This is a genomic window from Nonomuraea sp. NPDC049607, from assembly GCF_040675375.1.
In the GTDB taxonomy this organism is placed as follows: domain Bacteria; phylum Actinomycetota; class Actinomycetes; order Streptosporangiales; family Streptosporangiaceae; genus Nonomuraea.
Map to the genome: position 1 here is coordinate 111,352 of NZ_JBFAOV010000009.1, position 56,831 is coordinate 168,182.

Here is a 56,831-nt window from a genome sequence, read left to right on the forward strand (position 1 = left end):
TCTACCAGGCGCGGTTCAACCGCTACCTGCTCAACCGGGAGCTCAAGGACACCTCGCGCAGCCACGTGTGGGCCTTCCTGGGCGACGGCGAGATGGACGAGCCCGAGTCGCTCGGCGCGATCGGCCTGGCCGCCCGCGAGGAGCTGGACAACCTCACGTTCGTCATCAACTGCAACCTGCAGCGGCTCGACGGCCCGGTGCGCGGCAACGGCAAGATCATCCAGGAGCTGGAGTCGTACTTCCGCGGCGCCGGCTGGAACGTGATCAAGGTCGTCTGGGGCCGCGACTGGGACCCGCTGCTCGCGGCCGACGTCGACGGCGTGCTGGTCAACCAGATGAACACCACGCCCGACGGCCAGTTCCAGACCTACTCGGTCGAGACCGGCGGCTACATCCGCGACCACTTCTTCGGCGGCGACCCGCGCCTGCGCAAGATGGTCGAGCACCTGTCCGACGACGACATCCGCAAGCTGTCGCGCGGCGGCCACGACTACCGCAAGGTCTACGCGGCCTTCAAGGCGGCCCGCGAGCACGTCGGCCAGCCGACGGTGATCCTCGCCCAGACCATCAAGGGCTGGACGCTGGGCAAGGACTTCGAGGCGCGCAACGCCACCCACCAGATGAAGAAGCTCACCAAGGCCGAGCTGAAGGAGTTCCGCGACCGGCTCTACCTGCCGATCCCGGACTCGGCCCTGGAGGGCGAGCTTCCTCCGTACTTCCACCCGGGCGAGAACGACCCGGAGATCCAGTACATGAAGGAGCGGCGCGCGGCGCTCGGCGGCGTGCTGCCCAAGCGGGTCATGCGCGCCAAGCCGGTCAAGCTGCCCGGCGACGACGTCTACAGCCAGTTCCGCAAGGGCTCGGGCAAGCAGCAGGTCGCCACGACCATGGCGTTCGTGCGCCTGCTGAAGGACCTCATGCGCGACAAGGAGATCGGCCACCGGTTCGTGCCGATCATCCCCGACGAGGCCCGCACGTTCGGTCTCGACGCGATGTTCCCGACCGCCAAGATCTACTCGCCCCACGGGCAGACGTACGAGGCGGTCGACAGGGAGCTGCTGCTGTCGTACAAGGAGGCCGTGCAGGGGCAGATCCTGCACGAGGGCATCAGCGAGTCGGGCTCGATGGCCTCGACCATCGCGGCCGGCACCGCCTACGCCACGCACGGCGAGCACATGATCCCGGTCTACATCTTCTACTCGATGTTCGGCTGGCAGCGCACCGGCGACCAGATGTGGCAGATGGGCGACCAGATGGGCCGCGGCTTCCTGCTCGGCGCCACCGCCGGTCGCACCACGCTCAACGGCGAGGGCCTGCAGCACGAAGACGGCCACACGCCGCTCATCGCCTCGACGAACCCGGCCGCGGTCTCCTACGACCCGTCCTGGGCCTTCGAGGTCGCCCACATCGTCAAGGACGGCCTGCGCCGCATGTACGGCGAGCAGCCCGAGGACGTCTTCTACTACCTGACCGTCTACAACGAGCCCTACCTGCAGCCCGCGCAGCCGGCCGATCTCGACGTCGAGGGCCTGCTCAAGGGCCTGTACAAGTTCGCCGAGGCGCCGCAGACGCAGGGTCCGAAGGCCAACATCCTGGTCTCCGGCGTGGCCGGTCCCTGGGCCATGGAGGCTCAGCGGCTGCTGGCCGAGGAGTGGGGCGTGTCGGCCGACGTGTGGTCGGCGACGTCGTGGACCGAGCTGCGGCGCGAGGCGCTGGCGTGCGAGGAGCACAACCTGCTCAACCCCGACGCCGAGCAGCGCGTCCCGTACGTGACGCAGGTGCTCTCGCAGGCCGACGGGCCGTTCGTGGGCGTCAGCGACTACATGAAGGCGGTCCAGGACCAGATCGCGCAGTGGGTGCCGGGTGACTGGTCCTCGCTGGGCACCGACGGGTTCGGCCTGTCCGACACCCGCTCCGCGCTGCGCCGCCACTTCCACGTGGACGCCGCCTCGATCACGCTGGCCGTGCTCACCCGGCTGGTCAAGCGGGGCGAGCTCGACGGCGAGGTGCTGCGCGAGGCCATCGCCCGCTACCACCTGAAGAACGGCGTCACCGAAGCCGGCGGCGCGGAGAGCAACGACACCCAGTCGATGGGCGTCTGAGTCATCCGGATGGGGCGCTCCCGCGAAGAACTTCTCGCGGGAGCGCCGTCATGTCCGGGCCTCCGCGCGGTCAGACGGATGAGGCGGCACGTCCAGGAGGGGTGCGTGCCGCCTCACCCAGGTTTGACGCGGGGTCCCGTATGGTGGGCACTACTTCCCCCGGAGACACGAAGGGGAATGTTCGTATGCGACGCGTCCTAGCCGCCGCCCTGCTCGTGACGGCCGCGGGCTGCGCGAGTGCACCCGCAGAGCCCGCCACCGACGGCCCCGGCGCCGACACCGACAAGATCGTCTGGGGGCCGTGCACCGACATCAGGCGCCCGGATGGCGAGCCACCGGCCAAGACGGACGCCTCGGTGCGCTGCGGCAAGCTGGCGGTGCCCCTCGACTACTCCCGCCCCGACGGTGAGAAGCTGGAACTGGCGCTCATCAAGCTGTCGGCCACCGATCCCAAGAAGCGGCTCGGCTCGATGGTGTTCAACTTCGGCGGGCCGGGCGCCTCCGGCGTGGACACCCTCGACCAGGCGGCCAAGGCGCTCACCTCCCTGCGCGCCCACTACGACCTGGTCAGCTTCGACCCGCGCGGCGTCGAGCGCAGCTCGGGCGTACGCTGCGGCGACAGCGCGCAGATGGACCGGTTCGTCTCGCTGAACACGCTGCCCACCAACGCGCAGACGCACCAGGAGAGCCTGGACGCCAACAAGGAGTTCGCCCGGCTCTGCCAGGAGCACTCCGGCAAGATCCTCCCCTACGTCGGCACCGTGAACGCCGCCCGCGACATGGACCGCATCCGCGCCGCCGTCGGCGACCCCAAGCTCAACTACGTCGGCATGTCGTACGGCACCCAGCTCGGCGCCGTCTACGCCACCCAGTTCCCCCAGAACGTGGGCCGCATGCTGCTCGACGCGCCCCTCGACCCGACGGTCACCTTCGAGCAGCGCACGCTGACCCAGACCCGCGGCTTCCAGCAGGCGTACGAGAGCTTCCTGCGCAGCTGCGTCAAGGGCGGCTGCGAGGTCGGCAAGGACGTGACCGCCGCGAACGCCAACGTCGAGAACCTGATGAACCAGCTCACCACCAAGCCGCTGCAGGTGGACGGCCGGCAGCTCACCCAGGGCCTGGCCTCCACCGGCGTGGCCGCCGCCCTGTACTCGGAGCTGACCTGGCCGTTCCTGGAGAAGGCGCTCGGCGACGCGCTGAAGGGCCACGGCGAGGCGCTGATGTACCTGGCCGACTCCTACACCGGACGCTCGGAGGACGGCACCTACTCCACCCAGATGACCAGCTTCCCGGCCATCACCTGCGTGGACACCGCCGAACGGCCCAGCGAGGCCGAGCTGCGGCGCACCGAGGAGGCGGCGCTGAAGATCTCGCCGCTGTTCGGCAGCGAGGGCTCGGGCGGGCTGTGCCGGGTGTGGCCGGCACAGGGCAGTAACCAGGCGCGGCACGTCAACGCCACCGGCTCGGCACCGATCCTGGTCGTGGGCGGCAAGGGCGACCCGGCCACGCCGTACCAGTGGGCGCCGCGGCTGACGGCCCAGCTCAGGACCGCGCGGCTGGTCACGTACGAGGGCGAGGGGCACGGGGCGTACCTGTCGGGCAGCAAGTGCGTGCAGGGGCTCGTGGACGCGTACCTGGTGGAGGGCAAGCTGCCCAGCAGGGGCGCGACCTGCCCGGCGGCCTAGTGTGTGACGGGTGACCGACAACGACACCTTCATCACCCGGATCGAGGACGAGGCCGCGCGGTTGGCGGCGCTGGCGACCGACCTGTCGGTCCCGGTGCCGACCTGCCCGGGATGGACGTTCGCCGAGCTCGTCACGCACGTCGGCCAGACTCATCGCTGGGCGGCGTACGTGCTGCGCAACCAGGTGCGGGAGCGCGTCTGGTCGCGGCAGGTGCCCAGCGGGCTCGCAGAGGGGGCGAGCGGCGACGCCGCCTGGCTCCTGGCGGGGGCCGCCGACCTGCTGGACGTGCTGCGCGCCACCGACCCGGACCTCGCGGTGTGGACGTGGGGGCCGGACCTGCGGGCCGGGTGGTGGGCGCCCAGGATGCTCTTCGAGCTGGTGATCCACCGGGCCGACGCCGAGCTCGCACTCGGCCTGGACCCGGAGATCCCGGCGGCGACCGCCGTGGACGGCATCGAGGAGTTCCTGCACAACCTGCCGTACGCGACCTGGGTGACCCGGTCGCTGGCCGGGCTCGGCGCGGAGGGGGCCACGATCCACCTCCACGCGAGCGACGTCGACGGCGAGTGGACCGTGACGCAGGGCGCCGCCGGGGCGGTCAGCTGCGAGCGCGGCCACACCAAGGGCGACGCCGCCGTACGCGGCCCGGCGAGCGAGCTGCTCCTGCTGCTCTACGGTCGGCGGCCCCCGCGGTCGCCGGCCGTCTTCGGCGACCGCGACCTGCTGACCCGCTGGCTGGCGGCCGCCGCCTTCTGAGAACGCCCCCTGCCGGGGGAAGGGGCCCTGGACGCGCCGCCGCTCGGCGATCGGCGGCGTGTCCAGGGCGGGTGAACCGCTCCGAGACGGGACGGCCTCGGTCGCGCGGCCCCGGTTCGGCGGGGAAGGTGCTTCCCCGGGGGCGCGATCGCGGGCACGGTCCCGCGCGCTCCGGCGGCGTCCGCCGCCGGGCGGGCTCACCTGCGGTGAAAGACTCCGAACAGACTCCCCGAGACGTCACGCAGATAGGCGAAGTCGGTGCCGGCGCCGTCGTCGATCACCTTCATGACCACCTTGCCGCCGAGCGACTCGCTCTTGGCGCACGCGGCCTCGACGTCGGCGACCTGCACGTGGAACACCGCGTGGGCGGGGAAGTCGCCCTTGGTGTTGAACAGCCCGCCGCCGGGACGCTCGCCGCCCGGGTAGTTGACCATGCGGTAGTCGAGCGGGCCGTCGTCGTCGCGGCTGAACGACCAGCCGAACAGCTCGCCGTAGAAGCGCTCGGCGCCTTCGGGGTCGTCGGTCGCGACCTCGAACCAGGTCACCGTGTTGTCCATCGTCATCTCCTCGTCTTTCGAACAAGACAACGATGTATCGCTATGGCGACAACCCTATGTCGGTGTTTTCGCATGTTTAATCGAGCATGGTTCCGCGTACGACCATCTCCGGCACGTCGGGGGCGAACCCTTCGAGCGGCCGCTCGGGACAACGCTCGACGGTGACGACGGCCGAGGCCATGCGGTCGAGCCGGAAGACGCGGACGTCCTCCCGCAACCGGCACCACGCCACGAGGTACCAGAAACCGCCGCGCCCGCCCAGGAACACCCCCGGTTCGACGTCGCGCGAGGTGAGCGCGCCCTTGGCGTCGGCGTAGTCGAGCCTGAGCACGCGCCGCCGCAGCAGCGCCTCCTCGATCGCCCGGGAGATGCCCTCGGCGCCGAGCGGCCGGATCTGGGAGCCGGGCTCGGGCGGCTCGCTGACGAGCTGCACCCGCCGCGCCAGCTCCCTGGCCAGGTCGCCCTCGGGCCCCGGCATGGCCGAGACCACCTTGCGTAACGCGCTGCGGGCCTGGCGGCCGAACGGCTGGTCGCCGGCCTGGCTGAGCGCCACCGCGATGGCCACCGCCTCGGCCGGGGTGAAGTTGAGCGGGGGCAGCGACATCTTCTTGTCGAGGGCGTAGCCGCCCCTGCGACCGGGCTCGGCGTAGATCGGCACCCCGGACCCCTGCAACGCGGTGATGTCGCGCTCGATGGTGCGCACGCTGACCTCGAACCGCTCGGCGAGCTCGCGGGCGGAGCGGCAGCGTGGCGCGATGGCGCGCAGGTCCTCGACGAGCGCATAGAGCCGGTCGGTACGGTTCACAGCCGGAACGCTACGCGCCGCCACCGACAATCACCGGCCCCGCACGGGCCACGCAAGAACGCCCTAACCGCCCGGACACCCACCTCTCACGCCGCCGTCCACCCCAGGAGCCGCGCCGGGACTCACGCCGCCGTCCACTCCAGGAGCCGTTCCAGGGGCCAGGTGTTGACGATGCGGCCGGCCTCGATGCCGCACCGGGCCGCCCGCTCGCAGCCGAACCGCTGCCAGTCGAGCTGACCGGGCGCGTGCGCGTCGGAGTCGATCGAGAACACGCACCCCATCTCGTACGCCAGCCGCATGAGCCGCTTGGGCGGGTCGAGCCGGTCGGGCCTGGAGTTGATCTCCACGGCGACCCCGAACCGCCGGCACGCCTCGAAGACCAGCTCGGCGTCGAACTCCGACTCCGGCCTCTTGACCCCGCGCTCGCCGCCGGCCCGCACGACTCGCCCCGTGCAGTGCCCCAGCACGTCGACCAGGGGATTGGCGACGGCGGTGACCATGCGGCGGGTCATCTCCTCGCGGTCCATGCGCAGCTTGGAGTGGACGCTGGCCACGACCACGTCGAGCCGTCCGAGCAGGGCCGGGTCCTGGTCGAGCGAGCCGTCGAGGTTGACGTCGACCTCGATGCCGGTCAGGATCCGGAACGGCGTCAGCCGCTCGTTGAGCCCGGCCACCACGTCGAGCTGCCGTTCCAGCCGCTCGGCCGACAGGCCCTTGGCCACGGTCAGGCGCGGCGAGTGGTCGGTCAGCGCCCAGTACTCGTGGCCGAGCCCCCTGGCGGCCTCGGCCATCTCCTCGATCGGCGAGCCGCCGTCGGACCAGTCGGAGTGGCTGTGCAGGTCGCCCTTCAGCGCCTCGCGCAGGGCCGCGGTCTCGGCGTCGAGCTCGACGCCCTCGGTGGCCCGCAACCTACGCAAATACGTCGGAACCTGTCCGTCGAGGGCTTCGTTGATCACGAGGGCGGTGACCTTGCCGATGCCGGGGAGGTCGCCCAGCCCGCCGGCGGCGGCCAGCCGTGTGAGCTCCCCTTCCGGCAGGTCGTCCACGACCGCGGCCGCGCGGCGGAACGCGCGGACCCGGTAGGTGGGCTCACCTGCGCGTTCGAGCAGGAAGGCGATCTCGCGCAGGGCCTGAACCGGTTCCATGAGTCCATTCATACCCGAGCGGACGGTCACCGGCGTTGAACGGGGACAAGGCCCACCGATAGGCTGATCGCCCAGGAAAGCAGGAGCTAGATGGCATATCCGCCGCCGCACAAGCCGGCCCCCACACCCCCGCGCAAGTCGTCCAAGGCCGTCCCGCTGACCATTCTCGGGGTCCTGTCGGTGATGCTGGTCGGCTACTGCGCCGCCACCCAGGACGACGACGACGTCACCGCCGACTGCGTGGTGCAGCTCGACGACGGCACGTACGAGGTCGTCGACGACGACTACTGCGACGACGACGGCGGCAGCGGCGGCAGCGGGTCCCACTTCTACGGCGGTTCGCGCGGCGCGTACCTGTGGTACTACGGCGGCCACCGGGTGGGCAACCGCATGCAGGGCGGCACCACGTACCGGCCGTCGGACGTCAACATCTCCAGCCGCAGCGGCAAGTCGATCCAGCGCGGCGGCTTCGGCAACAGCTGGGGCGGCGGGAGCTGACGTGCGCCGCGAGCATGGCAACGTCCGTCCCGGCTGGGAGAAGACGATCGAGAGCCAAGGCCTGGCCTACCACCGGGCGGCCCACCCCGAGGGCCTGAACAGGCCCTACTGGGACGAGTCGGTCCACTATGTCCTGTCCCTGGAGGAGGTGGAGTCGCTGGAGGCGCAGGTCGAGGAGCTGCACGGCATGTGCCTGCGGGCCGTCGAGCACGTCGTCTCGACCGGCCGCTACGCCGACTTCGCCGTCCCCGAGTGGGCCGGGGACGCCGTGGCGCGCTCCTGGGAGCGCCGCGACCCTCACCTCTACGGCCGCTTCGACCTGCGCTACGACGGCACGGGCCCGGCCCGGCTGCTGGAGTACAACGCCGACACGCCGACGTCGCTGCTGGAGTCGTCGGTGATCCAGTGGTTCTGGCTCCAGGACACCCATCCCGGCGACGACCAGTGGAACTCCATCCACGAGCGGCTGATCGAGCGCTGGCGCGAGCTGCCGCTGCCGCCCGGCCCCACGCACTTCGCCTTCACCAACGCCGACGAGACGGGCGAGGAGGCCATGACGGTCGCCTACCTGCAGGAGACCGCCGAGCAGGCGGGCCGCCGGACGGTCGCCGTGGCCATGGAGGACATCGGCTGGGACGAGCTCAACCGCCGTTTCGTCGACGCCGGCGAGGAGATGATCCGCTCGGCGTTCAAGCTCTACCCCTGGGAGTGGATGCTGGCCGACGACTTCGGCCGGCACGCGGTGCGCCACTCCACCTGGATCGAGCCGCTGTGGAAGTCGCTGCTGTCGAACAAGGCGCTGCTGGCCGTGTTGTGGGAGCTCTACCCCGGCCATCCGAACCTGCTGCCCGCCTACCTCGACGGCCCGCGCGAGCTGACCTCCTACATCGCCAAGCCGCTGCTCGGCAGGGAGGGCGCGTCCATGCGCATCGTCACCCCCGAGGGCACCCGGGAGACGCCGGGCCGCTACGGCCAGGAAGGCTACGTCTTCCAGGACTTCGAGGCCCTGCCCGCCTTCGAGGGGCAGCGGCCGGTGCTCGGCGCCTGGGTGGTCGCCGACGAGGCCGCCGGGCTCGGCATCAGGGAGACCACCGGCCTGATCACCGACGACACCTCCTCCTTCGTCCCTCATCGCATTGCGAGCTGAAGCACCCCCGTGATTGGAAATGACGTGACCCTTCTCGAAGTACTGGCCCGCGGCGCCGGCGCGATCGCCGCGTACGCCGCCGTCGGCGTGATCCTCCTGATCGTCGGCTTCTACGTGATCGACTGGGCCACGCCCGGCAAGCTGAGCGAGATCATCCGCACCGAGCGCAACGCCAACGCCACGCTGCTCACCACGTCCGCGCTGGCCGCGATCGGCCTCATCGTGGCCGCCTCCATCTGGTCCTCCGGCGGCCGGCTGGCCGAGGGGCTCGCGGGCACGGCCGTGTTCGGGCTGGTCGGCATCGTGGTGCAGACCGTGGCGATGCTGGTGTTCGACAAGGTCGTCGGCATCTCCGTACGCGACCTGGTGAAGGAGCCGGAGCTGCAGCCCGGCGCGCGGCTGCTCGCGGTCACCCACGTGGCGATCGGCCTGATCACGGCGGTTGCGGTCATCTGAAACACCACGGTTACGGTCATCGGAACCGACCTGGCACTCTAGGAGGCGTGACAGACCGGACTCGGGAGGACACCACCCGCAGGCTCGAGCGTGCGATGGGCGCGCTCGGCACGGCGGCGATGGCGCGCATGGACGACCAGCTCCCCTGGTTCCGGGCGCTCAGCGCCGAGGACCGCTCGTGGGTGGGCCTGGTGGCCCAGGCCGGCATCGCCGCGTTCGTGGAGTGGTTCCAGCACGCCGGCGAGGACCGGCCGACGCCCAGCATCGAGTTCTTCGGCACGGCGCCACGCGAGCTCAAACGCTCGATCTCGCTCCAGCAGACGGTCGACATCGTCAGGATCGTGGTCGAGGTGGTCGAGGCCCAGACCGACGAGCTGGCCGCACCGGGCGGTGAGGACCAGCTCCAGCAGGCGATGCTCCGCTACACGCGCGACGTGGCCTTCGCCGCCGCCCATGTCTACGCCCGCGAGGCCGAGGCCCGCGGCTCCTGGGACGCCCGGCTGGAGGCGCTGATCGTCGACGCGCTGGTGCGGGGCGAGGTCGACGACGGCCTCCACTCCTGGGCCGCGGCCCTCGGCTGGACCTCCTCCCCCGTCGTCGTGATCGCCGGGCACGCCCCCGACGACGACCCGCGCGCGGTCATCGACGGCCTGCGCGAGAAGGGCCGCCGCATCGGTATGGACCTGCTGGCCGGCGTGCAGGCCGACCGGCTGATCGTGATCGTGGGCGGCGCCGACAGCGTCCAGGACGCGGCCCGGCAGGTCGTGGCGCGCTTCGGCGTGGGCCCGATCGTCATCGGCCCCGAGGTGCCCGACCTGCATGCCGCCGCGCGGTCGGCACGGGCCGCGCTGGCCGGGCTGAAGGCGTCCGCGGGCTGGCCGGACGCGCCCAGGCCGGTGCACGCCGAGGACCTGCTGGCCGAACGCGCGCTCGACGGCGACACCGACGCCAGGGAGCAGCTCATCGAGAACGTCTACCTGCCGTTGGCCGGCACACCCCTGCTCGATACGCTTGCCACATACCTCGAACAGGGCACCTCCCTGGAGGCGACGGCGCGGCTGCTGTTCGTGCACCCGAACACGGTCCGCTACCGTCTGAAGAAGATCACCGAACTCACGGGCTACCAGCCCACCGAGGGCAGGTCGGCCTTCACGCTGCAGGTCGGCCTCATCCTCGGCAGGCTTTCTGAGGGCGCTGCGGCATGGCGGGCCCTAACGTAACATTCCCGAAATCTTCACTGTAGGGTTCCTACAAAACACCCCGGACAAAGTTCGTACGGATCTCCATCCGCGTGTCGAAGTTCTACAGGGCATGGTGGTTTTTGTGCTTGTACTCGTCGCTCCGGGCCAAGGTGCCCAAACCCCAGGCTTCCTGGCCCCCTGGCTCGAGCTGCCCGGCCTCGCCGACAGACTCGGCGCGTGGTCGGAGGTCGCCGGGATCGACCTGGTCGCCTACGGCACCACCGCCGACGCCGACGAGATCCGCGACACCGCCGTCGCCCAGCCGCTGCTCGTGGCCGCCGCGCTGGCCGCCGCCGAGACGCTGGGGGCCTCCCCCGACGTGCTGGCCGGCCACAGCGTGGGCGAGTTCGCCGCGGCCGCGCTGGCCGGGGTGCTCACCCCGGAGCAGGCGCTGAGCCTGGTCCGCGAGCGCGCCCAGGCCATGGCCAAGGCCGCCGCCGTGACCGAGACCGGCATGACGGCCGTGCTCGGCGGCGTGGAGGCCGACGTGCTGGCCGCGATCGAGCGCCACGGGCTGGCCCCGGCCAACATCAACGGCGCGGGCCAGATCGTGGCGGGCGGCACGCTGGAGCAGCTCGCCGCCTTCAAGGACGACGCGCCCGCCCGTGCCAGGCTCATCCCGCTCAAGGTGGCCGGCGCGTTCCACACCGGTCACATGGCCCCGGCCGTCGACGCCCTGCGCGAGGCGGCCTGGAACGTCGTGCCCGGCGACCCGCGGGTCACGCTGCTGTCCAACGCCGACGGCCGGCCCGCCGCCACCGGCGCCGAGTTCGTCCAGCGGCTCATCTCGCAGATCAGCAGCCCCGTCCGATGGGACCTGTGCATGGCGACGATGGCCGAGCTGGGCGTGACCAAGATGATCGAGCTGCTGCCCGGCGGCACGCTGACCGGGCTCGCCAAGCGCGGCCTGCGGGGCGTCGAGACCGTGGCGCTGAAGACACCCGACGACCTCGACGCGGCCAGGGAGCTGATCAAATGAGGATCCCCGACATCGCCCCAGGCGCCCGGATTCTGGCCTTCGGCCATTACCAGCCGGACAACGTCGTCACCAACGACGACCTGGCCAAGACCATGGAGACCAACGACGAGTGGATCCAGTCCCGCGTCGGGATCAAGGAGCGCCGGGTCGCCTCCGCCAACGAGTCCGTGGAGGACATGGCGGCCCAGGCCGGCGGCAAGGCGCTGGCCGCCAGCGGCCTGACCCCCGACGAGGTCGACCTCGTGATCGTGGCCACCTGCACGCTGGAGACCCAGATCCCCAACGCCGCGGCGGTCGTGGCCCACCGGCTGGGCATCAAGTCCCCGGGCGCGTTCGACGTCAACGCCGCCTGCGCCGGCTTCTGCTACGCGCTGGCCACCGCCAGTGCCGCGGTCCGCGGCGGCGCGGCCAGGAACGTGCTGGTCATCGGCTCGGAGAAGCTGTCGCAGTGGGTCGACTGGACCGACCGGTCCACGGCCGTGATCTTCGCCGACGGCGCCGGCGCCGCCGTGGTCGGCCCGTCCGACACGCCCGGCATCGGCCCGGTGGTGTGGGGCAGCTCCGGCGACAAGTCCGAGGCCATCTCCATCGCCGACCGCACGAAGTTCCTCGCCCAGGAGGGCCAGACGGTCTTCCGCTGGGCCACCGCGCTGCACCCGGTGGCCCTGGAGGCGTGCGACCGCGCCGGGGTCGACCCCTCGGAGCTGGCGGCGTTCGTGCCCCACCAGGCCAACCTGCGCATCATCGAGGCCATCGCACGCAAGCTCGGTGCCGACAAGGCCGTCATCGGCCGTGACATCGTCACCGCGGGCAACACGTCGGCGGCCTCCATTCCGCTCGCGCTCTCGCGGATGCTGGAGCGCGGCGAGGTCCGCTCAGGCGACCTCGCGCTCATCCTCGGCTTCGGCGCCGGTCTGACCTATGCGGGCCAAGTGATCGAGATTCCGTAGGATCCGGTACGGCGCCCGCCGTACTTGTTCAGAGCTCGTACGGCGAGAGCCGTACAGAAACCAGAAAATAAAGGAGAAGTAGCGACATGGCTGCCACCGAGCAGGAGATCCTCGCGGGCCTCGGCAAGATCATCAACGAGATCACCGGCATTCCGGCCGGCGAGGTGACCCCGGAGAAGAGCTTCGTCGACGACCTCGACATCGACTCCCTGTCCATGGTCGAGATCGCCGTGGCCGCTCAGGACGAGTTCGGCGTCGAGATCCCCGACGACCAGCTGAAGAACCTGAAGACGGTCAAGGACGTCCTCAACTTCATCCAGGCCTGACAAAACAGTTCTGACCAGTAAGGAGCGCGAAAACGTGAGTGCGAACCGGGTACGTGTCGTCGTCACCGGGCTTGGCGCGACGACGCCCGTCGGTGGAGACGTCACCTCGACCTGGACGGCGCTCCTCGCCGGTCAGTCGGGTGTGGAGACCCTCACCACGGAGTGGATCGACTCCGTCCCCGTGCGGTTCGCGGGGACGGCGGCGGTCGACCCCACCGAGGTGCTGCCCCGCCCCGAGGCCCGCCGTCTCGACCGCAGCGAGCAGTTCGCCCTGGTCGCCGCCCGGGAGGCCTGGCAGGACGCCGGTGCCCCCGAGGTGGCCCCCGAGCGGCTGGGCGTCGTGGTCTCCAGCGGCATCGGCGGCATCACCACCACGCTGACCGCCTACGACACGTGGAAGGAGCGCGGCTGGAACCGGCTGTCGCCCTTCACCGTGCCGATGCTCATGCCCAACGGCCCGGCCGCCTGGATCGGCATCGACCTGGGCGCCCAGGCGGGCGTGCACGCCACCGTCTCCGCCTGCGCCTCCGGCGCCGAGGCGATCGGCTACGCCATGGACATGATCCGGCTCGGCCGCGCCGACGTGGTGGTCGCGGGCGGCACCGAGGCCGCCATCCACGGCCTCAACATCGCGGCCTTCGCCGCCGCGCGGGCGATGTCCACCCGCAACGACGACCCGCAGGGCGCCTCCCGGCCGTGGGACCGCGACCGCGACGGGTTCGTGCTCGGCGAGGGCGCCGGCATCGTGGTGCTGGAGTCCGAGGAGCACGCCAAGGCGCGCGGCGCGCGCATCTACGCCTACGCCGCCGGTGTCGGCTACTCGGCCGACGCCCACCACATCACGCAGCCCGAGCCCGAGGGCCGCGGCATCATCATGGCGATGACGCAGGCGCTGACCGACGCCGAGATCACCGGCCTCGACGTCAAGCACGTCAACGCCCACTCCACGTCCACCCCGGCGGGCGACGTCGGCGAGGTGCAGGCCGTGGCCAAGGCCATCGGCACCCACCCGCTGGTCACCTCGACCAAGTCCATGACCGGTCACCTGCTCGGCGGCGCGGGCGGCATCGAGTCCGTCTTCACGATCAAGGCGCTGCAGGAGCGGATCGTCCCGGCCACCATCAACCTCGACAACCTCGACGACGGCATCGAGGTCGACATCGTCCACGGCGCGAACCGTCCGCTGCCGCAGGGCGACCTCGCCGCCGTCAACAACTCCTTCGGGTTCGGCGGGCACAACGTCACCGTCGTCTTCAAGGGGGCTTGATGACCGTACTGGACAGCCGGGTGGTGGGTGAGGGCTCCGGCCAGGAGCCCGCCGATCCCCGTGATCCAGTCGTCCGCCTGACAGCGCTGCTCGACGAGGGCTCGCTGCGGCTCATCACCCCAGAGGACAAAAGCGGCGTCCTGGCCGCCATGGGCCGGATCGAGGGCGTGCCCGTCGCCGCCTTCTGCAGCGACGCCCGCTTCCAGGGCGGCGCGATGGGCAGCGAGGGCTGCGAGCACATCGTGCACGCCTACGACGTGGCCGTCCGCGAGCGGGTGCCGGTCATCGGCATCTGGCATTCCGGCGGCGCCCGGCTCGCCGAGGGCGTCGAGTCGCTGCACGCGGTCGGCCGGGTGTTCGCGGCCATGACCAAGGCGTCGGGCGTCGTGCCGCAGATCTCGGTGGTCGTCGGCCCGGCCGCCGGCGGCGCCGCCTACGGCCCCGCGCTCACCGACCTGGTGATCCTGGCCGACACCGGCCGCATCTTCGTGACCGGCCCCGACGTCGTGCGCAGCGTCACCGGCGAGAACGTCGACGCCGAGGCGCTGGGCGGCCCCGAGCCCCACAGCAGGCGCAGCGGCGTGGTGCACGTCGTCACCAAGACCGAGGCCGACGCCTACCTCCAGGCGCGCCGGCTCGCCACGCTGCTCGGCCACCAGGGCAGGGTGCGTCCCGGCGAGGTGGAGGAGGTCGACTTCTCCTCCTTGCTGCCCGAGTCCGCGCGGCGCGCCTACGACGTCAAGCCGCTGGTCAACGGCCTGCTCGACGAGGACGGCGTCGAACTGCACGCCAAATGGGCGCCCAACGTCGTCACGTCGCTGGGCCGCCTCGGCGGCCGGACGGTCGGCGTCGTCGCCAACAACCCGTTGCGGCTGGCCGGCTGCCTCGACGCCACGTCCGCCGAGAAAGCCGCCCGCTTCGTACGTATGTGTGACGCCTTCGGGGTGCCATTGGTTGTCCTCGTGGACGTCCCCGGTTACCTGCCGGGTGTCGGCCAGGAGCACGACGGCGTGGTCCGGCGCGGCGCCAAGCTGCTGCACGCCTTCGCCGAGGCGTCGGTTCCCAGGATCACCCTGGTCACGCGCAAGGCGTACGGCGGGGCGTACGTCGCGATGAACTCGCGGGCGCTGGGCGCGACCAAGGTGTTCGCCTGGCCGACCACCGAGGTGGCGGTCATGGGGGCCGTGGCGGCGGTGCGCGTGCTCAAGCGCCGCGAGCTCGCGGCGGCCTCCGACGAGGAGCGGCCGGCGCTGGAACAGCGGCTCGCCGAGGAGCACGAGAAGCTCGCCGGCGGCCTGGCCCGCGCCCAGGAGCTGGGCGTCGTCGACGAGGTGATCGAGCCGGCCGAGACGCGCGGCGCCATCGCCAAGGTGCTCACCCAGGCCACCCCGGCCAGGGGCGCCCACGGCAACATCCCGCTGTAGCCCCGTTCGCGAAAGGCCCCGCACCGATGCCCGGTGCGGGGCCTTTCCGCTGCTTGACGGCCTTCGTGACGGCCTTCGTGACGGCCTTCGTGACGGCCTTCGTGACGGCCTTCGTGACGGCCTTCGTGACGGCCTGAGTGACAAGGCGCGCGTGACGGCCTGTGGGACGGCGGGCCGATGCCGGCCGCCCTCGGCGGGCGCTCAGCGGGAGGTGGGGCGGGTCAGACGGCGGCGTGCAGCCAGCGGACGGGAGCGCCGTCGCCGGCGTACCGGAAGGGCTCCAGCTCTTCGTCCCACGGCCGGCCGAGCAGCTTGTCGAGCTCGTCCTCCAGCACGGACCGGCCCTGGGCGGCCGTCATCATGGCGGCACGCAGGCGGTCTTCGGAGATCATGATGTCTCCGGCCGCGCCGATGACCGCCGTGAAGGCGCCGAGCGTCGGCGTGTAGGCGTGTCTGGAGCCGTCGACGCCGGGCGACGGATCCTCGGTGATCTCGAATCTCAGGCGCTGCCAGCCCATGAGGGAAGAGGCGATGGCCGCCGCGATACCGGCGCGGCCCTCCCACTCCGCCTGCGCGCGCACGACGTTCGGCGCGGCTGGTTGCGGTGTCCACGTCAGATCAACGGGCACGCCAAGGACACCCGCGACTGCCCATTCGATGTGAGGGCACAGCGCGGGCTGAGCCGAGTGGACGTAAAGCACGCCACGAGCAGACACCGGACCTCCCGTTTCGGTACGAGGTGCGCCTTCCCCAACGGCCTCGCCCCGGGATGATCACAAGTGACTAGGGAGAGACTACCGTCGGTCGCCATCGGACACCAGAGGGGGGCCATACCAAGTTGGTGCGGGCGTGTCACGTGACAGTTGTGGCAGGCGGGGAAACATACCGCCTCATGGACATGCAATCTGTCGGCGAGGCGTACATCCGGCCAGGTCAGGTGCTGGTCGACCGCGGCGCGGTGTCGGTCGCCGCCCGCTGGACGCAGGCGGTCTCCGAGGCCGACGGAGTGACCGTCCTGCACCTGTCGGCCGGGGTGGACCCGTGCGAGATCACCGCCGAGTTGCGCGACCGGGGCTTCCGTGCCTCGCCCAACCACGTGGTCACCGGCCAGCCGCTGTTCTTCGGCGGCCCGGCCTCCCGGCCCTTCCCCGTGCCGCCGGTGTCGTACCGGGCGGGCAGGTCGCGTTCCGACGTGGTCGTGGCCGTGCTCGACACCGGCGTGGCGAAACATCCCTGGTGGTCGGGCAGCGACTGGTACGCCAGGCTCGGCCCCGAGGGCGCCGACGCCGTCCGGGGGACGCAGGCCGGGCACGGCACGTTCGTCGCCGGCCTGCTGACCCGCCAGGCGCCCGGGGCCAGGCTCCGGGTGCGCCGGGTGCTCGACGGCGACGGCCTGGGCGACGAGGCGACCGTGGTGCGCACCCTCCACCGCATGCGCGAGGACCCGCCCCAGGTGCTCAACCTCTCCTTCGGCTGCCACTCCTTCGACGACCGGCCGCCGCCCCTGCTGTCCGACGCCATCGGCGCGCTGAAGGACACGGTGACGGTGGCCTGCGCCGGCAACACCGCCTCCGACCGGCCGTTCTGGCCCGCCGCCCTGCCGTGCGCGGTGGGCGTGGCGGCCCTCGACGCCGCGCAGGAGCGCCGCGCGCCCTTCTCCGGGTACGGCACCTGGGTCGACGCCTGCGCCCGCGGCGACTGGCTGACCAGCAGTTTCCTGGACACGGGCGAGTTCGGCGGCTACGCCGCCTGGAGCGGCACGTCGTTCGCCGCCGCCCTGGTGTCGGGGGCCGTGGCCGACGCCGCCCGGAGCGAACCGGCCAAGGAGGCCGTGGAGCGACTGCTCGACTCCCGGAGGTCCCGGCAAATTCCCGATCTGGGAGTTCTCGTACCCACGAGTCTGTAGAGTTTACGCTCAGTCCTCAGTCAATCACGAGGAGACAGGATGACCTCCCCGTGTGGGACGAAAGGAGGCCGCATGAGCGACTTGCGCGATCCGGCGAAGCTGCTCCTCGACGCGGCCGACGGCGACCGATCCGCCTGGGACGAGCTGGAGTCCCGGTTCGGCCCGCGCATGTGGGCGCTGGCCCGCTCGTGCGGGCTGGGCGAGGCCGATGCCGCCGACGCGGTCCAGGGCGCCTGGCTGCGGCTGCTCCAGCACATGCACGACATCCGCGACCCCTCGCGGGTGGGCGGCTGGCTGATGACGACCACCCGCCGTGAGGCGCTCCTCCTGCTGCGGAAGGAGTCGTCGGGCCTGCTGGTCAGCGATCCGGAGGGAAGGCCCACCTTCGGGGCCGTCGAGGAGCCGGATCCCGCGTCCGCCGTGCTGGAGGCCGACGGCAGGCGCCTGCTGTGGAAGTCGGTCTCCGCCCTGCAGGAACCCTGCCGTACTCTGCTGCAGCTGGTCGCGACCGATCTGGGCAACCAGCAGATGGCGATGCGGCTCGGGTTGCCCGTGGGCAGCGTGGGGCCGACCAGGGCCCGCTGCCTGGAGAAACTGCGCACTCTGCTCTCACTACAGGAGACAGCGCAATGATCAACGACGAGTACTTCCTGGCGGCCCTCCGGCTCGCCGCCGGAATGGATCCGATGCCCGGGCACGTGTCGGCCTCCGCGCGTGAGATCTACGGGCTGCGCGTTCCGCACGCGGTGACCGCCGACCCGGCCGACCCCGCCGAGGGCCGCGCGTCGCGGTCCGTCGCCGCCGACCTCGACGACGGGGCCCAGCTGGTGCGGTTCGTCACCGACGGTCTCACCTTCGACCTGGAGGTGACCGTGGGCGACGGGCTGATCGACGTCGCCGGTCAGATCTTCCCCGACCCCGGGGAAGACTCCGTCGTCGACGTGCGCACCCCGCATCTGACCCTCACCCGGCAGGTCGCCCACAACGGCCGGTTCGCGGTCACCGGGCTGCCGCCGGGGTGGCTGAGCGTGGTGTGCCACCGTCCCGGTCATGCGCCCGTCCAGACCAGGTGGGTGCGCATCCGGCCGTGACGCCTCCGCCGAGGCACACGTCCGCGCCGTACACCCCCGCCCCCTCCTCCCCGCCGGTCAGTCCCCCATGAGCGTCACGTCACCCCCACCAGGATCAGCAGCCGACCACGGTCCGCTCGTCGAGACGGCCGAGGCCGCCGTGCTGCGCGCGCACGTCGATCCCGAACAGGCCCTTTACGCCGGCCGCACCGTCCTCGCCGCCGCCCGCCGTGCCGGAGCGCCGGAGGCCGAGGCGATCGCGCTGCGCGCCATGGCGCTGGCCGCCCGCGAGCTGGGCGACCTTCTCAATGCCGAACACTGCCTGCGGCAGGCCGTCGCCATCCCGGACGCCCCGGCCGAGCGCCGGGCCCAGGCGCGGCTGTCGCTGGTCACCGTACGCACCGAGCGGGGGCACCCGCTCCAGGCGCTGCGCGTGGCCGCCCTGGCCTGGGCGTACCTGTCCCCGCTCGACCGCGCCAAGCTCGACACGCAGCGGGCGGTCGCCCTGGCCCACCTGGGCCGTCACCAGGAGGCCATCGCCGCCTGCGACCGGGCGCTGCGGGCCCTCGTGGCCGCGCCGGGCACGGTCGACGACCGGCGTTTCCTGGCCGGCGGCCTGCTCAACCGGGGGCTCATCCACGCCTACCGGGGCGACTGGGAGTCCGCCATGCGCGACATCGCGGCCTGCCTGCAGCTCGCCCGGAACGCCGGCCTGCGCCACCTGGCCCGGCTGTCGGCCGCCAACCTGCCGTTCCTCGCGGTGCGGCGGGGGGACATCGCGGGCGCCTTCGAGCATTACCGGGAGGCGGAGGACACCTTGTTCGGCTTCCCCGAGCGGCTGGCCACGATGCGGGCCGACTTCGCCGGCGCGCTGCTGGCGGCCCACCTGCCCGGCGAGGCCAGGGCCATGCTGAGCCTGGCCGTGCCCGATCTGGAGTCCTCCGGCGCGCAGGTGGCGCTGGCCGAGGCGCGGCTGAAGCTGGCCCAGGTCGAGCTGCTCACCGGCGACCCCCACCGGGCGCGGCAGGTGGCCGAGCAGGCGGCGCGCGAGCTGGCCGAGCAGGAGCGGCTGTCGTGGCTGCCGCTGGCCGAGGAGGTCGTCCTGCGGGCCCGGCTGGTGCTCGGGCCGGTCACGTCCGCGCTGGTCACCGATCTGATCCGGTGCGCCGACGAGTTGGAGGACGTCTCCTCGCACGTGGCCGCCGCCGCGGCGCTGCGGCTGGCCGCGGCCGAGGCGGCGCTGGCCGTCGACGACCATCCGGTGGCCTCGGCGCAGCTCCGCAGGCTCACCCGGCACGCCGAGCGCGCCGAGCGCTGGATGCCCGCCGGCACCCGCCTGACCTCGCTGGCCCCCGAGCCGCAGCCCACGCAGCTCGCGCAGATCCCGGTGACCGTACGCCAGCACGCCCTGGCCCTGGAGGCGGCGCTGCGGGAGGACGTCGCGGGGGCGCTGCGGGCGGTCCGTGACGGGCTGGCCGAGGTGAGCGGGCAGGTGGAGACGTTCGAGGATCCGGCGTTGCGCGCCCATGCCGCCCGGTCCGGGGAGCGGCTGGCCGCCTTCGGGCTGGGGCTGGCGGTGCGCGACGGGTGCGTGGGCGAGGTGTTCGAGTGGGCCGAGCGGTGGCGTGCGGTCGCGGCGCCGGAGCACGCGTGCGGCCTGGCCGAGATCGACCAGGTCCGGGCGGCGCTCGACGGCGCGGCGCTGGTGGAGTTCGTGGCCGACGAGGAGACGCTGCTGGCGGTGCTCGTCACCGGCGAACGGCTCATCCTGCGGCGGCTGGGCGACGTGCGGCAGGCGCGTGAGGCGATCATGCGGCTGCGCCACGCCCTGCGTCAGTGGGGTGCCGGGCTCGACGTGGCCGGTCCCGCGCGGGCGCTCACGGAGCTGACCGGCGCCGGTGCGGAGCTGGAGCGGCTGCTGCTGGGGCCGCTCAAGGCCGAGCTGGGCGACCGGCCGCTGGTGGTGGTGCCCGTGGGGCCGCTGCACACCCTGCCGTGGGGCGCGCTGCCGGGCCTGCGCGAACGTCCCGTGAGCGTGGCGGCGAGCGCGGCGGCCTGGGCGGGGGCGCGGCGGCGGGCCCGCGTACGGGAGGCCGCCCCGGTGGTGCTGGCGGCGGCCGGGCCGGCGCTGGTCCATGCCGAGGAGGAGGTGGCCCGCGTGCTGGCCTGCCATCCGGGTGGGCGGGAGGTGCCCGGCCGCAGGGCCGACGTGCTGGCGGCGCTCGGCGCGGCCGACGTCCTCCACCTGGCCGCGCACGGCGCCTTCAACGCCCGCAGCCCGCTGCTGTCCGGCATCACCCTTGGCGACGGGCAGCTCATGGCCTACGACCTGCTGGGCCTGAGCCGCGCGCCGGAGCTGGTCGTGTTGTCGGCGTGCAACTCGGGCATGGCCCGCACGCCGGCGGAGGGGGCGCCGCTGGGCCTGCCGGGCACGTTCCTGGCGCACGGGAGCTCGTGCGTGGTGGCGGGGATGGTGCCCATCGGCGACGAGGCCGCGATGGCCATGATGGGAGCCTTCCACGAGCTGCTCGCCTCCGGGCAGGCACCTGACGCGGCCCTGGCCTGCGCGTCGGCCAAGACCGGGCTGCTGGGGTTCGTCTGCTTCGGCGCGGGCGACCGGCCCCTCTACCCGGCCGGCTGACCAGGTGCCGGCCTCAGCCGGTGGCCACCGGGCGGGTGGGGTCGGCGACCCAGTTGGACCAGGAGCCGACGTAGAGGGCGGCGGGCAGGCCGGCCAGCTCCAGGGCCAGCACCTCGTGGGCGGCGGTGACGCCCGACCCGCAGTACGCGCCGACCGGGACACCCTCGCGCACGCCCAGCGCGGCGAAGCGGTCACGCAGGTCGGCGGGGGCGAGGAACCTGCCGCCCGGGCCCACGTTGCCGGTCGTGGGCGCGTTCACCGCACCGGGCACGTGACCGGCCACCGGATCGACGGGCTCGACCTCGCCCCGGTAGCGTTCGGCGGCGCGGGCGTCGAGCAGCACGCCCTCGGCGGCCACCGCGGCGGCCTCGTCGGCCGTCAGGGTCGGCATGCCGCCGGGCCTGGCGGTGAAGTCGCCGGGCACGACCTCGGGCTCGTCCTTCGTGAGCGGCAGGCCGGCCTCGGCCCAGGCCGTCAGGCCGCCGTCGAGCACGCGTACGGACCGATGGCCGAAGTAGCGCAGCGCCCACCAGGCGCGGGCGGCGGTCGTGGAGCCGGCGTCGTCGTAGACCACGACCGGACGCCCGTCGGACACGCCGAGCGCCCGCATGGCCCGCTGGAACTCGCCGGCGCCGGGCAGCGGGTGGCGGCCGGCGGCGCCGGGCGGCGCGGCGAGGTCGGCGTCGACGTCGCAGAAGACGGCGCCCGCGAGGTGCCCCTCGCGGTAGAGCTCGATCCCGGGCGGGCCGTTCAGCCGCCAGCGCACGTCGAGCACGGACACGTCGGGCAGCGCGGCCAGCTCGGCGGGCGTGATCAGCGCACTCATCGGGTGGTTACCTCCAGCAGCGGGACGTTGAGCTCGGCGGCGGTCAGCGAGCCGTGGTAGCCGGTGAACAGCGCCTCGATCGGATGACGGGTGGGGGCGGTGAGGGCCAGGCCGGCGCGGGGCACGGCCACGACGTCGCCGATGCGGCCCAGCCACGCCTCGCGCACCCGGGGCCCGAACCAGCCGGACTCGACCGCCTCCTGCCTGGACACTACCCAGGCGCGGTCGCCGAGGGTCGCGCGCCACGCCTCCAGGACGTGGCCGGCGGCTCCGGGCTGGGCGTAGACGTGCCTGGCCCGAGCCTCGCCGCCGAGCAGCGCCACCCCTTCGGTCAGCGCGGGCACGCTCTCGGCGTCGATCTTCTCGGTGGCGTTGACCATGCCGTGGTCGGCGGTGACGTAGAGGGCCGAGCCGGGCGGCAGCGACTCGGCCAGCCGCCGGGCCAGGTCGTCGACGACGGCCAGCTCGCTCAGCCACTCCTCGCCACCCCACCCGGCCATGTGGCCGACGGCGTCGAGGTTGCCGTAGTAGGCGGTGACGTGGGCGCGGGGCGTGGCGCGCAGGGCCTCGGCGACGCGGGCGACGGTGGCGTCGACGCCGTCGGCGGCCACGTAGCGCGCGCCGCGGTAGACGGCCCTGGTCAGGCCGGAGCCCTCGAACTCGGCGGGGGCGACGTAGACGGCGTCGACGCCCTGGGCGGCGGCGCGCTGGTAGACGGTGGGCGCGGGCTGCCACTCGTCGGGGTCCATCGTCTGGCCGCCGGGGAGCGTCCAGCGCAGGCAGTTGAACAGGTGGCCGGTGCCGGGGACGGCCAGCATCAGGCCGACCATGCCGTGCTCGCCGGGGGTCAGGCCGGTGCCGAGCGAGCACAGGCTGGTGACGGTGGTGGCGGGGAAACCGGCGGTGAGGGTGCGGGCGGGGAGGGTGGACAGGAAGGGGGCGGTCTCGGGGTGGGCGCGGAGCAGCTCGGCCCCCAGGCCGTCGACCAGGAGCAGGCAGACGCGCGCCGCGGGGTCGAGGGCCAGCGGGTTGGGCTCGGTCAGGCCGAGGGCGGCCAGCAGCGAACCGGGGAGGTCCGCCAGCGACCCGGCGCCGTAGTCCGGCAGCATCCCCACATCCTAGTGGCCGGCCGTGGCCCGGCGGCGGCCCGGCGGATGGCTGTGGCAGTGGTCCTGACGGTGGCTCTGACGGCTGCTGTGGGGGTGGCCGGGTGTGGTGTCAGGCGGCGGCTCGGGCGGTGGCCTCGGAGAGGGCCTTGGCGAAGGCCAGCACGTGGGTGACCGCCTCTGGACCGTCGGCCGCCTCGCTGACCCGCAGCGACAGGTCGTCGGCCGTGATGGCGCCGGTGTAGCCGTGGTCGGCGTCGCAGTTCTCGTCGCCGCAGGTGGCCGGCTCAAGGTCGACGTGGGAGATCGCGCCCCAGCCGATCGTCAGGGTGACCTCGGTGGGCGGCACGCCCGGCACGTAGGAGGCCGGGTCGGGCACCACGCGGGTGACGGCCACCGACTGGACGCGGCTCAGGCGGACCGCCTCGGTCGTCGTGGACGCGTGGGAGGCCGAGACGCCCTCCACCGCCGGGTGCTCGTCGGTGTGGCAGACCAGCAGCCTCGTCGTCGACAGCACCAGGACGGTGACGTGCCTGCGAACCTCCATCGCGGGATCGAAGGTGGCCTCGTGGTGGACCACGAATGCGGTCACGGCCTCCTTGCCCAGCGCGGATTCGACCGCATCGGTGACGAGGTCGGGGTAGTAGCCGCTGCGCTCGATCGCTTCACGCAGGCCCGCGGCTGAGACTCGGGTTTCCCTCATGCCTCCATCCTGCCAGGGCCACGCAGTGCACTCACCCGCCAGACATAACGCTCTATGAACGTCTTTGTCTAGACATGAACGACATGGTGGGCGTGGTCAGGAGAGCCGTCGCGGGCCGCCGTCCAGGCGTGGTCCGGCCGGGGTGCGCAGGGTGGCGCGGGCGCCCAGGACCAGCACCTCCGATTCCCCCACCAACACCTGGTCGAGGTCGAGCCGGGCCACCTCCGGCAGGTCGTTGGCCAGGCGGCCCACGCGTACGAGCAGCTCCTCCAGGGCGGGGACGGCGACGGGCGGGTAGCCGTACTGGCCGAAGAGCAGCGGGGCCGCGCGGACGGAACGCACCAGGGCCGCGGCGTCCTCGCCGGTCAGCGGGGCGAGCCGGAAGCCCTGGTCGAGCAGCAGGCGGGCGGTCACCTCGCCGAGCCCGAACGACACCACCGGCCCGAACGCGCGATCCTCGACGACCCCCACGACCGTGGGCACGGCCGGCTGCGGCGCCATGCGCTGGACGGCCAGCTCGACCCGCTCGCCGAGCTGGTCGGCGAACTCGGCGTAGGCGTTGCGCACCATCTCGGGCCCGGTCAGCCCCAGGCGTACGGTCCCGGCGCGGCGCGAGGCCCCCGGGTCGGCCACCTTGAGCACCACCGGCCAGCCGAGCCGTTCGGCGGCGGCCACGGCCTCCTCCGGCGAGCGGACGACCTCGGCGGGCCAGACGGTCAGCCCGTAGCACGACAGCAGCTCGGCGGCGTCGATCTCGACCGGCGGACCGGGCTCGGCGAACCCGCCCGGCTCCTCCCCCGCCGGGGCCGGGGCGCCGGACAGCGCGGCCAGGACCAGCGCGCGGGCGCGGGCGGTGTCGAGACCGTCGAGCTCGGGCGGCGGCACGGCCGGATGCGCCCGCCAGGTGGCGTACCGCACCACGTGGGCCAGGGCCCTGACGGCCTCCTCCGGCGCCGCGTACGACGGGATGGAGCCCCGCGCGGGCGCACCGCCGGAGTCGCCGGGCACCCGCAACGACGGATGCATGCCGAGATGCCCGCGGAACGTGGCCAGCACCGGCTTGGCCGACCCCTGCGAGACGCGCAGCAGCTCGGCCGCCACCTCGTCCGACTCGCCGGGGATCGGCGGCATGTAGATCACGACGGCGGCGTCGACCTCCTCGGCGGCCAGCTCGCCGGCGAGCGCCGCGCCGAACTCGGCCGGCCCGGCCGCGGCGCCCAGGTTGACCGGTGGGCGCGGTTCGAGGCCGGCCGCCAGGCAGGCGTCGGCGGCCAGCAGGCCGAGGGCGTCGGAGTTGGTCACCAGCGCGACCCTGGGCCCGGCGGGCAGCGGCTGGTAGGCCAGGAGCTGGCCCACGTCGAAGAGCTGGATGAGGTCGTCGACCCTGATCAGGCCCGCCTGGGCGAACAGGGAGCTGATCGCGGAGTCGGGCAGCCCCAGCTCCTCGGCCGAGTGGCCGGCCGGGGTGCCGCCGCTCTTGACCACCACGATCGGCTTGCTGCGCGCGATGCGCCTGGCCAGGCGGGTGAACTTGCGCGGGTTTCCCAGCGACTCCAGGTAGAGCAGGATGACCTCGGTCGCGTCGTCCTCCTCCCAGTACTGGAGGAGGTCGTTGCCGGAGACGTCGGCGCGGTTGCCGGCCGAGACGAACGACGAGATGCCCATGCCGCGCTGGGCCACCCGCTGGAGCAGCGCGGTGCCGAGCGCGCCCGACTGGCTGAAGAAGCCCACCCGGCCGCGGCCCGGCACGGTGGCGGCCAGCGTGGCGTTGAGCTTGACGGCCGGGGCGGTGTTGGCGATGCCGAGGCAGTTGGGGCCGACCACGCGCAGGCCGTAGGAGCGGGCGATGCGGGCCAGCTCGTCCTGCCTGGCGCGGCCGGACGCGCCGGTCTCGCCGAAGCCGGAGGAGACCACGACCAGCCCGTGGACGCCCTTCTCGGCGCACTCCTTGACCACGTCGAGCACGCCCTCCGCGGGCACGGCCACGACCGCCAGGTCGACCTCGCCGTCGATCGCCGTCACGCTCGGGTAGGCCCGCACGCCCGCGACGGCCCGCACCTGGCGGTGGACGGGGAAGACGGGGCCGGTGAAGTCGGCGGCCAGCAGGTTGCGCAGGACGGTCTGGCCGACGCCCCCGGGCTCGCGCGAGGCGCCGATGACCGCGACCGACCCGGGCGCCAGCAGGCGCGCGATCGACCGGGACTCGGCCCGATGCTCGCGCGAGGCCGTCACCTCCGCCGAGGTCTCGGTCGGGGTCAGGTCGAGGGTCATGCGTACGACGCCGTCGGCGAACCGGCTCTCCGCGGTGTAGCCGGCCTGCCGCAGGACGCCCATCATCTTCATGTTGGCGGGCAGCACGTCGGCGACGAACCGCTCGATGCCGCGCTCGCGGGCCGTGGCCGCCAGGTGCTCCAGCAGGACGGAGGCCACTCCCCTGCCCTGGTGGGCGTCCTCGACCAGGAAGGCGACCTCGGCCTCGCCCGGCTCGGTGCGGTCGTAGCGGATCACCGCGACCATCTCGGCGCCGATGGTGGCGATGAGGGCCACGCGGTTGTCGTAGTCGACGTTGGTGAAACGTTCGACGTCGCGGTCGGACAACCGTGGACGGGGGCCGAAGAACCGGAAATAGATCGACTCGGCGGACAGACGGGAGTAGAAAGCACGGAGACGGTCGGCGTCGGCGGGCCTGATCGGGCGTACGTGCGCGGTGCCCCCGTCGGCCAGAACGACGTCGGCCTCCCAGTGAGCCGGATACTGTGCCTCCACGCCACGAGCGTAAACCCGCATCCCACATGCCAAGACCGGTGGGCCTCTTTGGGCAACGCTTGTGCATCGACTGCTGCCCGGTGTCCGGGGTCAGCCCCACGAACAGCCCGGAAGCTGTTAGTTTTGCCGTGGCCAGGGTCGTTCTGAAGGCAGCAAGGTGGTGGCATCATGACGCGGGTCGTCGTGGTGGGCGATCTCATGACCGACGCGGTCGCGCGCGCCCGTTACGCGCTCGCCCGCGCGAGCGACACGCCCGCGATCGTGACGATGCACGGCGGCGGCTCCGGCGCCAACATCGCCTCGTGGCTCGCCGTCGAGGGCGCGGAGGTGGCCTTCATCGGCCGCAGGGGCGCCGACATCACCGGCCGCAACCGCGACATGGAGCTGATGGGCTACGGCGTCGACGCCCGGCTCGTCATGGACCCCGAGCGGCCCACCGGCACCTGCGTGGTGCTCGTCACGCACAAGGGCGAGCGCACGATGCTCTCCGACCCGGGCGCCAACGCCGCCCTGTCGCCGGAGGACCTGCCGCGCGACCTGTTCACCTCGGGCGCCCACCTGCACCTGTCGGGCTACACGCTGATCAACGAGGGCTCGCGCGACGCCGGTCTCGCGGCGCTCGACATGGCGCGGCGCTCCGGCATGTCGATCTCGGTCGACTGCGCCTCGTCGGCTCCGCTGGAGCGTACGGGCGCCGAGCCCTTCCTCGAATGGACCAACGGCGCGAAGCTGCTGTTCGCCAACATCGACCAGGCCAAGGTGCTGACCGGCCGCGACGAGGCCGAGGCCGCCGCCAAGGTGCTCACCGCGTGGTTCCCGCAGGTCATCATCAAGATGAACGCCGAGGGCGCGCTGTGGTTCAGCAACGGCCGTCCCGACCCGGTCCGGGTGGCCGCCGAGCCGGTCGACAAGATCGTTGACGGCACGGGCGCGGGCGACGCGTTCTCGGCCGGGTTCCTGCCGCCGTGGCTGGCCGGCAAGCCGCCGGCCGAGTCGCTGGCCGCCGGTTGCCGGCTCGCGGCCAAGGCGATCATGCACCTGGGCGCACGTCCCCCGTTCTGACCCGTCCCCTCCCCGGCCGGGGCGTCGCCGTCCCAGCCGGGGTTCTCCCTGGCGCCGCTACGAGGTGGTGGCCAGCGCGAGCGGGAGCACGGCCGGTGCGCCCGCGTGGCGGATCAGGGCCGCCGCCAGGGTCATCGTCCAGCCGGTGTCCACGCGGTCGTCCACCAGCAGCACCGGGCCGCCGCAGTCGGCGATCGCGGCGCCGAGCTCCTTGGGCATCGCCAGGGTGCCTCTGATCGCCTGGACGCGCTTGGCGCTGTTGAACTGCCGGCCCGGCGACCCCGCCCGGTAGCCCAGCTCGCCCAGGTAGGTCAGCCGGCCCACCTGCGCCAGCCGCTCGGCGAAGCCGCGCACGAGCTGCGGGCGCGACGCGGACGGCACGTTGACCACGGCCACCGGCCGCTCCTGCCAGCCCCACGCCGACAACACCTGGATCACGGCCTTGAACATGTCGTCGGCCATCGGCCCGTCGGCTCCGGCGAGCAGCTCGCGCAGCCGGTTGCCCCAGCCGATGTCGGTCAGCCGGCCGAGCGCGCGGCCCGGCTCGGCGCCGAGCTCGGGCTTGATCCTGCCGGACAGGTCGGCGAGGCCGGTCGGCCACTGCCTGCGCGCCTCGATCTCGACACCGGGCCTGCTCAGGCGTTCGCGGGCGGTCTCGACGGCCTGGGCGGCGATCTCCGGTGAACGGTGGCGGCCGGTGCAGTTGTCGCAGCGGCCGCAGGGCGTGGCGGTGTCGTCGTCGAGGTGGCGGCGCAGGTACTGCTCGCGGCACTCCTCGGTGGTCAGGTAGCGCAGCATGGCGTCCTGCTCGGCCTTGCGCTCGGCGGCGATGCGGGCGTAGCGCTCGGTGTCGTACGCCCAGGGCTCGCCGGTCGACTCCCAGCCGCCCTTGACCCGGCGTACGGCGCCGTCGACGTCGAGGACCTTGAGCATCATCTCCAGGCGGCTGCGGCTCAGGTCGACCGCGGTCTCCAGGGCCGGGGTGGACATCACGCCGCCCTGTTCGAGCGCCTGGAGGGTGGCGCGCACGACGGGCTCGGGCGGGAAGGCCAGGGAGGTGAAGTAGGCCCAGATCTCGCGGTCTTCGGCGCCGGGCAGCAGGATGACCTCGGCGCGCTCGACGCCGCGCCCGGCCCGGCCGACCTGCTGGTAGTAGGCGACGGGCGACTGCGGCGCGCCGACGTGCACGACGAACCCCAGATCGGGCTTGTCGAACCCCATGCCGAGCGCGCTGGTGGCGACCAACGCCTTGATCTTGTTGTTGAGCAGCGCCTCCTCGGCGGCCAGCCGCTCGGCCGGGTCGGTCTGCCCGGAGTAGGCGGCCACCTCGTGGCCCTGCTCGCGCAGGTAGCCGGCGATCTCGTGGGCGGCGGCGACGGTGAGCGTGTAGACGATGCCCGAGCCCGGCAGCTCGCGCAGGGTCTGGGCCAGCCAGGCCAGGCGCTGCTCGGCCGAGGGCAGCTTGACGACGCTCAGGTGCAGGCTCTCGCGCTCCAGCGCGCCGCGCAGCACGAACGTGCCCTCGCCCATCTGCTCGGCGACGTCGCGCGTGACGCGGGCGTTGGCCGTGGCGGTGGTGGCCAGCACGGGAATGCCGGGCGGCAGCTCGTCGAACAGCGTGGCGAGCCTGCGGTAGTCGGGCCGGAAGTCGTGGCCCCAGTCGGAGATGCAGTGGGCCTCGTCGACGACGACCAGGCCGGCGCTCTCGGCCAGCTCGGGCAGCACGTTGTCGCGGAAGTCGGGGTTGTTGAGCCGCTCGGGGCTGACCAGCAGCACGTCGACCATGCCCTCGGCGACCTGGCCGTAGATCTCCTCCCACGCCTCGGGGTTGGCGGAGTTGATCGTGACGGCCCTGATGCCGGCGCGCTCGGCGGCGGCGATCTGGTTGCGCATGAGGGCGAGCAGCGGCGAGACGATGACCGTGGGGCCCTCGCCGAGCTCGCGCAGCAGGGCGGTGGCCACGAAGTAGACGGCGGACTTGCCCCAGCCGGTGCGCTGCACGACGAGGACCCTGCGCCGGTCGAGCACGAGCGCCTCGATGGCGGACCACTGGTCGTCTCGCAGCCGGGCGTGGTCGCCGGCCAGGGCCCGTAGGCGCTCCTCGGCCTCTTCGCGCAGCATCGCCGCGTCGGGGGCTTCAATCATGTCCCCCTTATTACCAGCTCCCACCGACGGAACAGGCCCACCATGGCCCACTGTCCCTCCGGAGGGGAGGGGGAAAGCGCGCGGAACAGGCCCGCCACGGCCCTGTCCCTCCGGGGGGGAGGACGCGGGACAGGGCCGCCACGGCCCTGTCCCTCCGGGGGGGAGGACGCGGGACAGGGCCGCCACGGCCCTGTCCCTTCGGAAGGGCCTCCAGGGGCGGGAGCCGGAGGTGGGAGGAACGTTGGGCGGGGGAGGAACGTTGAGCAGTCGTCAAGCGGCTTTCGCCCCCAGGAGGGCTGATGACGGGGCTTGCCTGCACCTCGGCGGCACCGGCGGCGACGACGCGCCGCCGCAGAACCATGGAAGACCACTTCGAGATGGTGGCCAGGGTGGTCCTGGCAGTCATGATCCTCACCACGGCGGGCTGTGCCGGAACCGGCGTGAAAGCCTCCTACCACCCCGCATTCCTCCCGGTGAAGCTGGAGTGGGGGTCCGACGGGATGGTCCAGGTCTCGGGGGAGACCTCGCTGGTCACGCCGGTCGGCGTCTTCTCGATCGGCGCCGCGTACAACCTGCCCGAGGCGGACGACGACGCCTTCTACGTCGTCGTCCGCGACGCCCGCAAGAGCCCGGACAACCCGGACGTCGCGGGCTTCGACCACATCTACAAGGTGAACAGCGGTTCCGGCGAGTTCACGGCCGTGGTCAACGGGACGGCCGTGATCCAGGTCGTCCGCCGGCAGGTGATCGTTGACGTCACGAACGGCACCGTGCGGACCATCGAGTTCAGGAACGCCGAGACGGCCGTCAAGGAGCGCTCCGCGGGCATCGGGGACCGCTGGCAGGAGTTCTGGGACGCCTCCTTCTACTCCCCCATGGCGCTGTCCAGGTGGGCCTACGACGACTCCACGATGTCGAGCTGGTTCGGCCTGGGCTTCCTGTGGTTCCTGGTACGCCTGGCGCTGGCCATCGTCCTGGGGGTCGTCGACGTGATCCTGGTGGTGGGGTGCACGCTGGCCGCCGTGGCGTACGTGCTCATCGGCCCGACGGGACGCAACATCGTCTACGGCGTGGAGGCCCTGCTGCTCCTGTTCCTCGCCCTGTCGAGCTGGGCGGGCCTCAAGCCGTGAGGCCCTGCCCGTCCGCGTGCTCGGGGAACGCGTTGATCGTGACGCGGTGCATGCGGCGGCGTTCGGTGTAGTCGGCGACCGCGTAGTGCTGGGTGGGGCGGTTGTCCCAGAAGGCGAGCGTGCCGGGGCGCCAGTTCAGCCTGCACTGGTACTCGGGCGAGCGGATGTGGTCGATGAGCATCGGCAGCAGGGCCTCGTTCTCGCGGTCGCTCAGCCCCACCAGGCGGGTGGTGGAGGCGCGGTTGACGAACAGGGCCTTGCGGCCGGTCTCGGCGTGCACGCGGACGACCGGGCGCTCGATCGGCGGCCATTTGGCCTGGATCTCGGCCAGGTCGAACGGGTGCCCCTTGGAGATCGCCTTCTTCATCGACATCGTGATGTCGTGCACGGCCGTCAGTTCGTCGCACAGCCGCTGGATCGACGGCGACAGCGTCTCGTAGGCCAGGTAGGTGTTGGCCCAGCAGGTGTCGCCGCCCACGCTCGGCAGCTGCATGCAGCGCAGCAGCGAGCCCATCGGCGGCGTGGGCTCGAAGGTGTTGTCGCTGTGCCATTCGTCGCCGCCCTCGCCCTTCGGGGAGGTCTGGTCGAGGACGTGGATCGGGCTGCCGGAGTCCTTCTTGAACGCCGGATGGTTGAGCGTGCCGAAGTTGAGGGCGAACTGAAGGTGCTGCTCGTCGTCGATGTGCTGGTCGCGGAAGAAGAGCACCAGATGCCTCAGCCACCCCTCGCGCAGGGTCGCGACGTCTTCCGGGGAGAGGGGTTTGCGCAGATCGACCCCGGTGACCTCGGCGCCGATGTGCTTGGTCACGGGATGGAACTCGATCATGGCGAAGCCTCCGGAGGCGGGGGGACGGGGTCCTCGTCTCCGACGGTAAGACCCAAGCAATTGCTTGGTCAAGGCCAGGAGACGCGCCGACGAGTCGCGGGCACCCGAGTCTCTTCGGCACAATGTTCGACATGGCCCGACGTACGACTGCACCCCCGCCTGAGGACTTCGAGGAGCGGATCGTCGACATCGACGTCTCCTCCGAGATGCGCAAGAGCTATCTCGAGTACGCGTACTCGGTGATCTACCAGCGGGCTCTGCCCGACGCTCGCGACGGCCTCAAACCGGTGCAGCGGCGCATCCTCTACTCCATGAGCGAGATGGGCCTGCGTCCCGACCGCGGCCACGTCAAGTCCTCGCGCGTCGTCGGCGACGTCATGGGCAAGCTCCACCCCCATGGCGACAGCGCCATCTACGACGCCCTCGTGCGCCTGGCGCAACCGTTCTCCATGCGCCTGCCGCTGGTCGACGGCCACGGCAACTTCGGCTCCCCCGACGACATGCCGGCCGCCATGCGGTACACCGAGGCCAGGCTGGCCCCGGCGGCGATGCTCATGGTGGAGTCGCTCGACGAGGACACCGTCAACTTCAAGCCCAACTACGACGGCCAGGAGACCGAGCCCACGGTCATGCCGTCGGCGTTCCCCAACCTGCTGGTCAACGGCACCACCGGCATCGCGGTCGGCATGGCGACCAACATGGCGCCGCACAACCTCGCCGAGGTCGTGGCCGCCGCCCGTCACCTGATCAAGAAGCCCGACGCCACGCTCGACGAGCTGATGAAGTTCGTGCCCGGCCCCGACCTGCCGACCGGCGGCTCGATCATCGGGCTGCAGGGCGTGCGCGACGCCTACGAGACCGGCCGCGGCACGTTCCGCATGCGGGCCAGGTGCGCGGTCGAGCAGATCACGCCGCGGCGCAAGGGCATCATCGTCACCGAGCTGCCCTACAACGTCGGCCCCGAGCGCGTGGTCACCAAGATCAAGGAGCTGGTGACCAACAAGAAGCTCCAGGGCATCGCCGACCTGAAGGACCTCACCGACCGGCACAAGGGCCTGCGCCTGGTCATCGAGATCAAGAACGGCTTCATCCCCGAGGCCGTCCTGGAGGAGCTCTACCGGCTCACGCCGATGGAGGAGACCTTCGGCATCAACAACGTCGCCCTGGTCGACGGCGAGCCGCGCACGCTCGGCCTGCGCGAGCTGCTGCAGGTCTACGTCGACCACCGGCTGGAGGTCGTGCGGCGCAGGTCCGAGTACCGCCGGCGCAAGCGCGAGGAGCGCCTGCACCTGGTCGACGGCCTGATCATCGCGCTGCTCAACATCGACGAGGTCATCCAGGTCATCCGTTCCTCCGACGACTCGGCGCAGGCCCGCGCCCGGTTGATGGAGGTCTTCGACCTGACCGAGATCCAGGCCGCCTACATCCTCGACACGCCGCTGCGCCGGCTGACCAGGTTCGACAAGCTGGAGCTCGACAGCGAGAAGGACACGCTGAGCCAGGAGATCGCGGCGCTCACCGAGATCCTGTCCTCGGAGACGAAGCTGCGGCAGGTGGTCTCGGGCGAGCTGGCCGAGGTGGCCAAGAAGTACGCCACGCCGCGCCGTACCGTGCTGCTGGAGGCGCCGGGCGTGGCCCGCACGCCGGTGGTGTCGCTGCAGGTGGCCGACGACCCGTGCTGGGCGCTGCTGTCCTCGACCGGGCTGCTGGCCCGCACGTCCGACGCCGCTCCGCTGGCGGGTGACGGCGATCGGTCCGCGCACGACGTGCTGGTGTCGGTGGCGCGCACGTCCGTACGCGGTGAGGTGGGCGTGGTGACCTCGCTCGGGCGGCTGATCCGGGTCCAGGTGGTCGATCTGCCGACGCTGCCGCCCTCGGCCAACCCGCCGACGCTGTCGGGCGGCCATCCGGTCTCCGAGTTCGTCTCGCTGCAGCCGGACGAGAAGGTCGTGGGCCTCGGCTCGCTCGATCCCGACAGCCCCGGGCTCGCGCTGGGCACGGCCCAGGGCGTGGTCAAGCGGGTGGTGCCCGACTACCCGGCCAACCGCGACGACTTCGAGGTGATCGCCCTCAAGGACGGCGACACCGTGGTGGGCGCCGCCGAGCTCGACTCCGAGGACCACGACCTGGTCTTCATCTCCTCCGACGCCCAGCTCCTGCGCTACCCGGCCTCGCTGGTGCGTCCCCAGGGGCGTCCGGCGGGCGGCATGGCCGGCATCCGGCTCGACGACGGCGCCCGGGTGATCTGGTTCGGCGTGGTCGACCCCTCGCGTCCGTCGCAGGTGGTCACCGTGGCCGGGTCCTCGACGGCGCTGCCGGGCACGCAGGTCGGCGGCGGCAAGGTCTCCGACTACGCCGAGTTCCCGCCGAAGGGGCGGGCCACGGGCGGTGTGCGGGCCCAGCGCTTCCTGAAGGGCGAGGACGAGCTGCTGCTCGCCTGGGCCGGCCCCGCGCCCGCCAAGGCGGTGTCGGCGGTGGGCAAGCCGGTGCCGCTGCCGGAGGAGGTGGGCCGCCGCGACGGCTCGGGCGTGCGCCTGACGCACACCATCGGCGCCGTCGGCGGCGCCCTGGCAGCGGGCCCCGAGACGGACGCGCCGACGTCTCAGGCGGCCGACGAGGAGTGACCGCCGTCCGGCGGAGGGGCCCGGCCCCCTCCGCCGGACGCGGGCGAGAGCGGTTTCCCGTCAGGCTGTTATGAAACCGGCTCGCGGCACGATCCCTTCGTGAGAGCGCTCTCTCTGCTGGGAGGTAACGTGTTCCGAGCCAGACCATCGTTATGGACGGCCCTCGCCCTGGTCGCCTCGCTGGCCGTCGTCCCGCCCGCCGCCCAGGCGGCGGCCGAACCGCGTACGGTCACCGACTTCGAGTCCGACGGCGTCCCCCAAGGCGTGTCCGCCTGGGGCAACGACGCCCCCTCCACCCCCACGCTCACCGTGCAGCCCGCCCAGGACCGCCCGGACGCCACCGCGGCGAACCGGGCGCTCAAGGCGGTCTACGACGTGAGCCAGTGGGGCGGCTGGTCCCACGACCTGTCCGCCACCCAGGACTGGTCCCCGTACGAGGGCTTCTCGTTCTGGGTGAACGGCACCGGCTCCGGCCAGAAGGTCTTCTTCGAGATCAAGGACGGCGGCGCCGGCGCGGGCGCGTCCGAGCTGTTCGAGTCCTCCTTCACCGACGACACCGCCGGCTGGCGGCAGATCAGGACGCCCTTCGCCGACTTCGTCCGCCGCGCCGACTACCAGCCGGGCGGCGCGCCCACGGACGGCGAGCTCGACCTGGTCGCCATGTGGGGCTACTCGATGCGCCTGCCGGCTGCCTCGGGCACCCTGATCTGGGACGACGTCCAGGTCTACGGCACCGCGCCGCCCCGCCCGGCCCGCCTGTCCACCACCAGGCCCGTCTACACGGTGGACGAGAAGGGCGTCGCCCAGGTCGGCGTCACGCTCACCACGGCCGATGGCGCTCCCCTGCCCGCCGCCCTGACCGTCGACTACGCCACCGGCACCGGCACGGCCACCCCGGGCGCGGACTACACCCCGGCGCGCGGCACGCTGACCTTCCCGGCGGGCACGGCCTCCGGCTCGTCCAGGACGTTCACCGTCAAGACGCTCGCCGACGGCGAGAACGAGGTCGCCGAGACCATCCCCCTCACCCTCTCGGGCTCCGGCGCCAGGCCCCCGGCCGAGCAGCCGGTCATCGTGATCAACGCGCACGGCCTGCCCTACCTCGACACGCGCCGCCCGGTCCGGCAACGCGTGGCCGACCTGCTGGCCCGGATGACCCTGGAAGAGAAGGTCGGCCAGATGACGCAGGCCGAACGCGGCGCGCTGGCCAAGCAGAGCGACATCGCCACGTACGTGCTCGGCTCGCTGCTGTCGGGCGGCGGCTCGACCCCGGCCGTCAACACCCCGGCGGCCTGGGCCGACATGATCGACGCCTTCCAGGCCCGCGCGTTGCAGACCCGCCTGCAGATCCCGCTGATCTACGGCGTGGACGCCGTGCACGGCCACAACAACGTCGTCGGCGCGACGATCTTCCCGCACAACGTGGGCATGGGCGCCACCCGCGACCCCGAGCTGGTCAGGCAGGAGGGGAAGATCACCGCCCGCGAGGTCAGGGCCACCGGCGTGCCGTGGGACTTCGCGCCGTGCCTGTGCGTCTCACGCGACGACCGGTGGGGCCGCGCGTACGAGTCCTTCAGCGAGGACCCCGCCCTGGTCTCCAGGCTGGCCACCATCGTGGACGGCCTCCAGGACAACGGCGTGCTGGCCACCGCCAAGCACTACGCCGGCGACGGCGGCACCGCGTACGGCTCCTCGACCACCGGCGACTACACGATCGACCAGGGCGTCACCAGGACCACCAGGACGGAGCTGGAGGCGCTCCACCTGGCGCCGTTCGCCGAGGCGGTCAGGCGCGGCGTCGGCAGCGTCATGCCGTCCTTCTCCAGCGTGGACTTCGGCGACGGCCCGCTGAAGATGCACGCGCACCAGGAGCTGATCACCGACGTGCTCAAGGGCCGGCTCGGCTTCAAGGGATTCGTGGTCAGCGACTGGCAGGCCATCGACCAGCTCCCCGGCGACTACGCGAGCGACGTGCGCACCTCGGTCAACGCCGGCCTGGACATGATCATGGTGCCGTACGCGTACCCGGCGTTCTTCGCCGCGTTGAAGGCCGAGGCGGAGGCCGGGCGGGTGCCGATGTCGCGGATCGACGACGCGGTCTCCAGGATCCTGACGCAGAAGTTCCGGCTGGGCCTGTTCGAGCGCCCGTACGCCGACCGGTCCGGCATCGGCGACGTCGGCTCGGCGGCGCACCGGGCGGTGGCCCGTACGGCGGCGGCCAGGTCGCAGGTGCTGCTGAAGAACGACGGCGCCCTGCTGCCGCTGAGCCCCACCGCCAGGCTGTACGTGGCCGGCTCGAACGCCGACGACCTCGGCGCCCAGGCGGGCGGCTGGACGATCACCTGGCAGGGCTCCACCGGCCCGATCACCCCGGGCACGACGATCCTGCGGGCCGTCCGGGCCCGCGCCGCGTCGGTCACCTACTCGGCCGACGCCTCCGCGCCGCTCGCCGGGCACGACGTGGGGGTCGTGGTGGTGGGCGAGAAGCCGTACGCGGAAGGGGTGGGCGACGTGGGCCGCGCCGGGCGCACGCTGGAGCTGTCGGCGGCCGACCGGGCCGCGGTGGACCGGGTGTGCGCGGCGATGAGATGCGTCGTGCTGGTCGTGTCGGGGCGTCCGCTGGCGCTGGGCGACCTGACGGGCGTCGAGGCGGTGGTGGCGTCCTGGCTGCCGGGCACCGAGGGCTCAGGGGTGGCCGACCCGCTGTTCGGGGCCGTGCCGTACACCGGGCGGCTGCCGTTCACCTGGTTCCGGACGGCCGCGCAGGTGCCCGTCAACGTGGGCGACGCCGCCTACGACCCGCTGTGGCCGTACGGGTGGGGCCTGCGGACCGATCGGGCGCGGGACCGGCTCAGGGCCGCCCGTGACACGCTCGCCGGCGGCGACGGACCGTCCAGGGCCGCGGCGGCGGCGCTGACCCTCGCGCTGGGCGAGCGGGCGTGGCACGCCGACGGCTCGGTCCGCGACGCGCGCGCCGTGCTGGCCGCCGTGGGGACGTCGGCCTCGCTGCTCGAACGCTCCCGCACCGACTCGGCGGCCGTGGACGACGCCGTGGTCTCGGTGGCCAGGGACGTCGCCCAGGCCACGGGCAGGCGCTTCGACCTTCAGGCGGCGGCCGACCACGAACTGGCCTCCGGCCGCCCGCGCAAGGCCGTGGACCTGCTGGCCCAGGCGGCCCGCTGACCGCGCGCCCGCCCCGCTTCGGTGCGGGGCGGGCGCGTGCTCCCGCCTTGCTCCGGGACGGGACAGGCGCCCGCTCAGTCCTTGCAGAGGCAGAACGGGTGGCCGGCGGGGTCGAGGAAGACCCGGAAGCTGTCGTCCTCGCTCGGCTGCCGCTCGTGCTTGGTCGCGCCGATCTCCAGCACCTGCCGCTCGGCCTTGTCCAGGTCGGTGACCGTGACGTCGATGTGGAGCTGCTGCGGCCGCTCGCCGTCCGGCCACGTCGGCGGCCGGTGGCCGGGGACGCGCTGGAAGGCCAGGCGCTTGGGCGAGCCGCCGTCCTCGACGACCACCCAGTCCTCGTCCTCGTACGTGACGGGCCAGCCGAGCAGCCGAGAGTAGAACTCGGCGAGCGCCCGCGGCTCCGGGCAGTCGAGGACCGTCGTGCGGAACTCCGCGATGCCGTCCATCATTCACCTCCTGGACTTGTTTCGCCGGCGTCCCCGCCGACGAGAATGAAGGTCATGGCTGCCAACTCGTACATGGTTCCCCTGGGCGCGCCCGCGCCGTCCTTCGACCTCACCGCCATCGACGGCGGCAGCGTCTCGCTCGCGGACCTCAAGGGCTCCCCCGCCACGCTGGTGGTCTTCCTGTCCAACCACTGCCCCTACGTACGGCACATCGAGACGGGCCTCGGAGCGCTGGCCGCCGGCTACGGCTCCAGGCTGTCGGTGGTGGGCATCTGCAGCAACGACAGCGTGAACTACCCGGACGATGATCCCACACACCTGGCCGAACAGGCCCGGCGTGCGGGGTTCCCGTTCCCGTACCTGCTGGACGACACCCAGGACGTCGCCAAGGCCTACCGCGCGGCCTGCACGCCCGACTTCTTCCTCTACGACGGCGAGCTGCGGCTCGTCTACCGGGGTGAGTTCGACGGGTCGCGCCCCGGCAACCCGGTCCCCGTGACGGGTTCCTCTCTCCGGGCGGCGGTCGATGCGCTGCTCGCGGGCGACCCCGTCCCGGCCGACCAGCGCGCCTCGATCGGCTGCGGCATCAAGTGGCGGCCGGGGAACGAGCCCACGGCCTGACCGTGTCAGGCGAAGGCGGCGTCAGGCGGAGGCGGCGGCCTCGATGGCGGCGGGCAACGCGAGCAGCAGTTCGTGCGGCTCACCACCGGTCCACGATCGGATCAGCCCGACCCCGGCCTCGCCCGGGTCGAACTCCTCGCAGCCGAGCGGGCCGTAGCAGCCCGCCTGGTCGAGCATGAGGATGATCGGGTCGTCCTCGGGCAGGCCGGCGGCGTACGCGGCGGTGTCGAGCAGGGCCAGCGCGCATCTGGCGTTGCGCCCGTCGTCGTTGGACTCCACGCGGTCGAGGCGACGCCGGGCCTGAGCGCGGAGATACGCGGCGAGCGATTCGGACCTACTCACGACTGACCTCTTCGACGACGTACAGATGGTGACGACATCATCACTCAAGGTGAGTGTATTTGGTGGGACCTTCGGGAACTCGCGCCAGTCGCCACCCCGGAAAGCATCATCTTTGGGACGTAAGGGAAGATCTGAGGCATGACTGCGTTCGACGACCTCTATGCCGCCAACGCGAAGTACGCCAAGGACTTCGGCGACTCCGGGCTCACCGGCCGCGCAGCCCGCGGGCTGGCCGTGGTGACCTGCATGGACTCCCGCATCGACCCGCTGGGCCTGCTGGGCCTGCAGCCCGGCGACGCCAAGATCCTGCGCAACGCCGGCGCCCGCGTCACCGACGACGTGCTGCGCACGCTGGTCCTGGCCGTGTACCTGCTCGGCGTCGAGCGGGTCCTGGTCATGCCGCACACCGACTGCGGGATGACCAAGGTGACGGACGGCGACGTGCACGAGCTGACCAGCGCCCGCGGGGTGGACACCCGCAGCCTGGAGTTCCACACCGTCCCCGACCAGGGCATGGCGCTCCGGCACGACCTCACCCGCATCCGCACGACGCCGTTCCTGCCCGCCGACATGCCGGTGACGGGCGCGATCTACGACGTCCGCACGGGCCGGCTCACGCCGGTCGCCGACTGACAGCCTCGCCCCGATCGCGCTGGAAGGTTGCGTACAGCCACCACAGCGACGGGACCAGCAGCACCGCGCCGACGGCCAGCGACCCGAGGCTGGCGCCCAGCACCGCGTCGGTGGCCGCGGCGCGGTCGAGGGTCAGGCCGGGGAGCAGCACGGGGTACTGCCCCACGCCCCACCCCCACAGCAGCCCCGTCACGGCCAGCGCGGCGGTGACGCGGACCGCGAGGTAGGCCCGCCGCCACAGCAGCACCAGCGAGGCCAGCCCGGCCGCCACCGACAGCACCAGCAGCGGCAGCGCTCGGCCCGAGGTCAGCTCGGTGAACAGGGCGGGCGCGTCGGCGCGCAGCACGAGCAGGCTCACCACCGCCAGCACGCCGACGACCGCCCCGCAGCCCAGCGCCCGCCGCCGGAACTCCTCGGCCAGATCCTCCTCGCCGCCGCGCCGGGCGTCGCGGGTCAGGTAGACGGCCGCCAGGTACGCGGCCGTGGCGACGCCCAGCGCGCCGACCGCCATCGACGTGGGGTTGAGCCAGCTTCGGACCAGGTCGCCCTTGGCGATGCCGGGCGGCACCCGGCCTGAGGCGATGCCGCCCGCCGCGGCGCCGAGGAAGAACGGGGTCACCACCGAGGAGAAGGCGAAGGTGGCGCCGAACAGCCGCCGCTGCCAGAGCCGCGCGGAGACCTTGCGGAAGGCGAACGCCGCGCCGCGCCCGATCACACCCAGCGCCACCAGCGTGAGCGGGATGTAGAGGGTGGAGGCGACCGAGGCGAACACCGACGGCACGCCGGTCCACGCCAGCACGATCACGAAGATCAGCCACACGTGGTTGGCCTCCCAGATCGGGCCGATGGAGTGCTCCACCAGATCCCGCCGCCGCCGGCCGCGCTCGGCGCCGCCGGCCAGCAGGTCCCAGACGCCGCCGCCGAAGTCCGCGCCCCCGAACAGCACGTACGCCGTCAGCCCGACCCACATGACGGCCAGCATGATCTGCGGCAGCGGCATGGTCACACGACCTTGTAGCCGGTGACGTCGGGCTCCTGCGGCGCCAGCGGCACGGGCACGTCCCGGGACAGGCGGCGCATCACGTACACGGTGGCGACGGTCAGGGCCACGTACACGGCGGTGACCAGCGCGAACCCGTACACCAGGCCGGGCGCGGGGTTGACCGCCTCCGACGTGCGCATCACCCGGAACACGATCCACGGCTGGCGTCCGACCTCCGTGACCACCCAGCCGCTCTCCAGCGCCAGCACGGCGGCCACGCCCGACAGCGCGACACCGCGCAGGAACCACGGCGTTCGCGGCAGGTCACGCCGCCGCTTCCAGGACAGCGCGAGACAGGCCGCGAGCAGCAGCAGCGCGAAGCCCAGCAGCACCATGACCTGGAACCCCCAGTGCACGATGTTGACCGGCGGCCAGTCGGCGGGCGGCACCTCGGTCAGGCCGGCGATCTCGGCGTGCGGGTTCCAGTGGGCCAGCAGGGACAGGCCGTAGGGGATCTCCAGGGCGTACTTCAGCTCGCCGTCCACCGCGATCCCGCCCAGGTGCAGCGGCACGTCGCGGCTCGTCCGGAACACGCCTTCCATGGCGGCCAGCTTGACCGGCTGGTACTCGGCCACGAAGTGCGCGGCCCAGTCGCCGACGCCGATCTGCACGGGGGTGACGGCCGCCGCGACCGTGAGCGGCAGCAGCAGGCCGAGGCGGTGGTAGCGGTCCCGGCGGCCGCGCAGCATGGCGACCGCGTACACGCCGGCCATCAGGAACCCGGCCACCATGAACGCCGCCAGGATCATGTGCACGGTCTGCGGCGGCGTGGCCCGGTTGAACATCGCCGCCCACGGATCGACGGCGACGATCCGGCCGCCCTCCACCCGGTACCCCGTGGGCTGCTGCATCCAGGCGTTGGCGGCCACCACGAAGAACGCGCTGGCCACCCCCGCCAGCACGATCGGGATTCCCGACAACAGGTGCGGGACGGGACGCAGCCGGTCCCAGGCGTACAGGTAGATGCCGAGGAAGATGGCCTCGACGAAGAACGCGATGCCCTCCAGCGAGAACGGCAGGCCGATGACCTCGCCGTACACGCCCATCATGCCCGGCCACAGGAGCCCCATCTCGAACGACAGGATCGTCCCGGACACCGCCCCGACCGCGAACAGCACCCCGAGCGCCCTGGCCCACCGCCGCGCCAGCAGCCGGTAGTTGTTGTCCCCGGTGCGATGCCCCCGCCACTCGGCCAGCAACGTGATGGCCGGCATCCCGACGCCGAGACAGGCGATGACGATGTGCCAGCCGAGCGACAACGCCATCTGCATCCGCGCCGCGCCGAGATCCACCGCCGCCCCCGCAGCCAGCCCCATCGAACGCCCCTCCCCCGCGAGCACGCCCCGAGCGCGTGATCGGGGGCCGGCGAGCCACATGAACTCGTCCCTGACCGATTGCCCGCGAAACGGCGGCATCCCGCCCGTACCCACTCGACCCGCGATGACACTAAGCAATCAACCGTTACCGAGAGCAGTCATTCGTGCCGCCCACGACGGGCCTGCAGCCTCGCCCCCGGAAGGGCCCCCACGGCCCCAGAACGCCCCTGGAGCGCCTCGACCTCCGCCCGGACCTCCGAAGCTCTACGAGAGGCCGTAGCGCCGAGGCGTCGCCCCCAGGCCCCCTGAGCGACCGAAGGGGCACCCTCAGGCCTCGACGCCACCGGAGGCGGCATACCCACACCCCCGAGAGCCCCACCCGGCCGCCTCACACGGCGACAACGGGCACGACACACCTCAAGGCCAGCTCGGCTTGACGCCTGCTGACACCAGGCGCATCACCGTGAGGCCCGCGATCCCTCTGGAGCCAGGAACCCTCTGGCGCTCAGGCATTCCGTGGGACCGGGATGTCCTCCGAGAACCGGGCCCCGCGCCGGGGCCGTTTGGAGCCTCAGATTCCCTCTGCGGCCCCGGCCCTCTCAAGGCTGGTGTCCCTCTGGAGCCACCGGGGGCACCCTGAGGCCGGGGCAACCGGCCTCAGAAGGTGCCCGTCCCGGATCAGGCGTCGATGTGGTCGCGGTCGACCTCGGCCGCGCTGCTGACGATGAACTCCCGCCGCGGCGCCACGTCGCTCCCCATCAGCAGGCTGAAGATGGACTCGGCCCCTTCGGCGTCCTCGATGCGCACCCGGCGCAGCACCCGGTGCCGCGGGTCCATCGTGGTCTCGGCGAGCTGGTCGGCGTCCATCTCCCCCAGGCCCTTGTACCGCTGCACCGGGTCCTTCCAGCGCTTGCCCCGCCGCTCCAGGTCGCGCAGGACCTTGTGCAGCTCGGCGTCGGAGTAGCAGTAGATGTACTTCTCCTTGCCGCGCCCCGGGTTGGTGAGCTCGATGCGGTGCAACGGCGGCACGGCCGCGAACACCCGCCCGGCCTCCACCATCGGCCGCATGTAGCGGTGGAACAGGGTGAGCAGCAGGCAGCGGATGTGCGCGCCGTCGACGTCGGCGTCGGCCATGAGGATGACCTTGCCGTAGCGGGCCGCCTCGATGTCGAACGAACGCCCCGACCCGGCCCCCACCACCTGGATGATCGCGGCGCACTCGGCGTTCTTGAGCATGTCGCTCACGGACGCCTTCTGCACGTTGAGGATCTTGCCGCGGATCGGCAGCAGCGCCTGGAACTCGGAGTCGCGGGCCAGCTTGGCCGTGCCGAGCGCGGAGTCGCCCTCGACGATGAACAGCTCGCTGCGGTCGACGGCGTCGCTGCGGCAGTCGACCAGCTTGGCCGGCAGCGCCGAGTTCTCCAGGGCGCTCTTGCGCCGCTGGTTGTCGCGGTGCTCACGGGCCGCGATGCGGGCCTTGGCGGCGGCGACGATCTTCTCCAGCACGGCCCGCAGCGGCTGCTTGAACCCGCGCGGCGGGTTGGCGAACAGCTCCTTGAGCTCGCGCGAGACGACGTGCGAGACGATGCGGGTGGCCGCCGAGGTGCCGAGGACCTCCTTGGTCTGCCCCTCGAACTGCGGCTCGGGCACCCGGACGGTGACCACGCCGGTCAGCCCCTCGGAGATGTCCTCCTTGTTGACCGGGTCGTCGCCGCTCTTCAGCAGCCGGGTCTCGCGCAGCAGCTCGTTGATCGTACGGACCAGGCCGCGTTCGAAACCGGTCAGGTGGGTGCCGCCCTTGGGCGTGGCGATCACGTTGACGAACGAGCGGATGGTCGACTCGTAGCCCTTGCCCCACCGGACCGCCACGTCGACGGTGAGCTCGCGCTGCACCTCGGTGGGTGTCATGTGGCCCTGGTCGTCGAGGACCGGCACGGTCTCGTGGAAGTGGCCCACGCCCTGCAGGCGCAGCACGTCGCAGACGGGCTCGTCGCGGGCCAGGAACTCGGTGAACTCGGAGATGCCGCCGTCGAAGCGGAACTCCTCGCCGGTGCGCTCCTCGCCTCTGCTGTCGAAGACCGCCAGCGTCAGGCCGGGCACCAGGAACGCGGTCTGCCGCAGGCGCACGTGGATCTCGTCGAGCGAGACCTCGGCGTCGGGCAGGAAGATCTGCTTGTCGGCCCAGAAGCGCACGCGGGTGCCCGTGACGTTCTTGGGCAGGCTGCCGCCGATCCGCAGCCCGGACTTCTTCTTGAACTTGGCCGTGGGCCCGTCGCCGTCGAAGACGCCGGGCACGCCGCGCCTGAAGCTGATCTCGTGAACCCGCCCGTCGAGGTCGACCTCGACGTCGAGCCGGGAGGACAGGGCGTTGACCACGGAGGCGCCCACGCCGTGGAGGCCGCCGGAGGCGCCGTAGGAGCCGCTGCCGAACTTCCCGCCGGCGTGCAGCTTGGTGTAGACGAGCTCGACACCGGCCAGGCCGGTCTTGGGGTGGATGTCAACGGGGATGCCGCGGCCGTTGTCCCGCACCTCGATGGAGCCGTCGGCGTAGAGCTCGACCTCGATGCGGTCGCAGTGGCCGGCCAGCGCCTCGTCGACGCCGTTGTCCACGATCTCCCAGAGGCAGTGCATGAGCCCGCGGCTGTCGGTGGACCCGATGTACATGCCCGGCCGCTTGCGTACGGCCTCGAGGCCCTCAAGCACCGACAGGTGACGAGCCGTGTAACCCGCCTCCACTACCGTCACTCTTGCTCCCCTGGTCTAAGCATCGAACACGTGTGCGTAGCCTACCGTTCTTCCCTTAGGCACGCGTACAAGCTTGCCATGGCGACACGTTTGCCGTTACCAACCGGCTGATCGCCATTACTTTCGGACACATTCTGCTCTGGGCGTAGCGAGGCGGAGGTTGGGAACGTCCACGTCCGGTTAGATGTTGTCTCAAGTGACTGACGCCAGATCCTCGCTTCGGCGGGGGTGACCCGAAAGGCGATACGTGACTGGAGCTCTCGCCCCCGTTAAGCCGCTGACGGCCCTCGACCGCTGCGACCGCTGCGGCGCCCAGGCCTACATTCGCGCGACCCTGCCTGTTGGTGGGGAGCTGCTGTTCTGCGCCCACCATGGGCGTCAGCACGTCGCAGCGCTGCGCGAAAAGGGCGCCGACATCCTGGACGAGTCGGCTCGCCTCAGCGAAACCCCTTCAATGAACCCCAACGACGATCGCTGACGCGTTCGTTGTGATCACATAACCTCATATTGCACGTCCAGCTCGGCGATCCCGGCGCACCACGCCGGGGTCGCCGTTCTGCGTTCAGCCGTTCCGCACGCGGTAGTGGTACCGGCCGACGGTCTGGAATCCCTCGCCGCGGTACAAAGCCTGGGCCGCCCGGTTGGGCTCGGTGGTGACCAAATACGCGCTCTTCGCCCCGGCATGCCTGGTCAGAGCACGCAGCACCGTACGCGCGAGGCCGCGCCGCCGGGCGCTCGGCAACGTCGCCATGCAGAAGATCCCCGCCGTGTCGCCCTGCGGCACGACCCGCCCGACCGCGACCGGGACGCCGTCCTCCTCGACGGCCGCGTACCAGGCGGGCACGCCGGTGCAGATGCGGGTGGCCTCCTCCAGGCCGGCGCCGTACCGGCCGTCGACGGACCACCAGGTCTCCAGCCATTCCGGCCACGGGTGGTCCTCGATCCGGACCGGGCCGTGCGGCTCGGCCGGCGGCGAACCGGCCATGATGAGCGTCGGGTCGACCAGCTCGTAGCCTCTGCGGGCCAGCTCGGCGTCCAGGCCGGGCCAGGTGCCGGGGCCGATGGAGAAGGCGCAGCTCTGTCCCCGCTCGCCGTAGAACGCCTCGGCGGCGCCGATCGCGGCGTCGAGGTCGGCGGGGGCGTGCAGGGCCAGCACCGAGTTCGCCCGTTTGGTCACGCCTCCAGCGCCACGCAGCACCCAGCCGTCATGCGAACGCTGTTCGTAGGCCGGCCACGCCTGGTGCACCAGCAGGTCGACATTCATCCGCGCAGCCTAGCCGACCAGCGCGAACACCCTCTGACCGGCCCGTTAGGGTGTGGGGTTGTGCTGATTCTGCTGCCGCCGTCCAAAGGAAAGGCCTCCGAGGGGAGCGGGCCGCCGCTCGGGGAGCTGTCCTTCCCCAAGCTCGACCGTGCCCGCAAGCGGGTCGTCTCCGCGCTCATCCGGGCCTCCAAGCGCCGCGACGCCGCGCAGGTGCTCGGGCTGACGCCCGGCCTGGCGGGCGAGGCGGCCAAGAACACGGCGTTGCGGACCGCCCCCACCCTGCCCGCTGCCGACCTCTACACCGGCGTCCTGTACGACAACCTCGGCCTGAACACCCTGGACGACGCCGCCAGGGCCAGGGCGGAGGAGTCCGTGCTGATCTTCTCCGGCCTGTGGGGCGTGCTGCGCGTCACCGACCAGGTGCCCCCGTACCGCCTGTCGATGGGCGTCAGCCTGCCGCCGCTGGGCGGTCTGGCCGCCTACTGGCGCACCCACCTGGCCAAGGAGCTGGACCGCATACCGGGGCTGGTGGTGGACCTGCGCTCGTCCACGTACGCGGGGGCGTGGCAGCCCGGCGACCGGTCGGTGTCGGTACGCGTCTTCCGTGACGGCAAGGTCGTCAGCCACATGGCCAAGGCCACCCGGGGTGAGATCGCCCGCGTCCTGCTCCAGCAGGAGGAGGCCCCCGGCACCCCCGAGGAGCTGGCCAAGACCCTCGGCAACCTGGGCTGGACGGTCGACCTCACCGAGCCCGCGCGGGCGAACCGCCCCTGGCTCCTCGACGTGCACGTCACCGACCCGGCCTGACGGACGCCGAGACGGCGATCGCCCCGCCCGGAAGGTTCCGGACGGGGCGATCGACGAGGTGGCTCCTAGTCCAGGTAGTCGCGCAGGACCTGGGACCGGGACGGGTGACGCAGCTTGGACATGGTCTTCGACTCGATCTGGCGGATGCGCTCACGGGTGACCCCGTAAACCTTGCCGATCTCGTCGAGCGTCTTCGGCTGCCCGTCGGTGAGGCCGAACCGCATGGACACGACGCCCGCCTCCCGCTCCGACAACGTGTCGAGAACGGAGTGCAGCTGCTCCTGCAGCAGCGTGAAGCTGACGGCGTCGGCCGGCACGATGGCCTCGGAGTCCTCGATGAGGTCACCGAACTCGCTGTCGCCCTCCTCACCCAGCGGGGTGTGGAGGGAGATGGGCTCGCGGCCGTACTTCTGGACCTCGACGACCTTCTCGGGCGTCATGTCCAGCTCGCGGGCCAGCTCTTCCGGCGTGGGCTCGCGGCCGAGGTCCTGCAGCATCTGCCGCTGGACGCGGGCCAGCTTGTTGATCACTTCGACCATGTGGACCGGGATGCGGATGGTCCGCGCCTGGTCGGCCATGGCACGCGTGATCGCCTGCCGGATCCACCACGTGGCGTAGGTGGAGAACTTGTAGCCCTTGGTGTAGTCGAACTTCTCCACGGCCCTGATCAGGCCGAGGTTGCCCTCCTGGATCAGGTCGAGGAACAGCATGCCGCGCCCGGTGTAGCGCTTGGCCAGCGAGACCACGAGCCGGAGGTTGGCCTCCAGCAGGTGGTTCTTGGCCCGGCGGCCGTCTTCGGCGATCCATTCGAGCTCGGCCCGGACGTCGACCGGCAGGCTCTCGGTCTCGCCGCCGCCGAGCTGCTCCTCGGCGAACAGGCCCGCCTCGATGCGCTTGGCCAGCTCGACCTCCTGCTCGGCGTTGAGCAGGGGGACCTTGCCGATCTGCTTGAGGTAGTCCTTCACCGGGTCGGCGGTGGCGCCGGCGGCGGCCACCTGGGCGACCGGGGCGTCGTCGTCGTCGTCGGACAGGATGAGGACCTCGTCCTCGGTCTTGTCCGCGGTGGCGGCGGCGACCTCGGCGGCCTTGGGCTCGTCGTCGGAGTCGTCGTCGGAGTCACCCTCGGAGTCGGAGTCGTCCTCGGCCACGATGTCGTCGTCGACCTCGATGTCCTCGAGGTCCTCCAGCTCCACGTCGCCGTCGAGCTCGAGATCGTCGTCGTCGTCCGCGTCGGTCGCCTTGACGCCCTCGGGTGCCTTCGGCTTGGTCTCGGCAGGCCCAGCGCTGACTTCTGGCTTGGCCTTCTTGGCGGCGGCCGGAGCCGCCTTCTTCGGAGCGGGAGCGGCCTTCTTGGCCGGGGCCGGCTTCTTGGCCGGCTCGGCCTCAGCGGCGCCCACGACCGCGGTCACGGTCTCGGGCTGCTGCTCTTTGGCGGCCGCTGCCGTCTTGGTCTTGACGGGGGCAGCGGTGCGGCGCTTTGCTGGACCACGAGACTTCTTCGGCGCAGCCGAATCCGCGGCGGTCACCACCACGGTCACGCCCTCTTTGCTGAGGTTCCGCAAGAACGCGGCGGCGTGCGACATGGGGATGTCCGCCTCCTCGAAGGCCTGACGGACATCCTCAGACTCGAGGAAACCCTGCGAGCGCCCACGCTCGAGCAGTCGCTGAATGACGGGCTCGTTCAGCTCTTGTGGCTTCGAGCGAGTCGAACTTGCAGGCGACACGAACACCTCTCGAACGAACGCGTGGCGACAATGGACCCAGATGCCCGCTGGGGGCTGTTGCCTCTCTCAGAGATCGGTGAGGCCGTGCGAAGCGCGACGGACCCGACACAGCATTGTGGCACGACCCCGCACTCCATACGGCCACCTCCCGGCGGTTGTCCTCCACCCTAGGCCGACCAAGACAGTAGTGCGTACGTAAGCGGGGCACTGATACCCGAAAGCAACCGTTATGACTGTTTCATTCAGTCACTCTTCGTGGCCGGCGGAACGTGAATTGCGAGCGCGGTAACGTCATCATCCTGTTCATATCCCGACAACATCCGGTCAACCAGGAAGTCCAGCAACATGTGAGGACTACTCACCACCTCAGGCGGCGCTTCGGTCACAACACTGCAAATCTCTGCGAGACCGGCGTCAAGCCCACGCTTCCTGTTCTCCACGAGACCGTCTGAGTAGAGCACTGCGGTGTGTCCCGGGGGCACCACGAACCGGAACTGCCGGCGGCTGGTGGGCCAGCCCAGCGGCGTGCCGGGCTCGGCGTCGCACAGGATCGCCGTGCCCTGGGGCGAGACGAGGACGGGCGGCGGGTGGCCGGCCATGGCCAGCGTGCCCTCGCCGGTGACCGGCTCGACGACCATGTAGGCCAGCGTGGTGACCTGCTCCTCCTCTTCCGTGGCCTCGAAGACCCGGTCGAGGCCGGTGAGCACGGCCGCGGGCGGCGGGTTGGTGAGCGCCAGCGCCCGCATGGCGTTGCGGATGCGGCCCATGCCCGCCGCGGCCTTGACGCCCTTGCCCATGACGTCGCCGACGACGGCCGCGACCCGGCCGTCCTGCAGGACGAACGCGTCGTACCAGTCGCCGCCCACCTGGACGTGGCGGCTGCCCGAACGGAAGCGCTGGGCCAGCACCAGGCCCTTGACCACGGGCAGGCGGTCGGGCAGCAGGCTGCGCTGCAGCGTCTCGGCGGTGCGGTGCTCGCGCTCGAAGAGCGTGGCCCGCTCGACGGCCAGGGCGCACTGCCCGGCCAGGGCCTCCAGGAAGACGCCGTCCTCCTGGGAGATCTTCTGTGGGCGCGTGAACGAGAAGCGCAGCGCGCCGAGCGCCCGGCCGGCGGCCAGCAGCGGCAGGCCCACCCAGGCCCGCTCGTCGCCCTGGCTGATGAAGCCGGCCAGGGCCTCCTCGTCGTCGCCCGCCTCCAGCAACTGGGCCTTCAGCGACTCGGGCGACTCGGCGAAGACCGGACGGCGGCTGTTGACGGCCATCGTCATGACGTTGGAGTGCGACAGCGGGATCTCGTCGCCCGAGCCCTGAACCTCGGGGATGCCCTCGCCGTTGACCAGCTTGAGCGCGGCGCGGTCGGTGTCGAGCAGCGCCACGGCCGAGCGGTCGGCGGCCAGGGCGGTGCGGCCGACGTCGATGATGACCTGGACGACCTGCTCGACCGTGAGGGCCTCGGCCAGCTGGGCCGTGGCGCCCTGGAGCCGGGCGGTGCGCAGGGCGGCGGCGCCGAGCTGGTCGGTCAGCCTGCCGCGCATCTCCTCGGCCTCGCGCTGCGGGGTGACGTCGGTGTTGGCGCCGACCCACTCCACGACCCTGCCGTGCCTGATGATCGGCACCGCGCGCACCTCGAAGTGGCGGTAGCCGCTGGCCCGGGTGCGGACCCGGTAGTTCCACTCGAACATCGTGCGGCCGCGCAGCGCCTCGCGCCAGGCCTCCTCGGTCTGCTGGCGCTCCTCGGGGTGGACGACCTCCAGCCAGCCGTTGGCGAGGTACTCCTCCAGCCCCTGGCCGGTGATCGCGCGCCACTGGGGCGCGTCCTCGACGACGGCGCCCGTGGGCGAGGTGATCCAGACGAGCTGGGACTGCGCCTCGACCAGCGAGCGGTAGCGCTCCTCGCTGCGGCGCAGCGCCTCCTCGGTCTGCCTGCTCTCGGTCACGTCGAGGCCCACCAGCGCGATGGCGCGCAACTCGCCCGCCTCGTCGTGGACCGGCGAGAACGACAACGACCAGTGGCGGGTGTCACCCTCTGCGGAGCGCACCCGCACGCGGCCCTCGGTGACCGGCGCGTCGCTCTCGATGACGGCCTGGACGGCGTGGGTGATGATCTGGCTCAGGTCGGCCGCCAGCACCTCGACCGGCGCACGGCCCACCATGCGCTCTGCGGGCACGCTGACGACGTCGCTGAACACGTCGTTGACCCGCTGGACGCGGCCATCGCCGTCGAAGAACGCGAAGGCGAACTCGGCCTCCGACAGCATGCCCTTGAACAGGGCGGAGTCTGAGATGTCCACATCCGACTCCCGGGGACGGGGAACGGAGGTCTCGGCGCTCATGGTCGGCACCTCCGTCGCGTGCCAGGGTCTCCCACGCGGCACATCTCCATAACTGTGTATCGGCGTAGCGCAGCTCCGGGCGACCGGATTCTGCAGTACATCATCGGCGATGGGCATGCGCTGACGGAAGCCCCCGCCGCCGCCCGGTCGCCATAAGGGTCAACGCATCCTGTCAAAGTCGCTCCACATTGCGCAGCAAGATCAGGTTACTCGCCCTTGGCCGCGCGCTTGGCCTCCTGCTTGGCGGCGCGCACCCGGCCCAGGCTGTCGGTGTCGACCACGTCGGCGACCGATCGGTATGACCCCTCCTCGCCGTAGAGTCCGGCCGCCTCACGCCAGCCTGACGGCTGGACCCCCAGCTGCTTGCCCAGCAATGCCAAAAAGATCTGGGCCTTCTGCTTGCCGTATCCCGGAAGGGCCTGCAGTCGTTTCAACAAGTCTTTCCCGTCGGCCGCGTCGCTCCAGATGCCCTCGGGCCGCCCGTCGTAGTGTTCGACGAGGTAGGCCGCGAGCTGCTGGACGCGGGCGGCCATCGACTTGGGGTAGCGGTGCACGGCCGGCTTCTGCGCGAGGAGCGCGGCGAACGCCTCGGGATCGCAGGCGGCGATCTCCTCGGCGGTCAGGTCGTGCCCCAGCCGCTCCGAGATGGTGTACGGCCCAGTGAACGCCCATTCCATGGGGATCTGCTGGTCGAGCAGCATGCCGACGAGCAGGGCGAGCGGGCTGCGGCCGAGGAGCTCGTCTGCCTCGTCCCGCTGGGCGAGCTGGATGCGCATGGAAACAGCTTTGCACGAGAAGCGAACACAGGCGCCGCAGAGCCTTGACACAAGGCCGAGAAAAGATGAAATGGGATCGCAAGTCACCCTGCATACGTTCCTGGGGGTTTGCTCCCGGGTCTCCAGAGGAATCTCACATCTATGCTCGCTCTGGCCACACGCTTCCTCAAGGAGCCGGTCAGTCTCCGGCTGGCCGAAGAGTTCCTGACCGTACCCGTGGACACCATCGACCGGTGCGTGGCCGACGTGTGCGCGTGCGCCGAGCATCTCGGCGTCCCGGCCACGCCCGAGGTCGTGGAACGCATCGCCCGCGAGCACCTGCTCGCCATCGTGAACTCCGCCCCGCCGCCCCGAAGTCCCCGCTGATCGCGGTTCCACCGATAACATCGGGGTCACCAGGCCGAGTTCTCTTCGCCGTTTGCGCCTGGAATACGAGAGAGTGAGGGCGTGCGCCGACACCGACGAGATCCCCGGGAGAGCAGCCCGCCCGACGACGTGTTCCAGGAGATGGTGCAGGCGGCCCGCGAGCTGCTCGCGGTGCGCAGCCCTCTCGACGCGGAGCTGATGGTCTCAGACATGATCGGGGCCTGGTGGGGCAGGCGGGTCAGGGGCGGTGACGTGGAGCAGGTCCTCGGTGAGGGCCTGGTCGACTACGCGGCCAAGGCCGGCACCCCGGCCTCCCTGACGCTGCTGGTGTGCCTGGCCTACCTGGGCACCGCCCGCCAGGGCGCCAAGGCCGAGGGCGCGGCGCTGGCGATGATGGAGTCGGGCGTGGCCAGGCCCGGATGGGCCGACAAGGTCGGCGCGGTCAAGCCCACCGGCTGCTACGTCTCCCGCGACGCCTACGGCGACCAGGACACGGTGATCTGCACGTTCGCCTATCGCTGGAACGAGGCATCGGTGCCCAGCGACCGGCACGCGCTGGTCGTGGTCGTCGACCACAACATGAGCGGGATGGCCCGCGACGCGTGGGTGTCCTCGCACGTCGACAACCTGCTGGAGCAGGCCAGGGCCGAGGCGGCGGGCAACCCGATGCTGCTGTTCGAGGAGATCCAGCCCGAGCAGGCCAGGGCGCTTCTGGAGTCGGCCATGAAGGCCACCAGGGAGCCCAAGACGCCGCCGCCGGTGAGCGAGAGCTACAGCGCCTACCACGCCTTCGCCCGGGCCCGGCTCAAGGCGCTGCCGCCGGGCCGCAAGCGTCCGGCGCCGCTGCACATCGAGGCGCCCTACAGCCGCGAGCGGCGGGCCATGCTGGCCGCCGAGTTCCTCGCCTCCGACGCGGCCGAGCACCTGTCGGACCCGTCGGCGGCCTCGCGCTGCGCCGACCACATCATCGACTACGGCTGCGAGCGCGACTTCAACCGGCCGCTGCGGGTCAGCCCGACCAAGTGCGAGACGTTCCTGCTCGACTGGCTGCCGCGCAAGGTGATGCTGAGCGTGGCCGAGCAGGAGGCGATGCCGCACGTGCTGTCGGCGTGGGTGCGCTTCGCCGCGCGCCGCACCGGGCTGCCCGAGCAGGGGCTCAAGGCCACGCTCGACGCGGTGTGGGAGGCCACGGGCAAGTTCCCCGAGGCCTACCGCGACCCGACGTCGTTCGGGCTCGACCGGCCGCTGCTGGAGCGGCTGCTGCCCGACGGCGACCTGTCGGCGCTGGCCAGGCGGGTGTTCGCGTTCCCGTATCTGCAGGGCCGGCACAACGGGATCGACCTCGACCGGCTCAACCCGGCCGACGAGGCCGACCGGCGCACGTTACTCGAGATCGACCACGACGGCGTGATCGACCAGGAACACCTGGCCTGGCACGAGGAGATCGCGACCCGGCTGTGGGACGGCGACCCGCCGCAGCTGTGGGAGGCCGCCCAGCGCCTGCTCGACCTCGGCCACGACCGCCACGACGTGCTCCACGTGCTGATCGAGATCGCCGAGCGGATCGGCGGCGACCCCGACGAGCTGGCCGCGGCGCTCGACGACATAGCCGACATTCCCGACGAGATCTAGAGTTCGTCCCCATGTCGATGTACCGCAGGCTGGCCCATGGGCGATATCTGGCCTCCGAGCACACCCAGGGGCCGTGGGACCCGGGCACCCAGCACATGGGCCCGGTGGCCGCGCTGATCGCGCACGAGCTCGACCGCACCGCGCCGCGGCCCGGCCTGGCGCTGTCCAGGCTGGCGGTCGACGTGTTCGCCCCGGTCCCCGTCGCCGAGCTGGAGGTCGTCACCGACGTCGTCCGCGACGGCAAGCGGGTGCAGTGCCTGTCGGCGGCCGTGCTGTCCGGCGGGCGGGAGTACGCCAGGGCCACCGCGTGGCGCATCCGCGAGACGGACACGTCCGCCACCCCGGCCGCGCAGCCGCCCGCGCCCGTGCCGCCGCCCTCGCCAGAGCACGCGGAGTCCTACCTGGTGTCGGGCTTCGGCTACGGCAGGGCGTTCGACTGGCGGTTCGCCGCCGGCGGCCCGATGCTGACCGGCCCGGCCACGGTGTGGGGCAGGCTGACCGTGCCGCTGGTGGAGGGCGAGGAGATCACCCCGTTCGAGCGGCTGGCCGCGTTCGCCGACAGCGGCAACGGCGTGAGCCCGGCCGTCGACTTCGCCACCCACCTGTTCGTCAACGTCGACCTGACGATCTCGCTGTTCCGCACCCCGGTCGGCGAGTGGACCTGCATGGACGCGGCCACCGCGATCGGCCCGTCCGGCCGCGGCCTGACCCGGACCACCCTGTACGACGAGCGCGGCGAAGTCGGTGCGGCGACTCAGACGTTGTTCGTCGCGCCGAGGTAGCGCTGCCGCCATGATGGGGGGATGGCGATCGACCTCAACGCCGACCTCGGTGAGGGTTTCGGCATCTGGCGGCTCGGCGACGACCTCGCGCTGCTCGACATCGTCACCAGCGCGAACGTCGCCTGCGGCTTCCACGCGGGCGACCCCGTGACGATCAGGCGCACGTGCGCGGCGGCCGTCGACCGCGGCGTGTCGATCGGCGCGCAGGTGTCCTACCGCGACCTGGCCCACTTCGGCCGCAGGGAGATGGAGGTCGAGCCCGAGGAGCTGTGCGCCGAGGTGCTCTACCAGCTCGCCGCCGTCGACGGCATCGCCAGGGCGATGGGCGGCCGGGTGTCCTACGTCAAGCCGCACGGCGCCCTGTACAACCGCATCTGCCGCGACAAGGTGCAGGCGGCAGCGGTGATCGGCGCCGTCGCCGACTACGACCCCTCGCTGCCGGTGCTGACGCTGCCGGTGTCGGTGGTGCACGAGGTGGCCGCGGCGGAGGGCGTCCCGACGGTGGGCGAGGGGTTCGCGGACCGGGCCTACACGGCGGCGGGGACGCTGGTGCCGCGGCGGGAGCCCGGGGCGGTCGTCCACGACGCGGCCGAGGTGACCGCGCGGGCCCGCCAGATGGCCCTGGAAGGCTCCGTGACGGCCGTCGACGGCAGTACGGTGTCGGTCGACGCCCGTTCGCTGTGCGTCCACGGAGACACGCCTGGCGCCGTCGGGCTGGCCCGTGCGGTGCGCAACGACCTGCTGGCGGCCGGAGTGGTCCTGCAGGCGTTCGCGTGATCCGTACGGCGGGAGAGCACGCGCTGCTCGTCGAGACCGGGTCGCTGGCGGCCTCCCACCGGCTGGACGCGGCCCTGCGCGCCGACCGGCCCGAAGGGGTCGTGGAGATCGTGCCGGGGCCGGAGACCGTGCTCGTGGTGGCTCCCGGCGCGGACCGGGAGCGGTTGCGGGCCCGGCTGGCGGCCGTCGCCGGGCAGGTGGGCGGGCCGCCGGGGGGTGCCGCGGCCGGGCCGGTGGTGACGATTCCCGTCGTCTATGACGGGGCCGACCTCGATTCCGTCGCGTCGCTGGCCGGGATCTCGGCCGAGGAGGTGGTCGCCCGGCACACCGGGCGCGAGCTGGTGGTCGGGTGGCTGGGGTTCGCCCCCGGGTTCGCCTATCTGACCGGGCTCGACCCGGTGCTGGAGCTGCCCCGGCTCGACACGCCGCGCACGTCGGTGCCGGCCGGGTCGGTGGCGGTCGCGGGGCCGTACTCGGCGGTCTACCCGACCGCCTCGCCCGGGGGGTGGCGGCTGCTGGGGCGCACGACCACGCGGGTGTGGGACGTGTCGGCCGATCCGCCGTCGCTGTTCCGGCCTGGGATGCGCGTGCGGTTCGAGCGAGCATGATCGAGGTGATCGCGCCGGGCCCGTACGCGACCGTCCAGGATCTGGGCCGGCCCGGCCACGCCCACCTGGGGGTGCCGCGCTCGGGGGCGGCCGACGCGCCGAGCCTGCGGCTGGCCAACCGGCTGGTGGGCAACCGGGAGGACGCGGCGGGCGTCGAGGTGACGTTCGGCCAGGCGCGGCTGCGCTTCCGCGAGGGGGCGTGGGCGGCGCTGACCGGCGCTCCGGCGGGGGCGCGGATGGGGGTGCCGTTCTGGGTGCCGCCGGGGGGCGAGCTGCGGCTGGAGGCGCCGGAGTGGGGGCTGCGCACGTACGTGGCGGTGCGCGGCGGGATCGCGGTCGAGCCGGTGCTGGGCAGCCGGTCGACCGACTCGTTGTCGGGGCTCGGCCCCGAGCCGCTGCGGGCGGGGACGCTGCTGCCGGTGGGCGGGTTCGCCGTCGAGGACATCTCGGTGGACCTGGCGCCGCCGCCGGGGCCCGCGCCGGCCGTGCTGCGGGTGCTCGCCGGGCCGCGGGACGACTGGTTCGTCCCGGGGGCGCTGGAGGCGCTGTGCGGGGGGCCGTACGCGGTGAGCCAGGACAGCAACCGCGTCGGGGTGCGGCTGCGCGGGCCCGGACTCGCGCGGGCCAGGCAGGGCGAGCTGCCGAGCGAGGGCATGGTCGCCGGGGCGGTGCAGGTGCCGCCGGACGGGCAGCCGATCGTGTTCCTCGCCGACCACCCGCCCACGGGCGGCTACCCGGTGATCGCGGTGGTGCGGCAGGCCGACCTGCCGGTCGCGGCGCAGCTCCGGCCCGGCGACGAGGTGCGCTTCACAACGCGACCCGGCCGCTGACGCAGGTGACCACCGCCCCGCCGACCCACACGTCCCGATCGTCGGCGGTGACGCGCACACGCCCCGCCCGGCCGAGCGCGGTCCCCTGGCCCGCCGTGTACGGCGCCTTCACCCGTCCCGTACGCAGCAGGAACTGGGCCAGCGACGCGTGCAGGCTGCCGGTCACCGGGTCCTCGACGTCGGGGGCGAAGACGCGCACCTCGTAGGCGTACGGCGAGCCCTCCCGGCACGGCCCGGCCACGCCGACCATGTGCTCGATCGCGCCCGGCCGCAGCTCCAGCACCTCCTCGGCGGCGGCCAGCAGCACGACCACCCAGCCGGGCCCGTTGTCGGCCCACTCGACGGCCAGCATGCGGTCGCGTCCGATGCGCAGGCTCTCGGCGAGGCGCTCGGCGAGCTCCTCCTCCACCGGCCCCGACCGCACCAGCTCGGGGGCGGCGAAGGCGAGCCCCTCGTCGGT

At 72.3% G+C, this 56,831-nt stretch carries 50 protein-coding genes (2 of these 50 only partly in view); 30 read left to right on the forward strand and 20 right to left on the reverse strand.

Annotation, left to right across the window (positions count from 1 at the left end):
- From aceE to AB0J97_RS19860, 3 genes are all read left to right on the forward strand, one after another.
- A protein-coding gene (gene aceE, locus AB0J97_RS19850; protein ID WP_357698483.1) for a pyruvate dehydrogenase (acetyl-transferring), homodimeric type crosses the window boundary here: on the forward strand, nt 1-2,102 show its 3' portion. The gene continues 697 nt to the left of window position 1, outside the view; the window shows 2,102 of its 2,799 coding nt (coding positions 698-2,799); the start codon falls outside the window, past its left edge; the stop codon is at nt 2,100-2,102.
- Between the two features lie 185 nt (nt 2,103-2,287).
- Entirely contained in the window at nt 2,288-3,787 is a 1,500-nt protein-coding gene (locus tag AB0J97_RS19855) for an alpha/beta hydrolase (RefSeq protein ID WP_357698485.1), read from the forward strand.
- A 10-nt stretch (nt 3,788-3,797) separates the two neighbouring features.
- The gene (locus AB0J97_RS19860) at nt 3,798-4,544 is read left to right on the forward strand and encodes a maleylpyruvate isomerase family mycothiol-dependent enzyme (RefSeq protein WP_364090580.1); all 747 of its coding nucleotides are present in this window, start codon (nt 3,798-3,800) and stop codon (nt 4,542-4,544) included.
- 197 nt (nt 4,545-4,741) lie between these two features.
- On the opposite strand, the gene AB0J97_RS19865 is transcribed toward AB0J97_RS19860, so the two are convergent.
- From AB0J97_RS19865 to AB0J97_RS19875, 3 genes are all read right to left on the reverse strand, one after another.
- Nucleotides 4,742-5,101 (reverse strand): VOC family protein, encoded by a 360-nt coding sequence (locus tag AB0J97_RS19865; protein ID WP_357698489.1) that lies wholly within the window; start codon nt 5,099-5,101, stop codon nt 4,742-4,744.
- Between the two features lie 76 nt (nt 5,102-5,177).
- Nucleotides 5,178-5,906, reverse strand: coding sequence for a YafY family protein (locus AB0J97_RS19870; RefSeq protein WP_364090584.1), 729 nt, complete (start codon nt 5,904-5,906; stop codon nt 5,178-5,180).
- Nucleotides 5,907-6,028: 122 nt separating this feature from the next.
- A complete protein-coding gene (locus AB0J97_RS19875; protein ID WP_364090586.1) occupies nt 6,029-7,051 on the reverse strand; it encodes a PHP domain-containing protein in 1,023 nt (340 codons plus the stop codon).
- 90 nt (nt 7,052-7,141) lie between these two features.
- Here AB0J97_RS19875 and AB0J97_RS19880 point away from each other — a divergent pair, with 90 nt between their 5' ends.
- The 9 genes from AB0J97_RS19880 (at nt 7,142) to AB0J97_RS19920 (ending at nt 15,339) form a co-directional block, all read left to right on the forward strand.
- Entirely contained in the window at nt 7,142-7,549 is a 408-nt protein-coding gene (locus tag AB0J97_RS19880) for a hypothetical protein (protein WP_357698495.1), read from the forward strand.
- Nucleotide 7,550: 1 nt separating this feature from the next.
- Nucleotides 7,551-8,696: a glutathionylspermidine synthase family protein gene (locus AB0J97_RS19885; RefSeq protein ID WP_364090589.1), complete on the forward strand. Its 1,146-nt coding sequence runs from the start codon at nt 7,551-7,553 to the stop codon at nt 8,694-8,696.
- 24 nt (nt 8,697-8,720) lie between these two features.
- Nucleotides 8,721-9,152: a DUF350 domain-containing protein gene (locus AB0J97_RS19890; protein WP_364090593.1), complete on the forward strand. Its 432-nt coding sequence runs from the start codon at nt 8,721-8,723 to the stop codon at nt 9,150-9,152.
- Between the two features lie 95 nt (nt 9,153-9,247).
- Complete coding sequence (locus tag AB0J97_RS19895) at nt 9,248-10,372, forward strand: helix-turn-helix domain-containing protein (protein WP_364091046.1); 1,125 nt, start codon at nt 9,248-9,250, stop codon at nt 10,370-10,372.
- 103 nt (nt 10,373-10,475) lie between these two features.
- Complete coding sequence (locus AB0J97_RS19900; RefSeq protein ID WP_364090596.1) at nt 10,476-11,372, forward strand: ACP S-malonyltransferase; 897 nt, start codon at nt 10,476-10,478, stop codon at nt 11,370-11,372.
- Nucleotides 11,369-12,322 (forward strand): beta-ketoacyl-ACP synthase III, encoded by a 954-nt coding sequence (locus AB0J97_RS19905; protein WP_364090599.1) that lies wholly within the window; start codon nt 11,369-11,371, stop codon nt 12,320-12,322. The genes AB0J97_RS19900 and AB0J97_RS19905 overlap by 4 nt, the downstream gene beginning before the upstream one ends.
- 86 nt (nt 12,323-12,408) lie before the next feature.
- A complete protein-coding gene (locus AB0J97_RS19910) occupies nt 12,409-12,648 on the forward strand; it encodes an acyl carrier protein (RefSeq protein ID WP_125639869.1) in 240 nt (79 codons plus the stop codon).
- A gap of 34 nt (nt 12,649-12,682) precedes the next feature.
- A complete protein-coding gene (gene fabF / locus AB0J97_RS19915) occupies nt 12,683-13,915 on the forward strand; it encodes a beta-ketoacyl-ACP synthase II (protein ID WP_357698505.1) in 1,233 nt (410 codons plus the stop codon).
- A complete protein-coding gene (locus AB0J97_RS19920) occupies nt 13,915-15,339 on the forward strand; it encodes a carboxyl transferase domain-containing protein (RefSeq protein ID WP_364090603.1) in 1,425 nt (474 codons plus the stop codon). The genes fabF and AB0J97_RS19920 overlap by 1 nt, the downstream gene beginning before the upstream one ends.
- Before the next feature lie 221 nt (nt 15,340-15,560).
- On the opposite strand, the gene AB0J97_RS19925 is transcribed toward AB0J97_RS19920, so the two are convergent.
- On the reverse strand, nt 15,561-16,055 hold the full coding sequence (locus AB0J97_RS19925) for a DUF3145 domain-containing protein (protein ID WP_357698511.1): 495 nt from the start codon (nt 16,053-16,055) through the stop codon (nt 15,561-15,563).
- Between the two features lie 176 nt (nt 16,056-16,231).
- On the opposite strand from AB0J97_RS19925, the gene AB0J97_RS19930 reads away from it, so the two are divergent.
- From AB0J97_RS19930 to AB0J97_RS19945, 4 genes are all read left to right on the forward strand, one after another.
- Nucleotides 16,232-17,245, forward strand: a complete 1,014-nt coding sequence (locus AB0J97_RS19930) for a S8/S53 family peptidase (protein WP_364090607.1) — start codon at nt 16,232-16,234, stop codon at nt 17,243-17,245.
- Nucleotides 17,246-17,317: 72 nt separating this feature from the next.
- Complete coding sequence (locus tag AB0J97_RS19935; protein WP_357698515.1) at nt 17,318-17,878, forward strand: sigma-70 family RNA polymerase sigma factor; 561 nt, start codon at nt 17,318-17,320, stop codon at nt 17,876-17,878.
- Nucleotides 17,875-18,336: a hypothetical protein gene (locus AB0J97_RS19940; RefSeq protein WP_364090611.1), complete on the forward strand. Its 462-nt coding sequence runs from the start codon at nt 17,875-17,877 to the stop codon at nt 18,334-18,336. The genes AB0J97_RS19935 and AB0J97_RS19940 overlap by 4 nt, the downstream gene beginning before the upstream one ends.
- A gap of 67 nt (nt 18,337-18,403) precedes the next feature.
- Nucleotides 18,404-20,956, forward strand: a complete 2,553-nt coding sequence (locus AB0J97_RS19945) for a CHAT domain-containing tetratricopeptide repeat protein (RefSeq protein ID WP_364090614.1) — start codon at nt 18,404-18,406, stop codon at nt 20,954-20,956.
- Between the two features lie 13 nt (nt 20,957-20,969).
- On the opposite strand, the gene AB0J97_RS19950 is transcribed toward AB0J97_RS19945, so the two are convergent.
- The 4 genes from AB0J97_RS19950 to AB0J97_RS19965 all read right to left on the reverse strand — a co-directional run bounded on the left by AB0J97_RS19950 (nt 20,970) and on the right by AB0J97_RS19965 (nt 26,357).
- Entirely contained in the window at nt 20,970-21,782 is an 813-nt protein-coding gene (locus tag AB0J97_RS19950; protein WP_357698523.1) for a sulfurtransferase, read from the reverse strand.
- Complete coding sequence (locus tag AB0J97_RS19955) at nt 21,779-22,891, reverse strand: nucleotide pyrophosphatase/phosphodiesterase family protein (protein ID WP_364090619.1); 1,113 nt, start codon at nt 22,889-22,891, stop codon at nt 21,779-21,781. Before AB0J97_RS19955 ends, AB0J97_RS19950 begins: the two co-directional genes overlap by 4 nt.
- Before the next feature lie 109 nt (nt 22,892-23,000).
- Nucleotides 23,001-23,591 carry a DUF5998 family protein gene (locus AB0J97_RS19960; protein ID WP_352323634.1) on the reverse strand — a complete coding sequence of 197 codons (591 nt, stop codon included), beginning with the start codon at nt 23,589-23,591 and terminating at the stop codon, nt 23,001-23,003.
- 96 nt (nt 23,592-23,687) lie between these two features.
- Nucleotides 23,688-26,357, reverse strand: a complete 2,670-nt coding sequence (locus AB0J97_RS19965; protein ID WP_364090624.1) for a bifunctional GNAT family N-acetyltransferase/acetate--CoA ligase family protein — start codon at nt 26,355-26,357, stop codon at nt 23,688-23,690.
- A 168-nt stretch (nt 26,358-26,525) separates the two neighbouring features.
- On the opposite strand from AB0J97_RS19965, the gene AB0J97_RS19970 reads away from it, so the two are divergent.
- A complete protein-coding gene (locus tag AB0J97_RS19970; protein WP_357698532.1) occupies nt 26,526-27,419 on the forward strand; it encodes a sugar kinase in 894 nt (297 codons plus the stop codon).
- Nucleotides 27,420-27,476: 57 nt separating this feature from the next.
- Here AB0J97_RS19970 and AB0J97_RS19975 read toward each other — a convergent pair whose 3' ends face one another.
- Nucleotides 27,477-29,564: a RecQ family ATP-dependent DNA helicase gene (locus AB0J97_RS19975; protein ID WP_364090629.1), complete on the reverse strand. Its 2,088-nt coding sequence runs from the start codon at nt 29,562-29,564 to the stop codon at nt 27,477-27,479.
- A 299-nt stretch (nt 29,565-29,863) separates the two neighbouring features.
- On the opposite strand from AB0J97_RS19975, the gene AB0J97_RS19980 reads away from it, so the two are divergent.
- Complete coding sequence (locus tag AB0J97_RS19980) at nt 29,864-30,694, forward strand: hypothetical protein (RefSeq protein WP_364090632.1); 831 nt, start codon at nt 29,864-29,866, stop codon at nt 30,692-30,694.
- Here the strand turns inward: AB0J97_RS19980 and AB0J97_RS19985 are convergent.
- Nucleotides 30,684-31,520 carry a TauD/TfdA family dioxygenase gene (locus AB0J97_RS19985; protein ID WP_357698538.1) on the reverse strand — a complete coding sequence of 279 codons (837 nt, stop codon included), beginning with the start codon at nt 31,518-31,520 and terminating at the stop codon, nt 30,684-30,686. The two genes, AB0J97_RS19980 and AB0J97_RS19985, sit on opposite strands and share 11 nt — an antisense overlap.
- Before the next feature lie 122 nt (nt 31,521-31,642).
- On the opposite strand from AB0J97_RS19985, the gene AB0J97_RS19990 reads away from it, so the two are divergent.
- Nucleotides 31,643-34,144, forward strand: coding sequence for a DNA topoisomerase IV subunit A (locus AB0J97_RS19990; protein WP_364090635.1), 2,502 nt, complete (start codon nt 31,643-31,645; stop codon nt 34,142-34,144).
- Between the two features lie 129 nt (nt 34,145-34,273).
- On the forward strand, nt 34,274-37,327 hold the full coding sequence (locus AB0J97_RS19995; protein ID WP_364090638.1) for a glycoside hydrolase family 3 N-terminal domain-containing protein: 3,054 nt from the start codon (nt 34,274-34,276) through the stop codon (nt 37,325-37,327).
- 74 nt (nt 37,328-37,401) lie between these two features.
- Here AB0J97_RS19995 and AB0J97_RS20000 read toward each other — a convergent pair whose 3' ends face one another.
- Entirely contained in the window at nt 37,402-37,776 is a 375-nt protein-coding gene (locus tag AB0J97_RS20000; protein ID WP_357698546.1) for a VOC family protein, read from the reverse strand.
- A 51-nt stretch (nt 37,777-37,827) separates the two neighbouring features.
- Between AB0J97_RS20000 and AB0J97_RS20005 the strand changes: the two genes are divergently transcribed.
- On the forward strand, nt 37,828-38,394 hold the full coding sequence (locus AB0J97_RS20005) for a thioredoxin family protein (RefSeq protein WP_357698548.1): 567 nt from the start codon (nt 37,828-37,830) through the stop codon (nt 38,392-38,394).
- 21 nt (nt 38,395-38,415) lie between these two features.
- On the opposite strand, the gene AB0J97_RS20010 is transcribed toward AB0J97_RS20005, so the two are convergent.
- Nucleotides 38,416-38,736: a hypothetical protein gene (locus tag AB0J97_RS20010; RefSeq protein ID WP_364090641.1), complete on the reverse strand. Its 321-nt coding sequence runs from the start codon at nt 38,734-38,736 to the stop codon at nt 38,416-38,418.
- Between the two features lie 138 nt (nt 38,737-38,874).
- Between AB0J97_RS20010 and AB0J97_RS20015 the strand changes: the two genes are divergently transcribed.
- Nucleotides 38,875-39,369, forward strand: a complete 495-nt coding sequence (locus AB0J97_RS20015) for a carbonic anhydrase (protein ID WP_364090644.1) — start codon at nt 38,875-38,877, stop codon at nt 39,367-39,369.
- Here the strand turns inward: AB0J97_RS20015 and AB0J97_RS20020 are convergent.
- The 3 genes from AB0J97_RS20020 to AB0J97_RS20030 all read right to left on the reverse strand — a co-directional run bounded on the left by AB0J97_RS20020 (nt 39,350) and on the right by AB0J97_RS20030 (nt 44,472).
- A complete protein-coding gene (locus AB0J97_RS20020) occupies nt 39,350-40,369 on the reverse strand; it encodes a cytochrome d ubiquinol oxidase subunit II (protein WP_364090647.1) in 1,020 nt (339 codons plus the stop codon). The two genes, AB0J97_RS20015 and AB0J97_RS20020, sit on opposite strands and share 20 nt — an antisense overlap.
- 2 nt (nt 40,370-40,371) lie before the next feature.
- Nucleotides 40,372-41,727: a cytochrome ubiquinol oxidase subunit I gene (locus AB0J97_RS20025; RefSeq protein WP_357698555.1), complete on the reverse strand. Its 1,356-nt coding sequence runs from the start codon at nt 41,725-41,727 to the stop codon at nt 40,372-40,374.
- 678 nt (nt 41,728-42,405) lie between these two features.
- On the reverse strand, nt 42,406-44,472 hold the full coding sequence (locus AB0J97_RS20030; RefSeq protein WP_357698558.1) for a DNA topoisomerase IV subunit B: 2,067 nt from the start codon (nt 44,470-44,472) through the stop codon (nt 42,406-42,408).
- A gap of 247 nt (nt 44,473-44,719) precedes the next feature.
- Between AB0J97_RS20030 and AB0J97_RS20035 the strand changes: the two genes are divergently transcribed.
- On the forward strand, nt 44,720-44,950 hold the full coding sequence (locus AB0J97_RS20035) for a hypothetical protein (RefSeq protein ID WP_125639804.1): 231 nt from the start codon (nt 44,720-44,722) through the stop codon (nt 44,948-44,950).
- Nucleotides 44,951-45,034: 84 nt separating this feature from the next.
- Here the strand turns inward: AB0J97_RS20035 and AB0J97_RS20040 are convergent, their stop codons facing one another.
- On the reverse strand, nt 45,035-45,736 hold the full coding sequence (locus AB0J97_RS20040) for a GNAT family N-acetyltransferase (protein WP_364090652.1): 702 nt from the start codon (nt 45,734-45,736) through the stop codon (nt 45,035-45,037).
- A 60-nt stretch (nt 45,737-45,796) separates the two neighbouring features.
- Here AB0J97_RS20040 and AB0J97_RS20045 point away from each other — a divergent pair, with 60 nt between their 5' ends.
- Entirely contained in the window at nt 45,797-46,543 is a 747-nt protein-coding gene (locus tag AB0J97_RS20045) for a peroxide stress protein YaaA (RefSeq protein WP_364090655.1), read from the forward strand.
- A gap of 65 nt (nt 46,544-46,608) precedes the next feature.
- On the opposite strand, the gene AB0J97_RS20050 is transcribed toward AB0J97_RS20045, so the two are convergent.
- The 3 genes from AB0J97_RS20050 to AB0J97_RS20060 form a co-directional block, all read right to left on the reverse strand.
- Nucleotides 46,609-48,267, reverse strand: a complete 1,659-nt coding sequence (locus AB0J97_RS20050) for an RNA polymerase sigma factor (protein WP_364090660.1) — start codon at nt 48,265-48,267, stop codon at nt 46,609-46,611.
- Between the two features lie 242 nt (nt 48,268-48,509).
- Nucleotides 48,510-50,600: a SpoIIE family protein phosphatase gene (locus AB0J97_RS20055; RefSeq protein ID WP_364090663.1), complete on the reverse strand. Its 2,091-nt coding sequence runs from the start codon at nt 50,598-50,600 to the stop codon at nt 48,510-48,512.
- A 206-nt stretch (nt 50,601-50,806) separates the two neighbouring features.
- Nucleotides 50,807-51,376 (reverse strand): HhH-GPD-type base excision DNA repair protein, encoded by a 570-nt coding sequence (locus AB0J97_RS20060; RefSeq protein WP_357698569.1) that lies wholly within the window; start codon nt 51,374-51,376, stop codon nt 50,807-50,809.
- Between the two features lie 141 nt (nt 51,377-51,517).
- Here AB0J97_RS20060 and AB0J97_RS20065 point away from each other — a divergent pair, with 141 nt between their 5' ends.
- The 6 genes from AB0J97_RS20065 (at nt 51,518) to AB0J97_RS20090 (ending at nt 56,371) form a co-directional block, all read left to right on the forward strand.
- Complete coding sequence (locus tag AB0J97_RS20065) at nt 51,518-51,742, forward strand: hypothetical protein (protein ID WP_357698572.1); 225 nt, start codon at nt 51,518-51,520, stop codon at nt 51,740-51,742.
- A gap of 141 nt (nt 51,743-51,883) precedes the next feature.
- Nucleotides 51,884-53,374 carry a hypothetical protein gene (locus AB0J97_RS20070; protein WP_364091049.1) on the forward strand — a complete coding sequence of 497 codons (1,491 nt, stop codon included), beginning with the start codon at nt 51,884-51,886 and terminating at the stop codon, nt 53,372-53,374.
- A gap of 11 nt (nt 53,375-53,385) precedes the next feature.
- Nucleotides 53,386-54,156 (forward strand): thioesterase family protein, encoded by a 771-nt coding sequence (locus tag AB0J97_RS20075; protein ID WP_364090670.1) that lies wholly within the window; start codon nt 53,386-53,388, stop codon nt 54,154-54,156.
- A 21-nt stretch (nt 54,157-54,177) separates the two neighbouring features.
- A complete protein-coding gene (locus AB0J97_RS20080; RefSeq protein WP_364090673.1) occupies nt 54,178-54,933 on the forward strand; it encodes a 5-oxoprolinase subunit PxpA in 756 nt (251 codons plus the stop codon).
- Nucleotides 54,930-55,541: an allophanate hydrolase subunit 1 gene (locus tag AB0J97_RS20085; RefSeq protein ID WP_364090676.1), complete on the forward strand. Its 612-nt coding sequence runs from the start codon at nt 54,930-54,932 to the stop codon at nt 55,539-55,541. Before AB0J97_RS20080 ends, AB0J97_RS20085 begins: the two co-directional genes overlap by 4 nt.
- Nucleotides 55,538-56,371, forward strand: coding sequence for a biotin-dependent carboxyltransferase family protein (locus AB0J97_RS20090; RefSeq protein WP_357698584.1), 834 nt, complete (start codon nt 55,538-55,540; stop codon nt 56,369-56,371). The genes AB0J97_RS20085 and AB0J97_RS20090 overlap by 4 nt, the downstream gene beginning before the upstream one ends.
- On the opposite strand, the gene AB0J97_RS20095 is transcribed toward AB0J97_RS20090, so the two are convergent.
- On the reverse strand, nt 56,349-56,831 hold the 3' portion of the coding sequence (locus AB0J97_RS20095; RefSeq protein ID WP_364090681.1) for a PhzF family phenazine biosynthesis protein. It continues 333 nt past the right edge of the window; 483 of the gene's 816 nt are visible here — the last part of the coding sequence; its start codon lies beyond the right edge, outside the window; its stop codon occupies nt 56,349-56,351. The two genes, AB0J97_RS20090 and AB0J97_RS20095, sit on opposite strands and share 23 nt — an antisense overlap.

Bases quoted from the DNA above. Each gene is read 5' to 3' on its own strand.
- AB0J97_RS20005 (WP_357698548.1), top strand. From the start codon at position 37,828: ATGGCTGCCAACTCGTACATGGTTCCCCTGGGCGCGCCCGCGCCGTCC.
- AB0J97_RS19940 (WP_364090611.1), top strand. From the start codon at position 17,875: ATGATCAACGACGAGTACTTCCTGGCGGCCCTCCGGCTCGCCGCCGGA.
- AB0J97_RS19865 (WP_357698489.1), bottom strand. From the start codon at position 5,101: ATGGACAACACGGTGACCTGGTTCGAGGTCGCGACCGACGACCCCGAA.
- AB0J97_RS20090 (WP_357698584.1), top strand. From the start codon at position 55,538: ATGATCGAGGTGATCGCGCCGGGCCCGTACGCGACCGTCCAGGATCTG.
- AB0J97_RS19880 (WP_357698495.1), top strand. From the start codon at position 7,142: ATGGCATATCCGCCGCCGCACAAGCCGGCCCCCACACCCCCGCGCAAG.
- AB0J97_RS19875 (WP_364090586.1), bottom strand. From the start codon at position 7,051: ATGGAACCGGTTCAGGCCCTGCGCGAGATCGCCTTCCTGCTCGAACGC.
- AB0J97_RS20015 (WP_364090644.1), top strand. From the start codon at position 38,875: ATGACTGCGTTCGACGACCTCTATGCCGCCAACGCGAAGTACGCCAAG.
- AB0J97_RS19970 (WP_357698532.1), top strand. From the start codon at position 26,526: ATGACGCGGGTCGTCGTGGTGGGCGATCTCATGACCGACGCGGTCGCG.
- AB0J97_RS19895 (WP_364091046.1), top strand. From the start codon at position 9,248: ATGGGCGCGCTCGGCACGGCGGCGATGGCGCGCATGGACGACCAGCTC.
- AB0J97_RS19945 (WP_364090614.1), top strand. From the start codon at position 18,404: ATGAGCGTCACGTCACCCCCACCAGGATCAGCAGCCGACCACGGTCCG.
- AB0J97_RS19930 (WP_364090607.1), top strand. From the start codon at position 16,232: ATGGACATGCAATCTGTCGGCGAGGCGTACATCCGGCCAGGTCAGGTG.
- AB0J97_RS19935 (WP_357698515.1), top strand. From the start codon at position 17,318: ATGAGCGACTTGCGCGATCCGGCGAAGCTGCTCCTCGACGCGGCCGAC.
- AB0J97_RS20060 (WP_357698569.1), bottom strand. From the start codon at position 51,376: ATGCGCATCCAGCTCGCCCAGCGGGACGAGGCAGACGAGCTCCTCGGC.
- AB0J97_RS19960 (WP_352323634.1), bottom strand. From the start codon at position 23,591: ATGAGGGAAACCCGAGTCTCAGCCGCGGGCCTGCGTGAAGCGATCGAG.
- AB0J97_RS20020 (WP_364090647.1), bottom strand. From the start codon at position 40,369: ATGCCGCTGCCGCAGATCATGCTGGCCGTCATGTGGGTCGGGCTGACG.
- AB0J97_RS19955 (WP_364090619.1), bottom strand. From the start codon at position 22,891: ATGCTGCCGGACTACGGCGCCGGGTCGCTGGCGGACCTCCCCGGTTCG.
- AB0J97_RS20000 (WP_357698546.1), bottom strand. From the start codon at position 37,776: ATGATGGACGGCATCGCGGAGTTCCGCACGACGGTCCTCGACTGCCCG.
- AB0J97_RS20075 (WP_364090670.1), top strand. From the start codon at position 53,386: ATGTCGATGTACCGCAGGCTGGCCCATGGGCGATATCTGGCCTCCGAG.
- AB0J97_RS20065 (WP_357698572.1), top strand. From the start codon at position 51,518: ATGCTCGCTCTGGCCACACGCTTCCTCAAGGAGCCGGTCAGTCTCCGG.
- AB0J97_RS20055 (WP_364090663.1), bottom strand. From the start codon at position 50,600: ATGAGCGCCGAGACCTCCGTTCCCCGTCCCCGGGAGTCGGATGTGGAC.
- AB0J97_RS19975 (WP_364090629.1), bottom strand. From the start codon at position 29,564: ATGATTGAAGCCCCCGACGCGGCGATGCTGCGCGAAGAGGCCGAGGAG.
- AB0J97_RS19905 (WP_364090599.1), top strand. From the start codon at position 11,369: ATGAGGATCCCCGACATCGCCCCAGGCGCCCGGATTCTGGCCTTCGGC.
- AB0J97_RS19920 (WP_364090603.1), top strand. From the start codon at position 13,915: ATGACCGTACTGGACAGCCGGGTGGTGGGTGAGGGCTCCGGCCAGGAG.
- AB0J97_RS19990 (WP_364090635.1), top strand. From the start codon at position 31,643: ATGTTCGACATGGCCCGACGTACGACTGCACCCCCGCCTGAGGACTTC.
- AB0J97_RS19855 (WP_357698485.1), top strand. From the start codon at position 2,288: ATGCGACGCGTCCTAGCCGCCGCCCTGCTCGTGACGGCCGCGGGCTGC.
- AB0J97_RS19985 (WP_357698538.1), bottom strand. From the start codon at position 31,520: ATGATCGAGTTCCATCCCGTGACCAAGCACATCGGCGCCGAGGTCACC.
- AB0J97_RS19950 (WP_357698523.1), bottom strand. From the start codon at position 21,782: ATGAGTGCGCTGATCACGCCCGCCGAGCTGGCCGCGCTGCCCGACGTG.
- AB0J97_RS20040 (WP_364090652.1), bottom strand. From the start codon at position 45,736: ATGAATGTCGACCTGCTGGTGCACCAGGCGTGGCCGGCCTACGAACAG.
- AB0J97_RS20080 (WP_364090673.1), top strand. From the start codon at position 54,178: ATGGCGATCGACCTCAACGCCGACCTCGGTGAGGGTTTCGGCATCTGG.
- AB0J97_RS19910 (WP_125639869.1), top strand. From the start codon at position 12,409: ATGGCTGCCACCGAGCAGGAGATCCTCGCGGGCCTCGGCAAGATCATC.
- AB0J97_RS20070 (WP_364091049.1), top strand. From the start codon at position 51,884: ATGGTGCAGGCGGCCCGCGAGCTGCTCGCGGTGCGCAGCCCTCTCGAC.
- AB0J97_RS20025 (WP_357698555.1), bottom strand. From the start codon at position 41,727: ATGGGGCTGGCTGCGGGGGCGGCGGTGGATCTCGGCGCGGCGCGGATG.
- AB0J97_RS19980 (WP_364090632.1), top strand. From the start codon at position 29,864: ATGACGGGGCTTGCCTGCACCTCGGCGGCACCGGCGGCGACGACGCGC.